Raw genomic sequence first — 57,671 nt, forward strand, 5'->3', positions numbered from 1 at the left:
AGTGCTTTAGCACGTGGCACTCTACGACTAGTTCCCACGAGCAGAGCGAGTGGCAAGACGCTAGTCGTATAATGGAGCCCGCCCAATTTCCGCTTGGTGAGTGATGGGAGCTAATAGAAACAAATAAAAACAGTGAAAACAAAACTGTGAAATAACTTAATACAAACGGAGGAAGACGATGAAATATTTTGGCGGCTGTGATGCCGGAAGTACATATACAAAATGCGTGATTCTAGATGAGACTGCAAAAATTGTAGCATCCGTGATTCTAAAAAGCAGAATTAATCCGGTTCTCAGTGCGCAGGATGCGCTGGCTGCTGCGCTGGAACAAATTCCCGAACTGAAAAATGCGGAGGATTTAACCTATTTAGTAGGCACCGGCTATGGCAGAAATAAAGTGCCGTTCGCAGACGAAAACATTTCTGAAATTAGCTGCCATGCCATGGGGGTTCATGCAGCAGCGCCGGATGTGCGTGCGATTATTGATATTGGAGGTCAGGATGTAAAAGGTATCGCTGTTGATACCGATGGAACTGTACTGAATTTTGCAATGAATGATAAATGTGCAGCGGGAACCGGGAGGTTTTTTGAAACGATGGCGCACGCTTTTGAGATGAGCCTGCCGGAGTTTTCAAAACTGTCGCTGGGCGTAAAGAACGCCATTCCAATCACGGCGCAGTGCGCGGTCTTTGCAGAGAGTGAGGTAATCTCCCTCGTAGGGGAGGGAAAGCCCATGGAAGAAATTGCAGCAGGCATTCAGATGTCTGTGGCTAAACGGTGTTTTGTTATGGCAAAGAAAGCCGGCGTGACCGACAGCGTAACTTTAACCGGCGGCTGTGCAAAAAATGAAGGCTTGAAAGCCGCAATCCAAAAAGTTTTGAAGGTAGAAGTTGTCGATTTACCGCTAGACCCGCAGCTGATGGGTGCACTTGGAGCAGCGGAATTTGCAAGGCAGAAAGGAATGGCAAAATGTTAAAAATTGTACTCATGATAGCCTGTATTTTGGCAGTGCTTTTTGTGCTGAGCCTAGTTGTGTTCTTTTTCAATTTAGATATGAAGATGGCAGCAAAGATGGGATCTCTTCTAAATGGGCATTATGACAGAATCAAGCGAGACAGGATGGACGGATGATGAAACTCTACGATGCATTGATTGAGGAGGTTTTATCTTTGACTGGGCAGGCGCAGGTGCAGTCCTGTAGCGGAAAAGCCTGGCAGCAGACAGATGACTTTGAGATGGTGATGAAAAAGGATATGGCATATGAGTTGGGCGGCGGCAGTTTGCCGGCGGTCAGCGGACTTTTCTTTACCTCGGATGAAAGTTTGGTCCCCGAAGACGAGGTGCTGCTTTTTGGTCCAGACCTTCCGCAGCTTGAAACGGATTCATCCTATGCAAGAATTACCCTTTTAAAAGTTGAAGAAAACAGCTTTGCAGGAGAAGATGAGGCTTATGAACAATTGCGTAAGATAGAGTATACAAGGTATCATGTTTTTCCCAGGGGCTATATGATGAGGATTTCTGCTGCAGGTATGCGCGAGCCTGTTCGCATTGCAAAAAAAGCCCTGCGGGAAGGGATGACTTTTGAGAAAGTAGGGCGCTTATTCATAGAGGGATACCATACCCATCCGAAGGTAGAATGCGCCACGATTTTATTCATTACCCAGCCGGATTTTCCCTACGAAAAGTTGGCGATGCTGGCTAAAAAAGGGGAAGAAATCACAGCTTCCCTGCACCGGATTTTCGACAATCTGGTGATGGATTGCAGGGCGTGCAGTCTGAAGCCAGTCTGCGATGAGGTGGAGGGATTGCGCAGTTTACATTTTCAGGCAGCGGGTGTAGCAATGAAATAATATGATTATGAGAAAAGTAATAAAACTTGTGCGATAGAATGTAAGTTTGTGTTCTGCTGCACAAGTTTTTTACTTCGATTGTACTGAAAAAAATCCCAAAACAGCTATTGCATAAATATAAATTTACTGGTATAATCTTCCGTTAGAACGTAATAGAAAACAGCAAGAAACGCAGAATCACTTACAAAGTACAAGGAGGGCAGATGAAAGGACTTATTTATCTAGAAGACGGCAGTATATATAAAGGAAAGGGCTTTGGTGCCAGCACTACCAACGTGGGAGAACTGGTTTTTAACACAGCGATGACCGGGTATCAGAAAACATTGACCGACCCTTCCTATAGTGGACAGATGATTACCATGACCTATCCGCTTTTGGGAAACTACGGGATTAACGATGAAGACTATGAGTCAGAAAAAATTCATGCACTGGGCGCAGTATGCCAGGATTTATGTATGAAACCCAGCAACCATCACAGCGTAAAGACCATTGACCAGTGGTTTTGCGAGCAGGGTGTTCCAGGTGTTTACGGCGTAGACACTAGAGAAATTACGAGAAAGCTCAGAAAGACCGGCAGCCAGAAGTGTGTTATTACCACAGAAGATATTCCCCTCAGTGAAATTAAAAAACTTGCAGAAGAGACAGAACTTTCGACAGACCAGATGAAAACTGCTGGCGTGCAGGAGATACAGACAATAAAAACGCCGGGAAGTGACTTCCACGTAGCAGTGCTGGATTTGGGCGTGAAGCGGAGTATTCTCAAAGAACTGGCAGACCGAGGCTGCAGTATGACCATCTACCCTTACGGTACCAAAGCAAAGACTATTTTGGAGGCAAAGCCTGACGGCGTTTTTCTGACCAATGGCCCAGGGGACCCTGCATCGGCAACGGAAGCGGTAGCCGTTATCGAGAAGCTTATAACCAACAGTAATTATGGCGCGGATTTAATGCCGATTTTCGGTATCTGCATGGGACATCAGCTGATCGCCCTTGCCTGCGGCGGCAGCACCTACAAAATGCAGTACGGACATCGTGGCTGCAATCACGGCGTCTTCGATAAAAATATTGGAAGAAGTTATATCACCAGCCAGAATCACGGCTACGCAGTGCAGCCGCAAAGTATTGTTCTAAAAGGGCTGGAAGCGACCCATCTGAATTTGAATGACGGAAGTGTGGAAGGGATGGCACATCTGTCAAAACCAGTTTTTTCTGTACAGTTTCATCCTGAATCAAATCCAGGTCCAAACGATACTGGATACTTATTCGATCAGTTCATCGACTTAATGAAAGGGGGAAGACTGTAATGCCTAGAGATTTTACCTTAAAGAAAGTTTTAATTATCGGTTCCGGTCCGATTATTATTGGACAAGCAGCAGAGTTTGACTATGCCGGCACGCAGGCGTGCAAAGCTATCAGCGAAGAAGGCATTGAGACTATTCTCATCAACAGCAATCCAGCGACCATTATGACCGATCAGGGAATTGCAGATAAAGTTTATCTGGAACCGATTACAGAAGAAGCTGTGGAACAGATTCTTGCAAAAGAGCGCCCGGATGGCGTGCTGGCAGGGTTTGGCGGACAGACTGGACTAAACCTTGCTATGGCGCTGGACGAAAAAGGTGTCTTTGAGAAATACGGTGTTAGACTTCTTGGCGTCAATAAAGAGTCCATCCATAAAGCCGAAGACAGGGAGGCATTTAAAGCGCTGATGCTGCAGACAGGACATCCCATTCCGCCGAGCACTATCGCAACAAGCCTGGAAGAGTGTAAGGCCTTTGTTGAAGAAATTGGATATCCTGTTATCATCCGTCCTGCATATACGCTTGGCGGCACAGGCGGCGGCATTGCCCACAACGATGAAGAACTGGAACATTTCTGCCAGTTGGGTATGGAGAAAAGTGCTATCGGGCAGATTTTGCTGGAAAAGTCTGTAGCAGGCTGGAAAGAAGTAGAATACGAGGTAATCAGGGACGGCAAGAATAATTGCATCATTATCTGCAGTATGGAAAACTTGGATCCTGTGGGCGTGCATACGGGAGACAGCATCGTCGTAGCGCCGACACAGACTTTGACCGACGGGCAATACCAGATGCTGCGTGACGCATCGCTGTCTATCATCAGAAAGCTGGAAATCGAAGGTGGCTGTAATGTACAGTTTGCGCTGAATCCGGACAAGGATGAATACATCGTCATTGAAGTGAATCCGCGCGTCAGTCGTTCGTCCGCACTTGCATCTAAAGCGGCAGGATATCCTATCGCCAAAATTGCTGCAAAGATTGCCATCGGCTACAGTCTTGATGAACTGAAAAACTACGTGACAGAAGGCTCAAGCGCCTGCTTTGAGCCGGCGCTTGACTACTGTGTTGTAAAATTCCCAAAGTGGCCTTTTGATAAGTTCCGCACTGCCTCCAGAAAACTGGGGACGCAGATGAAAGCCACCGGTGAAATCATGGCAATTGACAGAAACTTTGAGAGTGCCCTCTTAAAAGCAATCGCCTCTTTAGAAACCGAAGGAACCGGTCTGCGGGTGCCGTACGTAACTGGACTTTCTGACAGCCGCCTTATGGAAAAATTGCTTGCCTGCGATGATGAGCGTATATTTTGTATCGCAGAAGCATTCCGGCGCGGACTTGCCGGCGTAGAAGAGATTTTTGAAATGACACAAATTGACCGCTGGTTCCTTTATAAAATTGAGGGCATCGTGTTGATGGAAAAAACGCTGCAGAGCGAAGAAATTACGGCAGATTTAGTCAGAGAGGCAGAACAGCGCGGCTTTACAGACGACGAGATTCTGGGACTGACCGGCATGGAAAGAGAGGTCCTTCAGGATATCAGATTGTATCACGATATTTACCCAGTTTACAAGGTGGTCGATACCTGTGCGGGAGAATTTGACGCAGTCACGCCGTACTACTATTCCAGCTATGGCGGGGAAAATGAAAGTGTAAAGAGTACCCATGAAAAAATTCTGGTTGTCGGCTCCGGTCCCATTCGGATCGGTCAGGGCATTGAATTTGACTACTGCTGTGTGCAAGGCGTGTGGGCTTTGAAGGAACTGGGCTATGAGTCCATTATCATTAACAATAATCCGGAGACGGTCAGCACGGATTTTGATACAGCAGACAAGCTGTATTTTGAACCGCTTCATACAGACGATGTGATGAACGTGATTAAGCAGGAGAGACCGGAAGGCGTGATTCTGCAGTTTGGCGGGCAGACTTCCCTAAATCTTGCATCCAAACTGGCTGCAAGAGGTATTAAAATTTTGGGCACGCAGAATAAATATATCGACCTGGCAGAAGACAGAGAGAAGTTCTCTAATCTTTTGGATTTGTTAGATATCGCAGCACCGAAAGGCTGCGCAGTACGAAACCAGGAGGAAGCCTTTGAAGCGGTAGAAAGACTGGGGTATCCTCTGGTAGTACGCCCGTCCTTTGTCATCGGTGGCAGAGCCATGCAGGTAGTCTATTCCGATGAGGAACTGCGGAAATATCTGAAGGAGGCGGTAAAACTTTCCCACGAGCATCCTGTCCTCATCGACAAATATGTTGAGGGCAAGGAAATTGAGGTAGATGCAGTAGCTGACGGAGAGGATGTCCTGATTCCGGGCATTATGGAACATATCGAGAGAACCGGCGTCCATTCTGGAGACAGCTGTACGGTATATCCGACTTACTCGCTGCCGGAGGAAGTACTGCAGGAACTGCTTTTCGCTACAAAACGCATCTGCCGGGCGCTACATATCGTTGGACTTGTCAATATTCAGTATGTCTGGGACGGCGAACGGATTTATGTTATCGAAGTAAATCCGCGTGCGTCAAGAACGGTGCCGATTCTCAGCAAGGTGACAAAAGTACCGATGGTAAAATTGGCAGTAGCCGTCATGGCTGGCAACAAGCTGGTTGATCTTGGCTATGGCACAGGTATTTACCCTGCACAAAATTACTATGCTGTAAAAGTACCGGTATTCTCCGACGCAAAATTGACCGATGTAGATGTGGCAGTGGGACCTGAGATGAAGTCTACCGGTGAAGTATTAGGTATCGATACCGACCTGGATAAAGCCATCTATAAAGGGTTTCTGGGAACAGGAACACAGATTCCAACAGGAGGCGGCGTGTTCATTTCTCTCAAAGACCATGACAAAACAGAGGAAAGCGTAGCGGTGATAAAGGACTACATGGACATGGGATTTGTTCTATACGCCTCGGCAGGAACGGCGGCATTTTTGAAGGAATATGAAATAAAAGCGGCAGTTACCGATTACAGTGATGTGATCCCTAAAATTTCTGAAGACATTCATATTGTTATTAATACGCCGAAAGCCATCAATAAGATTGGCGCAGATACTTTTCCAATCAGGCGTGCAGCGATTGAGCACGGCTTGCCGGTGCTGACCTGTATGGATACAGCTTGGGCATTTGCAAAAGCAGTGAAACAGAAACAGGAAGGCGCACAGCTGACATACGAAGCGCTGTAATTGATAAAAATAAACATGGGAGGCTGTATCATTTTGAAACAGTCTCTTGTTTATGGTCAATTTTCTGAAAAGAACATTGAAAAAATTGCGGAAAAATGGCATAATAATAAAATATAACATAATACTAGAGAAAGGAATATGCGTAAACCGCGCGACATAGAAGCAGCGCGGCGCATGAAATGAAAATGGAGATATTGGCACCGATTTTGGCGGTATTAATTTTTGTGGGCATGTTTGTCATGATTGTCCTGGAAAAATTTGAACGTCATTACATTACGTTAGTTAGCGGCGCACTGGTTTTAGTACTGGTTTTTGGTCTTTGTATGCGGGATATGGACGCTGTGCTACAAACCCTGAGTCTGGATAGCCTGTTTGAGTCGGGTTTCTGGATTGGAGAAGGCGAAGAAGGCTCTATGGGAATCAACTGGGCAACGATCATTTTTATTACAGGAATGATGGTTATGGTAGAAGGTCTTGGAGAAGCAGGATTCTTCCACTGGCTTTGTCTGCTTCTTGCCAGAATGGTCAACTATCGTGTGACACCGCTTTTAATTTGTTTTATGTGCATTTCTGCAGGACTTGCCATGTTTATCGACAGCATTACCGTAGTACTTTTTTTAGCTGCAGTGACTGTGGATTTGGGAAAACTTCTCAAATTTAATCCGATTCCTATGGTGATTGCAGAAATTTTCTGTGCTAACCTGGGAGGCGCAGCAACCATGAGCGGAGACCCACCGAATATTATTATAGGAACAGCTTTAGGCTATACTTTTACTGACTTTGCCAGAAATACAGGGCTGATTGTAGCAATCTGTTTTGTTGTTATCGTGGCCTACTTCCTTCTCATATTCAGAAAAGAACTGAAAGCAACCGATTCCATGGATAGAAGCGGTTTGTCCTGTCCGGAGCCGGCAACAGCAATTCACAACAAAAAACTGTTTATCTATGCAGTGGTTATTTTCATTGGCGCTATTGTTCTTCTGGTGACCCATGCCCAGACTGGTCTTACTGTTGCCACAATCGGCGTCATTATGGCGGTGGTTACGATACTTGGAATGATCGTGCTGGAAGATAAGAAAAAGACTGCTGAAGTGCTGAAAAAAGTAGACTATAAGACGCTGCTTTTTTTCATCGGACTATTTGTTTCTGTAGGAGGATTAGAGGAAACAGGCATACTGGAACTGATGGCGCAGGGCATTATGAATATCTGTCAAGGCAATATCAAGCTGATTTTACTGGTCATTCTGCTGCTGTCAGCTGTGTGCAGCGCACTAGTGGACAATATTCCGTTTGCAGCAACTATGATTCCGGTGATCAAGTCTATCTCTGCGGCGCAGGGTATCAATCTGTCTATGCTGGCATGGACGTTGGCACTGGGGACCGACTTTGGCGGTAATGCAACACCAATTGGCGCTTCTGCTAATGTGGTGGGAACCTCTATCGCAGCCAAGGAAGGACACCCGATTGGATGGGGCACCTATTGTAAGTACTGCGTACCGGGCACGATTTTAATTATCGGAATATCTCTGTTGTGTCTGTACGCAAGATATGTATAGAGATAAAACAGAAAGGAAATTCCAATGAAAAAACAACTGATTATTACGATTGGAAGAGAAAGCGGAAGCGGCGGACATGAAGTTGCAAAGCAGCTGTCAGAAGCGTTTCGCATTCCGTTTTACGATAAAGAAAAAATCCAGCAGCTTGTCGCCAAGGAAACCGGTTACGAGTTGGAACTGGTAAAGAAGATGGATGAAAAACCTGTAAGTAGACTGTTTTCCAGAAGATTTGATGATTTTTCCACATCCGTGCCCGAACATGTGGCTAGAAAAACCTTTGAAATCGTGCAGACCATGGCGAAAGAAGGGAAATCCTTTGTTCTTGTGGGCCGCTGCGGAGAATATATCCTCCGGGATAATCCTAACATGGTCAGCTTTTTTATCAACGGCAAAAAAGAAGCGAAAATAAAAAGACTGATAGAGACGGAAGGCTGTGACGCCCATGAAGCAGCCGGTCTGATGAAACAGCGCGACGCAGTCAGAAAGACATATCATAACTATTATTGTGATACTAAGTGGGGAGATTCCCGGGGATATAATCTGGTGATTAACTCCTCCGTCCTGGGACTTGAGAAGAGCGTAAAAGTGCTGACAAATTTTGTAGAAGAGTTCATGGAAGGATAAAAGTAAGGCTGCCATGCCGGCAGCCTTAAATTTTTTTGAGGATATTATTCTACGAAAGAACCGCCCTTAAAGATCTTTTTGCCCAGTTCTTTTTGTGCTTCAGGAACGCCCTCCAGGTTTTGCTTCTGGATTGCTCTGATTTTCAGCGGCAGAGAGAATAGGTTGATAAAGCCTTCTGCATCGCTCTGATTGTACACTTCATCTTCGCTAAATGTTGCGAACTCTTCGTTGTATAAGGAATATGGAGATTTACTTGCAACAGGCCAAGCGGTGCCCTTGTAAAGTTTCATCCTTACCGTACCGGTTACCAGCTTTTGTGTTTCGTCTACAAATGCGGAAATGGCTTCACGGAGCGGTGTAAACCAAAGACCGTCGTAAACCAGCTGCGCAAATTTCTGAGAGACAATGTTGCGGTACTGCAGGGTATCTCTGTCTAAAATGAGTTTTTCCAGGTCTTTATGCGCTGCGAATAAAATGGTGCCGCCCGGCGTTTCGTATACGCCTCTGGATTTCATGCCGACCAGACGGTTTTCGATGATATCAATGGTCCCGACGCCGTTCTCGCTGCCTAATTTATTTAACTCGGTTAAAAGCTCAATTGGACCCATTTTCTTTCCATCTATAGCAACAGGGATGCCTTTTTCAAAATCAATTTCTACATAAGTCGGAGTGTCAGGTGCGTCCTCTGGCGTCTTTGAAAGTACGTGGATGTCAGGCTTATGCTCGTTCCATGGGTTTTCCAGATTGCCGCCTTCGTGACTAATGTGCCAGATGTTTTCGTCTCTGGAATAAATTTTTTCTACAGTCTGTGCAATCGGAATGTTGTGCTGATGCGCATATTCAATACACTGTTCACGAGACTGCAGATCCCAGATTCGCCAAGGTGCGATGATTTTGATAGCAGGATTCAGTGCATGAATAGTGGACTCAAAACGAACCTGGTCGTTGCCTTTTCCGGTACAGCCGTGGGCAATGGTAAAAGCACCTTCAGCTTCAGCGATTTCTACCAGTTTCTTCGCCTGCAGCGGTCTTGCCATGGAAGTACCCAGCAGATAGTCGTTTTCATAGATTGCGTCTGCTTTTAAAGTTGGATAGATAAAGTCGGTAATGAATTCTTCCTGAATATCTAATATGTAGGCTTTGTCTGCGCCTGTAGCGTAGGCTTTCTTTTCGATTGCATCGAAGTCCTCCTTCTGCCCAGTATTGCAGCAAACAGCAATGACTTCGCAGTCATAGTGTTCTTTCAGCCATGCGATGATGATGGATGTGTCCAGACCGCCGGAATAGGCAAGGACGATTTTTTCTTTTGCCATAGTGTGTTCCTCCGAATATGTAAATATTTATAATCGTGAATAAAAATTAATCAGTGCATGTAATATACCACACCTGCCTGAATAAATCAAGGATTTTTTGTATTAAAATAATAAAAAATGTAAAAAAATGCATAAAGGCATACAGAATAGACTTGAAAATGATTTTTGCAAAAAATCGGAAGACCCCTGCAAAAATACAATAAAGTTTAACCGCCTATGGCTATAATGTGAAATATAAAGTGAGAAAAGTGCTTGCGGATAAAGTATAGCAGGTACAATAATATTAAACAGGATAGACCTTTGTAGAACATTGAGTGAATTATTAAGGAGGAAAAAAGAAATGAAAAAACTATTAACTTCACTGTTATGCGTAGTGATGGTAATGACGTTCATGCCGGCAATGGCTTTTGTGGCTGATCTGATAATCTTAACACAGACAGGACTGAAATTACTGAAGCAACAACCGAATTGCTTGCAGGAGTTCAGTATAAGCTGGCTCGGGACGTTGAACTGAATCAGCCATTAACAGTAACCGCTAGTGAAACTAATGGGCTCTATGTCAAATGTGAACTGCTACCCGTCAAGTAGGCAATTAAAAAATAATATTTTGACCAGTTGGAGGTGCACTCTAACTGGTGTTTTTATGATACTTGCAGATTTTATGCTAGTGTTATTTTATCAGTGGGAACTCTTAACTACTCTTAAACAAAAAGACCACGCATGATTACGTGGTCAAATTTTTATCTTTCCGATTTTTCTTTTAACATAGCGTACATTTTCAAGTCAGCCTGCAGATGCTCCCGGGTAATTAGCCGAACTTTTTCGCCGTCGTGAACTTTAAATGCTTCGAGAAGTTCTCTGTGCTGGGCGAGTGCGGTATCGCGGAATGTATCAGCGCTGTTTTTTAGAATATAATAAATAGAGTTTATGATGTACTGATTGAAAATGTCATAATATGCAGTCAAAATGCTGGTTACAAGATTGTTTTGGGCTTGCATGCGGATAAACTCATGAAATCTGTAATTGGCTTCGTTCAGAGTAGTCTGGTTACCGACACACTGTTCACACTCCTCCATGAGAAGTTCCAGTTGTGCGATACCGGCATCATCGATTTTTTGAGCTGCGAGACAGGCTGCTTCCGGTTCAAAAGCAGAAATAAATTCCACCATCTCCTTGGTGGAAGCAAGTTCCAAAGTTGCGGTGAAATTTCCTTGTTTTGCAATGGTATCCCGACACTTTACGTAGGTGCCGTGTTTGGTTCGCTCGATAAAGCCTTGTGTATCTAGCTTCTTGTAAGCATCTCGTAGAGTTCCTCTGCTGACATTGAGAATTTTACAGAACTCATTTTCGTTGGGAAAGACAAAGCCGTCCTCAAATTCCTCATGCGTAATCATCTGTTTAATCTTTTCTGCCAGATAGTCGGATTGTGTTTTATATTGGGTAAATGCAAGTTTGCTTAATAGTGCTGTTTTTTCCATGTATGCCTCCGCAAGGGTTCTTAATTCTTGACATAGTATATCGGTTAAACAATTTATCGTCAAGGCGCAAAACGGATTTTTGCCAGATTTAATTGCCCGATTTGTCAAGGTCATATTAACAAATGGACGCTATGCAAGGAGCGGCTGTAACAGATATAATGTTGTCAGACAACATACATGTCGAATGTGTATACATATTCATAAAATCAATATGGGTGTAGAGAAAAGAGAATTGCTTTTATCCAAAAAAATCAATTAATTTATGTAAAAGTTTGAGGAGAAAACTATGGAAAAGAAAATTAAAGCTCCAACTTTCCTGGCGGCAATCTCCATCATGATTATCGTCGTAGCGATTCTGATGGCCAGTCTGCTGTGGCTGAACATTGATATTCGTATCGCTCTTATGTTTGCGATTATTGTCGCAAGTGCTTATGCAATGTTTCTAGGCTATAAATGGGATGATATCCAGAAGATGATGATGGATGGCGTTTACAGTATGCTGATTGCTACGTTTATTCTGCTGCTAATTGGTGCAGTTATCGCAACTTGGATTGCGTCTGGTACAATTCCGTACATCATCTATATCGGATTAAAAATTATCAACCCTAAGTTTTTCCTGATTTGCGCTTGTATCGCAAGCTCATTCATGTCCATCGCCTGCGGCAGCTCATGGTCTTCTGCGGGTACTGTAGGTATCGCATTTATGGGTATCGGAGCAGGTCTTGGTATTAATCCGGCATTTACTGCAGGTGCAGTCGTTTCCGGTTCCTACTTCGGAGATAAAATGTCACCGTTCTCAGATACAACAAATCTGGCTTCCGCGATGTCCGGCGTTTCGCTGTTCTCCCACATGGGCTCCATGCTGTGGACAACAGTACCAGCTTACATCATTGCGATTATCATGTACGGTGTTTTAGGCTTTACAACTGTAGCAAAGGGTACAGTTGATGAATCCACTGTTAATATGTATCTGGACAATCTGGATGCTAACTTCAACCTGAGTCCTGTGTGCCTGCTGCCAATCGTTGTACTGCTTGTAGTTGTAATCAAGAAGGCACCGGCTATTCCGGGACTGGTAGTTTCCGCACTGCTCGGCGCTGTTATGGCTATGATTCTGCAGGGAACTTCCTTTGTAGATATTTCCAACATTATGTACAATGGTTATTCCATCGAATCCGGCGTTGCTGACATCGACAGACTGCTCAACAGAGGCGGCCTCTCCAGCATGCTGTGGACTGTAGCACTGTATTTCTTTGCCTGCGTGCTGGGCAACATTTTGGACGTAACAGGTGTACTGCGTACAGTTCTTGAAAAGGTTGCAGGTATTACAAAGAGAGCAAGCACGCTGGTTACTGCTACACTGGCATCGTCTTTCCTGATGCAGGCGTTGACTGGATCTTTGGAAAGCTCCATGCTGATTAACTCCAAGCTGTTCGCACCTGCATATGACGACCTCGAAATTGACAGAAAGGTACTGTCTAGATCCCTGGAAGATACTGGTACTATGTGTGCCGCATTGATTCCTTGGAACTCTAACGGTATGTACATGGCAAGCACCTTAGGTGTTGCAACATTATCCTATCTGCCATACTGTTTCTTAGGTTGGCTAACACCAGCAGTCGCACTGGTTCTGGCTTGGACCGGCATTGGTATCTTCTATAAAAACGGAAAGAAACCGGCTAAGAAGGCAAGAGCAAACTAATTAAATAACTCGTTTATTTTTTCAAAAACTTATTGGGAGCAGGGCTGGTGCCTGCTCCCCCTTTTTTACTTTATTATAGCGATGATTTAATATGAATTGAATTTTCAGGGTTGAACATGTATAATCTACGTAACCGCAGACTGAAAGGGGTGAACCGATGGATTTAAAGAAATACGAAGTATTGCTCAAGGTGGTCGATCGAGGCAGTATTAATAATGTTAGCTATGATTTGGGATACACCCATTCGGGGATTTCCAAAATGCTCAACAGTATGGAAACAGAACTGGGCTTTCCTATTATAAAAAGAAGCAATAAAGGCATCAGCCTGACTTCTGAAGGAGAGCGGCTGATGCCGATGATAAGACGGATTGTTAAGGAAAGTGAAAAACTGGAAACAGAAATTGCACTAATCAACGGTCTGGAAAAGGGCACGATTCGAATCGGGGGATTTCCAACGACGGCATATGTTTTGCTCCCGAGCATTTTAAAGGAATTTTGCAAGCGATATCCTAAAATTCAGGTGGAGGTTTTAGAGGAACATAGCGTAGATGTGCTGGAGCAGTGGCTCAACCGTGGCATTATTGATATCGGACTTTTCAGCAGGCAGCCTTATCACAATTTTGACTGGTTCGGCGAGCGCAGAGATGAGTATGTGGCGCTGCTGCCTAAGGGACATCCGCTGACTCTAAATGAAATTGTGACTTTAGAGCACCTCTTTAAAGAACGGGTTATTCTTTTTAAATCTCATAAAGGATTTGATCAGGACATCATTCAGCTGATGAGATATATAGATCTCAATCAGGATTTAGGCGGATACACCTTCAATTCGGATTTTACAGTAATCCGTATGGTGGAGGAGAACGGTTTTGTGACGCTGGTTCCAAAGCTGATTGCTGAATACGCAGTTTCCGGCTTTGCAGTAGAATACAGACCGATCGACAGAGAACTTCATAGAAGTATTGGTTTTGCGGTAAAATCCAAAAGTGATATTTCGCCGTCTGTGAAGAAGTTTCTCGCTCTTATAAAAGAAGGATAAACGCTTTTCCATGATACAAATTGTCACGGTGAACATGAGATTTCTCCGCTACCTTGTGAATGAATTATCAAGTATGATTTAGGTAATAAAACTTAAATCATACTTTTTTAATTTATAAACCACTGAAGAGAAGGAGAAAGACTATGAACCGAGACAGAATTGAGATGATGAATGATCGTCTGAAAAATTCTAAACCGCAGCTGGATACCGAAAGGGCTAAGCTGGTAACGGAAGCTTATGCTAAATTTGCAACCTACACACCAGTACTTCGCAGAGCGCACGCTTTTGCATATATTCTGGATAATATGGAAGCCAACATGCAGGATGGAGAGCTGATTGTAGGCAGCCAGACCAAAAGGGTCAGAGGTGTTCCTGTATTCCCTGAATTTGGTGCAAAGTGGGTTATCGATGAAATTGATATGTTCCCAGTACGCGGCACTGACCCGATTGTAGTACCGGCTGAAACAAAGGCAGAACTGCTTCCAATCCTGGAAAGCTGGGGAGAAAATACCTTTGATATACAGTCAACTGCAGCACTTGATGATTACGTGCTGAAAGCGCAGGATTGTGGTGTATTGTCAGTTGGTGCGAGAACTACAGGTATGGGACATATTTCCCCTGATTATCCGAGCATTTTGCCGGTAGGTCTGAAAGGTATTATTGCCCGTTCCAAAGAAATGATTGAAAAAACCCAGGTGCTGACTCCGGAAGACAGCAGAAAAATCGATTTCTGGAATGCAAACATCATTTCCTGCGAGGCAGTTATCAGATTTGCACACAAATTCTCTGATCAGGCTGCAAAACTGGCAGAAGCAGAAACAGACCCTAAGAGAAAAGCAGAACTTTTGAAAATTGCAGATGTATGCTCTAACGTTCCTGAAAATGAGCCGAGAGATTTCTGGGAAGCGCTGCAGTTTGTTTGGTTCCTGCAGCTGACGATTCAGATTGAAGACAACGGTCATTCCATTGCGGTGGGCAGACTGGATCAGAATCTGTATCCTTATTATAAGAAATCTGTTATCGAAGGCGATATGGCAGCAGAAGATGCAGAAGAATTGCTGGCAGCTTTATACATCAAGTGCACAGAAATGCTGAAACTGCGTGACAGTTTTGACTCCCTGGGCTTTGCAGCATATCCGATGTGGCAGCAGATGGCAATTGGCGGGCTGACCAGAGACGGCAAAGATGCAACCAACGAGTTGACTTATGCAGTATTTAACGCATGGGATCTTGTTAAGACTGTACAGCCGACCATGGCATTGCGTGTAAACGATAATACACCAAAGGAACTGATGGATGTCGCTCTTGGCATGGTGCAGAAGGGTTATGCGATTCCGGCGTTCTACAATGACAACATGATTGCAAATGCACTGAAAAACAAAGGTGCAACAGAAGAAGATTCCAGAGATTGGACGATTCACGGCTGTGTAGAGCCTTATGTGCAGGGCAAAACTGACGGCAGACCAAACGTGGGATATATCAATGCTGCAAAATGTATCGAACTGGTATTAAACAATGGTTATGATCCAGTTGCAAAATGTGAGATGGGTCTGAAAACCGGCGATCCTGATACTTTCACCAGTGTGAAAGATTTTGAAGAAGCGCTGCACAAGCAGATTGTACACTTTGTAAAGGTAATGTGCGAAGCTTACACAAAGGTTTGCGCAATGCACGCACTGTATGTTCCAAAGGGATATGCTTCTGCACTGGTGACTGACTGCATCGGCAGAGGAAAGTCTCTGGAAGAAGGCGGCGCATTATACAACAGTTCCGGCGTATTCCTGGTTGCTATGGCAAACGGCGCTGATTGCTTGGAAGCAATCGATTATGTAGTCTTCCAGGAAAAGATGATGAAAGCCAGCGAATTTAACGAAATTCTTCACAACAACTATGAAGGCAATGAAAGACTGCGCAATATCATCTTAAACAAAGTTGATAAATACGGTAACGATAAAGAGAGAGTTGACGGTTATGCAAATCGTATGATTCGCGCTTACAATGCTGAAATGGTCAAGTATCGTGACAGCCGCGGCGGCACTTACGAAAACTGCATTCTGTCTACATCCTTCAACGTACTGCAGGGTAAGACCATCGGTGCGACACCTGACGGCAGATTGGCAGGTGAGCCTGTATCCGACAACGCTTCCCCAATGGTAGGAAGAGACGTAACCAGCCCGACTGCAACTATCAAGTCTGTTGCGTCCATCGACCAGTGTGACTGCAACAACGGCGCACTGTTCAACATTAAATTTGACCCGAACATTGTGCAGGGAGAAGAAGGCAAAGAGATTTTGAGAAATGTGATTCAGTCTTACTTTGACATGGACGGCGAACACATTCAGATCAACGTAGTAGATGCAGGAACACTGGAAGCTGCGCAGGAAAGTCCTGAGGACTATAAGAACCTGCTGGTTCGTGTAGCTGGATATTCCGCATACTTCATCGAACTGGACAGAGAAGTACAGAATAATATCATCGGCAGAACAGCGCACAAAAATGTAGGCTGCGGCTGCTGCTAATGATTTGGAGGCAGATTGAATGAACAAAGGAACCGTTTTTAATATACAGAAAATGTCCATTCACGATGGGCCGGGCATCCGAACTACAGTGTTTTTTAAAGGGTGCCCCCTAAACTGCCTTTGGTGTTCCAATCCTGAAAGCCAGCGCGTCGAAAAAGAAGTGGCGTGCTTTCAGACAAGATGTGTAAAGTGCGGTTATTGCGCAGAGGTCTGTCCGAAGGGACTGATTGAAAGAAAACCGCCTTTTGAAATCACAGGTCGCAGTGAATGCGACCTGTGTGGCATTTGTGTCAAGGAATGCTGCACCAATGGAAAGAAAGTGGTTGGAGAAGATTATACCGTGGAGGAACTGCTCCACGAAATATTGAAGGATAAGAATTTTTATGACTCTTCCAACGGCGGAGTAACCTTTTCCGGAGGCGAGCCTCTGATGCAGCATGAATTTTTGGTAGAAATGCTAAAGGCATGCAAAGAGAACGGCATACATACAGCCATTGAAACCACTGGATTTGGAAAGGCTGAGGATTTGCTTTCAGCAGCGGAGCACCTGGACCTTGTATTCTTTGATGTGAAACACATGAACGACGAAAGACATCAGGAGATTACAGGCGTTTCCAACAAGCTAATTTTAGAAAATTTGGCAGCCCTTGCATCTCGCCATGACAATATTATTGTAAGAATTCCGGTCGTTCCGGGAATCAACGACGATGATATTAACATTGCAAAAACTGCGGAATATATTACTTCGGCAGGCATCAGCCAGCTGGAACTTTTGCCGTATCACAATTTGGGTGAGGTAAAGTACGGTCAGATTGGAAGGACCTACGAACTGTCAGAGGTGAAGACGCCAAGCGAGGAGCGTATGGCGCAGCTTGCAGACGTTGCAAAAGCGGGGGCAAAGGGCAGTCCGCTGGAAGTCAGCGTGATGAAATCCTTGTAAGGAAGGAGAAAAAGATGTATAATTTACTCGTAACTTATACTGCAAAGGATGAGCAGACGCTTCGCGCCTTTTATCAGGAAGTCGAAGCTGCTGGCATTATCAGTGAAACTCATAAGGAAGAGGGGAATCTTCGCTACGATTATTATTTTTCCTGTGAAAGAGCCAATGAAATTCTAATTGTAGAAAAATGGGTGGACAAAGCTGCGCAAGTTTATCACGACGAATTGCCTCATCTGATTGCTTTGGGAAAGATAAAAGAAAAATATGGCATAGAGACTGCATTTGAAGAACTGTAAGCGCTTAAAATGCAGGGAAATCGGAGTTTGCAATGAAAAAGTTTGATTTACTTGTCATGGTCGACAATACTGGAATTGCTGAATTTGTGCTGCCGCAGCTAGCGCAGATGGCAGAACGAGTTATTTATTATGAGGATTTTCCGACGGAAGAGGACGTGATTTTGCAGCGAATTAAGGACGCTGACGCTGTTTTGGTGTCTTGGAACACAGCGCTTTCAAAAGACATTCTGTCGCAGTGTCCGAACCTTAAGTATGTTGGACTGTGCTGCACCTATTTTAATGATGATTCCTGCAATGTGGACACTGCTTACTGCAGAGAGAATGGAATTGTGGTAAGTGGAGTCAGCCATTATGGTGATTATGGTGTAGTGGAATTTGTCATCAGTGAACTGGTCCAGATGGTAAAGGGGCTTGGAAAAATTTCTTTCTATGAGGAGCAGAGAGAGCTGCGTGGCATGAAACTTGGCATTATTGGACTTGGAACTGTTGGTACGATGGTGGCTGAGGCGGCTGATTTCTTCGGTATGGAGGTTTCTTACTATAATCGAAGAGAAAAAGAAGATTGCCCTTATACATATAGGGAGAAGGAAGATCTCTTTGCAGAAAGCGATATAATTTTGACCAGCATTCCCCGCAATCAGATTGTTGTCGGAGAGGAAGAGTTTGCGCTGATGGGAAACCACAAAATTTTTATCAACGTGGGTGTGGGACCGTCTTTTAATCAGGACGCCTTTGAGCGCTGGCTTGCAGAAGGAAACTATGCGATCCTTGACTCCGGCTCTATTCATAAGGAGAAACGACAGTGGTATAAAGCCCAGGAACGTATTTCTATTCCTGACCATGTGGCGGGATTCACGTGGAATGCGAGAAAACGGCTTGGGGAAAAAGCTGTGCAGAATATTAGGGACTACTTTAATACACTTTAAGTGAGACTGCAGACCTTTTAATAAGGCTGCAGTTTTGTTGTGGGAAAATACTTTTGCAAAATTCCTTGCTGTCTTTAGAAAAATCGGGTATAATAATACTAAATTTAGATTTAGTAAATTTGGATTTAGTCATTAAAGGGAGGATCATATGTTCATAGGAAGAGAAGCGGAACTGAAGTTTTTAAACGATAAATATGGGACTGAGGGCGGACAGCTGATTGTTTTGTACGGCAGGCGACGTATAGGTAAAACTGAAACGCTGAGAGAGTTCTGCAAGGGGAAACCTCACGTCTTTTTTTCCTGTACCCAGACGACCGATCCAATGCAGCTTGCAAAGTTTTCCAAACAGCTGCTCAGAGAGGATATCCCTGCGAAGAAGTATATAACGGAGTTTTCTGATTGGGAGAATGTATTTCGTGCAATATTAGATTTGCCTTATGGGCCGGAGAAGAAGCTGGTCGTTATAGATGAATTTCCTTATATGTGCCGGACCAACCGCAGTATTCCCTCTATTTTACAGAACCTTTGGGACAGTGAATTAAAGGAAAGGAATGTCATGATAATTCTGTGCGGAAGTTCTATGAGCTTTATTGAAAAAGAACTGCTTGCTGAGAAAAATCCGTTATATGGAAGAGCAACGGGAATTTATAAGATGGAAGAAATGGGCTTTTATGACGTTGTGAAATTTTTCCCAAATTACTCCGAGGGAGATAAAGTTACTGCTTACGCGGTACTTGGCGGAGTACCACATTACCTGAAGCAATGGAGTCCGAACCTTACGATAGAAGAAAACATTAAGCGGAATATCTTATCCAAAGGCTGCGTGCTATACAGTGAAGTGGATTTTTTGCTGCACCAGGAACTTCGTGAAACGCCGATATACAATTCTATCATTGAGGCAGTTGCTTTGGGGAGTACAAAGCTGAACGAAATCAGCCAGAAGTCTCTTGTCGAAGATACGGCAAAGACCAGCGTTTATCTGAAAAATCTTATAGAGCTTGGAATCGTTGAGCGGGAGTTTTCAGTGGATACAGGGCTAAAGGAAAAGGCAAATACCAGTAGGGGGATTTATCGTTTAACTGACCATTTCTTTAGATTTTGGTATGCTTTTGGATTTGCTAACTTTTCTCAGCTTGAAGACGGCGATGTGGATGGCGTATATGAATATATCGTAAAGCCTGCATTACACAGGTTTGTATCCTTTGCTTTTGAAGATATCTGCAAGGAGTATTTAAAAGAACTGCAGAAGCAGCATGCACTCCCATTCCGCTATGCAAAGCTTGGACGCTGGATGGGAAAAACTACAGTTCGCAATAAAAATGCACATGGCGGCTTGCGAACTGCAGAAACAGAGATTGATATTCTTGGAATCAGTCAGGACGCAGATAAGTATTTGGTCTGCGAATGTAAGTTTAAAAACAGTCTATTTGATTATTCGGACTACCTTGACGTTTCGGCAAAGCTCACACCGCTTAAAGAAAAGGCGAGATTTCACTACGCGCTTTTTTCTGAAAGTGGATTTGATAAGAAACTTGTAGAGCTTGCGGCGGCAAATCCGGAGACGGTGCGTCTTTATTCCCTTGAAACAATCGTAAATCTACCGGTTTAGGAAATTCCTAAACCCGCTGGGCGTTATGCCGTGCTTTTCCCGAAACACGTTAGTGAAATATCCCGATGAAGAAAAGCCGGCGCGAAGGGCGATTTCTGTGATGGAAAGATTCGTTTTTAGCAGCAACACTTCGGCGCGCTCAGTATGATGAGAGGACAGGAGCAGATGTTTTACGACATGATCAAATGTCCGGACAAAATGAATCAGGCGCTATGGTTATGGTACATAACTGCTGCGGCGCTCCTTTTTGTTGTGTAGAAAAAAGCCGTTTTTATGCTATACTGATTTCAGCATATCTTGAGAGGCGCGATAAAATTGAACGATTTCTGATGCAGATAAACGCAGCTTGATGTTTGTAGGGACGCGGCGGCGGAGTATGCCCTTGGCGGACTGTCTCATACAATATTTGCATCCCGGTATATTTCCTATATCCCCGACAGAAAACAGCTAATCGCACAAGTAGAAGCGGTTTTGCAAGTATGGCATAAAAAGAACAAGAATAAGTACAACACATAGAAAACAAGTGCGCAGGTCATGCGAGTCGTGACCCTACGCACTTGTTTTGTTTTTGGTTAAAAAAGTACAATAACAGTTTAATTTTGTGTATTGCTATTGTAATTTTGAAAAAATACAATAAATAAAAGGAGAAAAAGTCATGAAACTGTACGAGAATTTGCTGAAAATTGATGCGGGACAGGTCACTTATATGCCGTTCCATTTGAGCGAAAATTTGAGGCTGCTCTATGTGCTTTGCGGCAGTGTCAGCTGCAGATGGGTTGCTGGGGTACATACGCTGTCCGCGGGACAGATTGAAATTGTCAATATTGAAGAACCTTTCTGTATTGAACAGTGCAGTGAAGACAATTTGATTTTATTCTTTGAAATCCAAAGGGAAAAAGCGGTGGAGTACTGTAATCTCATAGAGACTGGAATGTACAACTGTAATACCACGCTTTTTTACGACTCGACTACAGGCAGTAAGGCGCAGGCGATGTTGAAGGATAAGCTGCAGATGCTGTATGGTGACTGCCTGGCACAGAGAGATCGCGCCGTTATAGAACAGTGGGTTTGCGATATTGTCAATTTTATTGTAGATAATTGTCATGATCTTTTGAACATGCTCAACGTCAAGCGGGGAACTGACCCGCGGGCGGAACGTTTTTTGCGCATCTGTACCTATATGTATAATCACTGCGATGAGAAAATCAATCTAAAGCAGCTGGCCGACGGTGAATATGTTAGTCAGCAGTATTTGTCTAAAGAGTTTAATGAGCGGTTAAATATGAATTTTAAGGATACGCTGGCATATTACCGCATCATTCAGTCTGTGCGGTATCTGATTCAGGGACGGAAGAATGTTACCATGATTTCCGAGCTCTGCGGATTTTCGGCACCGCGGTATTTCTATAAGCATTTTGCCATGTATCTGAAATGTACACCGGCGGAATTTCGAAATCAATATCTTTCCCAAAGCGCGCAGTTCAGAAAGATTGACGCGGAGGACACGTGCATACAGGAGCGGCTGCTGCATTTTCAAACGGTACGGACGCAGAAAGACGGAAATGCGGCACACGAGATTCCCTTTCCGGTGATCGAGCGGCGGCATCTGCAGTTCAATAAGCGAAAAGTGTCCCGGACATTGGTTTTGTCCCTGACGGAATTTGTTAAGCAGCGGCTGCCAGAAGGGGTAGAGGTCATGCGGATTTCCAGCAGTGCAATGCGCAGTCAAATCACGGCGCTGCTGAGACAAAGTAATCCTTTACAGGAAGAGGGCAACGTTCCGCCTGTCATACTGGTCTTTTATACCGAAATACAGAGGATAGAAGCAGGCTGCAGAGAACTTGCGAAGAAAACAGGCGAAACCAGCATCAGTGCTCATATGATGTGCCAGCTTGCGGAAACCAGCGGTCTTTGCTGTCAGCTGGATTTCAGCATCCTGTCTTTTGAGAAAAAGGCTTGCGGAATTCTGGGATTGGATAGCCGATTTCAGCCGCTGCTGACGGTCATGATTGGCTATAAGATATGAGTTCATCAGCCGGAAGAAAGACATCCTTCGGTTGTGGATATAAAAATGAAAAGGAGAAAGAGAAGATGTTAAAGAAACAGAAAAAGTTTACTGCAATATTACTGATCATGCTGCTTGCAGCAGTCACGCTGATGAGCGGCTGCGGCGGTAATGACAGCAGCGAAGGCGAAGGCAGCAAGACGCTGGTCATCGCAGTGCAGGACGAAGTAGAAGGTACAGACATTCAGCAGATTGGCTGGACCAATGTAGTCCATGAACTGATCTACAGTCCGCTGGTTACTTACAGCAAGGATTTAGAAGAAATTCTGCCGTGCTTTGCAGAAAGCTATGAGATTTCCGAGGATGGACTTTCCATTACGTTCCATCTCTTTGCGGATTCCAAGTTTTCCAACGGAGATCCGCTGACTGCGGAAAGCGTCAAGAAATCTGTGCTGCGTATGAAGGAAATCAGTGAATATTCTGGAGACGTAGAAGCTATTAAGGATATCGAAGTTGTCGATGACACGACCTTGATTTACCATCTGTCAGAGCCTGCGGCATATATGTGGGCAAGCCTGTGCAGCGACTTCGGCGGCGTTGTTCATGTCGACAAAGCAGAAGAAATGGGCAAAGACGAATACAACCGGTGCGCGGTAACCAACGGTATGTATATGGTAAAAGACTGGCAGGCAGGTTCCCAGATTATTCTGGAGAAGAACCCGAACTTCAAAACCGCCAACCCGAATGTGGAAAATAAAGGACTGGCAAACTTTGATGAGATTATCGTCCGCTTCATTCCGGATGAATTCACCAGAGTCAGCGAACTGGAAGCTGGCAACGTCGATATCGCTTACAATATTCCGGCAGCAAGCCGCGAAGATTTGAAGGCAAATGCGGATATCACCACTTACGAAAATGAGCAGGCAGGCGTATCTTACCTGATGATGAACACAGATACCGCGCCTCTTGACGACATCAAAGTGCGTCAGGCAATCAACCTGGCAATCGACAAGGACGCGCTGGCTGAATCCATGAACAATGTCATCTCGCCGACCTACGGATTCATTTCCAAGGCACAGGCAGGCTTCAGTGAAGAAAAAGAAGCGGCTCTTGCAAAGCTTTATAAGTTTGACCAGGAAAAGGCGAAAGCCCTTCTGAAAGAAGCCGGCTACGAGGATAAGGACGGCGACGGATTTGTAGAAAAAGACGGAAAGAAGCTGACCTTTGAATTCTGTTCTTCCACTGACAGAGCGACGGCGAAGGCTTCCGCGCCGGTACTGCAGGATCAGCTGAAACAGGTCGGTATCGATGTGGAAATCAGAGAATATGAAGGACCGTACATCAAGCAGCTGATGAGAGAAAATAACTATCAGTCGGCATCCAGAAACTTTGAATGGGTTGACGCGGATATTCTCTATTATGTATTTACAGAAGCTTCCGGTTATCCTTGGCATGACGCCACTGTAACGAAGAAGCTGGAAGAAGCCCGTTATATCACCGATCCGGACGAACGTGTGAAGAAATACGAAGAATTCCACGATGCGATTTTCGCGCAGATGCCGGCAGTTTCCCTGTTCGCGGATGTTGACTGCACTGCGACGAGAAGCAATATCAAGGGATTTGAAATCACCAACGACGGAAGAAGTTTGTTTGGCGATACGGTAAAGGAGTAGTGCATGATGCAGCAAGGAAACCTGGAACAGCGGCTGGACGCGGTTATTGCGCCGGTCATGAATGAGAAAACACCGGGCATGGCGCTCCTGATCGCCAAGGGAGATGAGATTCTCCTGCGCAAAGCCTACGGCATGGCGGATTTGGAAAACGGGAGACCAATTACGCCGGAAGATAACTTTGTAATCGCATCCAACACCAAGCAGTTTACCTGCTTTGCGATTTTGATGCTGCAAGAACAGGGGTTGTTGTCCTTGGATGAGACCATTGACCGGTTTTTCCCGGACTTTCCACCTTTTGTCAAAAACATTACCGTGCGGCAGCTCATGAATCATCAGTCTGGCATCAAAGAATACTTTGACGACAATACATGGCAGAAGTGGGATCAGGCGGCGTGTGCAAGCACGAAGGATATGCTGGAAATCATCAAGACCTTTGATGTGCTGGATTTTGAGCCGGACAGTCAGTACAGCTACAGCAATTCCGCCTATGTGATGCTGGGTGAAATTGTATCACAGCTTTCCGGCATGCCATTTGGAAAATTTTTGGAAGAAAAAATTCTGAAACCGGTTGGAATGCGCAGATCCTGCGCACCGGATGGCATGGACTCAAAACCTGCTTCCCTGATCGAAGGCTATGAGGTACAGCCGGACGGCAGCTTTGCGAAGCAAGTCTACGATATGCGGCTGGTCGGCTATGCGGACGGCAACATACAGTCCAATGTGGACGATATGCTGACATGGCACAGACACCTTTATGAAAGTAGTGAAAGCTGCTTTCTTTCCAGAGAAGCGATGGCGGAATCCTTTGTGGAAAATCACCTGAAAAACGGCGAAGGAACAGGCTATGGTCTTGGATTTTTCTTAAACGGAGAAACGCCGGGTCATAAGGAAATCTGGCATACAGGAGGCACCATGGGATTTATTTCCCGCTGCTCCCGGTATGTAGACGATCGGATTTCCATCATCATGCTCACCAATTACGAAGGGCTGCCGAAGAATCAGCTGTATGAGAAAATCGTGAAGGAAGTATTTGCATAGATAAAGTAGAAAAGGCGGGCAGAGGACAGACTTCTTCTGCCCGCTGATTGGAGGAATCACTTTGAACGATATTATGCGTTATATCATCAAGCGGCTGCTCATCGGTATTCTGGTCGTACTGTTTGTAACCGTTTTGATTTTCGGTATCATGCAGGCGATGCCGGGCAATCCCGTCGACCTGATGGTGGATACAAGAGTGTCTGCGGAAAAGGTGGAAGAAATTAAGGCGGAATGGGGACTGGACAAACCGCCGGTGGTGCAGTATTTTTATTGGCTTGGAAACATATTGCGGGGGAATTTCGGTATGTCCATTTCCCTGAAGCAGAATGTAAGCGATCTGATTTTGCAGCGGCTGCCTTACACCCTGCTTTTAACCGGGGCGGCGCTGGTCATCGAATACCTGCTGGCAATTCCCCTGGGACTTTTGGCGGCGGTTCGCAAGAATAAGATAACCGACAAGGCGCTGACGATTACGACGGTTGTGCTTTGGTCGATGCCGCCGTTCTGGCTGGGCGTGCTTTTGATGCTGGTGTTCAGTATTCACCTAAATATTTTGCCTCTGTCAGGCTACAGCGGCTTTGCCTCATTGATTTTGCCGGCGCTGACCTTGTCTCTGCCTGCACTGGCGCAGATTTTCAGACTGACCAGGTCGGAGGTTTTGGACGTGATGGACGAGAAATACGTGACGACGGCGTACGCCAAAGGTATCACGGACAAAAAAATTCTCGTGCGTCACGTGCTTAGAAATGCGCTGATTCCGGTAACGGTTATGTTTTTCCTGTCACTGCCTTGGCTTATTGGCGGCGCGGTGGTTGTGGAAAATGTTTTCGCGTGGCCGGGCATGGGGCAGCTGCTCTGGAAAGGCATCGCGAAACAAGACTTTGTCATCGTACAGGGCATTGTGTTCGTTATTACTATTTTGACGGTCATTTGCAATATCATAGGCGATATGATATCTGGCATTTTAGATCCGCGCATTCGTCTGGAATAGGAGGCAGCATATGAGAAAAGAAAAATGGAAACTGATGCTGCAGAACAAGATGTTCGTCATCGGCGCGGTATTGTTTCTGGCGGTCATTGTGGTGGTCATTTTCGCGCCATTGCTTTCGCCGCATACATATACAGAACAGAACATGTCAATGCGTCTGGTAAAACCCTGCGGGGAATATCCGCTGGGAACAGATCAGTACGGCAGATGTATTTTGAGCAGAGTTTTCTACGGTTCCAGAATTGCGCTGGGCGTAGGAATCGTGGCGGTTGTCATTGAAACACTCATTGGCGTGACCTTAGGCATTATCGCCGGTTATTATGGAAAGACCGTGGACAAAATCGTATGTTTTGTAACAGATACGACCTGGTCTATTCCGCCGATTATTCTGGCGATGGCCATCGTACTGATGCTGGGGTCCAGCGCGCAGAACGTGGCAATTTCCGTTGCAGTCGTCAGCTGGGCGCAGTTTACCAAAATTGTCCGCGCGAAGGTACAGTCGTTGAAAGGGCTGTCCTATATTGAAGCGGCGAAGATTTGCGGAGAAAAGGATATTTCTATTATATTGCGGTATATTCTGCCAAATTTGGTATCGACCATTATTATCCTGGCAACCCTGGCTTTGCCGTCGGCAATTCTGTCGACCACTTCCATGGGATTTTTAGGACTGGGCGCGCAGCAGCCGCTGCCTGACTGGGGCATGATTTTATCTGAGGGCATCCAGTACATCAGAAACGCGCCGTGGATTTCCCTGGTACCTGGTCTTGCAATCGTATGGACAGTGCTCGGTTTCAACCTGGTCGGCGAAGGCGTCAAGGAACTCCTGGACCCGCGTCTGAAAGTATAAGGAGGGCGAAAGAATGAGTGAAAATCTTTTAGAGGTCAGGGACCTGTGTATTCAATTTGAAACCCAGGGCGGCACGGTCAAGGCTGTGGATCATGTCAGTTTTGATATAAAAAAAGGCGAGGTCTTCGCCCTGGTCGGTGAATCCGGCTGCGGAAAGTCGACGACTGCTATGGGCGTCATGCAGCTGATTAAATCGCCGGGCAAAATCAGCGGCGGCGCGGTCAATTTTGACGGAAGAAATCTGCTGGAATTGTCTCGTCAGGAAATGACAAAGGTGCGGGGCAGCGAAATCGGCATGATCTTCCAGAATCCGCTGGATTCTCTGAACCCGGTTTATACCGTAGGCACGCAGATGATGGAGGGACTGCTGGTCGAAAAGATGGAGAAAGAGAAAGCCTATCAAATCGCTTTTGACATGCTCCGCGACGTGAAACTCTCCGATGTGGAATCGAGAATGAAGTCTTATCCTCATGAGATTAGCGGCGGCATGCGGCAGCGTGTCATGATTGGCATGATGCTGTGCAGAAATCCAAAGCTACTCATTGCCGACGAGCCGACTACGGCGCTGGATGTGACCATACAGGCGGGCATCATTGAACTGATGAACGAACTGCGTAAAAAATATGATTCGGCAATCCTGATGATTACCCATGATTTCGGTATCGTAGCGGATGTAGCTGACAGAGTCGGCGTCATGTACGCGGGAAACCTGATCGAAGTGGGCGAAGTCTTTGAAATCTTTGATAATCCTAAACATCCGTACACGAAGCTGCTGATGAAAGCGCTGCCGACGATTACCAAAGAGGAAGGCAGACTGCAGACCATCAAAGGCTTTGTGCCGAATCTTGCGGAAGAAAGAGCAGGCTGCAATTTTGCTGATCGGTGTCCTGACTGCACGCCTTTGTGCAGGGAACGAAAACCTGTGCTCAGAGAAGTGGCAGAGCAGCATTTATGTGCGTGCTTGCTGCAGGAGGGAGGTGCGGAACATGTATAGTGAAGAAAAAGACCGGACGCTGGTTCGGATGGAGCATCTGAAAAAATACTTTCCCCTGCGGAGAGACAAGAAAAACGCCTTTGTCCGGGCAGTGGACGATGTGAATCTGGAAATTTTCCGTGGGGAAACCCTGGGACTTGTGGGAGAAAGCGGAAGTGGAAAAACGACGCTGGCAAAGATGATTCTGGGGCTTTTGCCGCCGACCGAGAGTACCATTTATCTGGACGGACTCGATGTATGGGACAAAAAGAATAAAAAAGCCCTGCGGCAAAGTGTAGGCGCAGTGTTTCAGGACCCTGCATCCTCACTGAATCCCCGTTCTTCTATCTATCGTTCCCTGGAAAGACCGCTTTTGATTAATGGCTATAATAAGGCGACCGCCAAGGATTTGATTTACGATACGGCGGAGAAGATCAATATTGGACTGGAGCTTCTCGACAGATTTCCCCATGAACTGTCAGGCGGACAGCAGCAGAGAGTCAGTATTGCCCGCGCCATTATGCTGAAACCGAAACTTTTGGTGCTGGACGAACCGACCAGTGCACTGGATGTGTCGGTGCAGGCGCAGACGCTGAATGAACTTCTCAAACTGCAGGATGAACTTTCCATGACCTATCTGTTCATTACCCACAATCTGTCTGTGGTTAGATATATGAGTGATCGGATCTGCGTGATGTACGGCGGCAAGATCATGGAGATCGGCAAAACTGCCGACATATACGCATTCTGCACCCATCCGTACACCTTCGGGCTGCTTTCTTCTGTGCCGCCTCTGCATCCGAAAGAGCGGTATCGCAAGAAGTATCTGCTCAGCGGCGATATGCCGAGTTTGACCGAAGATACGCCGGGCTGCCGATTCGCAGGCAGATGTAAATATTGTAAGGAAATCTGCAAGGCAGAAGCGCCGGAGATGAAAGAAGTAGGCGAAGGCCATTTTTCGGCGTGCCATTTTGCAGGAGAACTGGAATTTTAAGGTTGCAGTGAGGAGAAACAATGAAAGAGTTAAAAATATTGAATGCGAAAATCCCTGATTTTGAAACAGATACCTGGGAAGTTGCCGACATTTTAATCGATCACGGAACGATTTTGAAAGTAGGAACGGTGGATGAGGATACGCTGGAAACCATCGATGCGGAGGGCAAAATTGCCTCTCCCGGTTTTATCGACATCCATGCCCATGAAAACGCGCTGCACGGCGATGCACATGACTTTTTCACAGCGGCCTGTGAGGTCAGAATGGGCGTTACGACGAAAGTAGGCGGCAACTGCGGTGACAGCTATAACAGGCTGGAAGACTTTTGCGGCAGAGTAAACAGTCAGGGCAGTCCTACCAACTATATGATGTTTGTGGGACAAAACAGCCTGCGTGAGCATGCCGGCGCCGGCGACAGGTACAAACCGTCTACGCAAGCACAGCTTGACCAGATGAAACGGGAACTGGCAGCATGCAGAAAATACGGTCCTGTGGGACTGTCCTGCGGATTTGAATATGCGCCGGGTGTGACAACTGATGAAACGGTGGAACTTTTGTCTGCCCTGGAGGAGCCGGGATATTTGACCTCTGTGCATTTTCGCGCAGATGGACCGGACAGTGTGGCATCCATTGAGGAACTGGTGGAAATTCAGCGCAGAAGCGGCTACGGCATGCAGATGTCCCATATTGGAAGCTGCAGCGCGGTAGGCTACATGCGACAGGCGCTGACGTGTATCGAGGAAGCCAGAGGCGCTGGGGTGGACATTACCTGCGACTGCTATCCTTACACGGCGTTCTGCACCGGCATCGGTACCGCGGTATTTGATGAAGCCAGCTTTGAGAAGTGGGACTACAGCGACCTGATGGTTACGGCAGGTCCATATAAAGGACAGCGGTGCGACAAGGCGCTGTTTGAAAAACTGCGCGCGGAAGACCCGGATCTGTATGTGGCGGCCTTTGTGATGAACGAGCTGGAAGTAGAGCTTGCGTATCAGGCTCCTTACGTTATGGTAGGCAGCGACTGCGGATTCACTGACGGTGGCGGTCATCCGAGAGGTGCGGGAACATTCCCTCGTGTACTTGGAAGGATGGTGCGCGAAAAAGGCGTTCTCACCATGATGGACGCGCTGCGCAAGATGACAGTGCTGCCTGCTGATCGTCTCAATTTGAAGACAAAAGGTGAAATCAGAGAAGGTTTCGATGCGGATATCGTCATTTTCGATGAGAATGCGATTGCCGACTGCGCCACCTACGAACAGCCGACCCTGCCGCCCGATGGGATTTCTTATGTCATATTAGGCGGACAGATTGCGGTAAAAGACAAAACCATGGTCAACGGAACACTGGGACGGTTCATTCCATATCAAAACAGCTAAATTCATAATGACACCTTTCAATAAAGTAAGCAGCCGCCCGGGATTTAAAGCCCTGTGCGGCTGCTTGCACTTTAGTGGCAGAGCTATGGTGAATGTATCAAAGTGGCCGCCGCATATTTGACATGTTAAGAAAATTTTCTGCAAAGTGAAGATGAAGAGATTGTACATGAGTCTTAAGATGTTGAAATTTTAACAAATGTTCTTTTGGCATACTCTTTGCAATTATCTTTTTCGACAATCAAAATGAAAAGGAGGAGAAAGAATGTCAAATCAAAAAAATATTGCGGCTGAAAACGGCGAATTTAAAAAAGAGATTTCTGTTTTCGGCGGCGTAAGCATCGTTGCCGGCATTATGATCGGTTCCGGTATTTTCTACTTAGGCTCTTATGTATTACAGCGAGCGAATTATGATACTGGCGTTGCGCTGCTTTGCTGGCTGGTTGGCGGCGTTATCAGTCTGCTGGGTGCTCTTTGTTTCTCGGAACTTGGCTCTTCTATGCCAAAGGCCGGCGGACTAACTGTATATCTCAACGAGGTATATCATCCTGTCGTAGGTTATATGTACGGATTCAGCCAGTGGCTTATCGCAAGTCCAGGTTCCATTTCCGCGGTGGCGATTGCAATACCTACTGCACTGGTGGAATTTTTTCCTGGTATGGGGGACATGCACATCAAGTCTATCGCTATCGTCCTTATTATCTTATTTACCTTGTATAATATTTTAGGTGTAAAAGAGGCATCTGTTATGGCAAACATCACCATGGTTGCTAAGATTGTGCCAATGGCGATTATTCTGATCGGCGCCATTATTATCGGCAATCAGATGCCGGACTTAAGCCCTGTTCCGGTGGAAGCGACTGGCGAAACAGCTAGCTTTACCAGTGGAATCGGAATCGTAGCATTCGCTACCCTGTCCTCCCTGTGGGCGTTTGAAGGCTGGTCCAATGTAGCCAACTTGGGCGAAGAAATGAGAAATCCGCAGAAGAATCTTCCGAAAGCGCTGATCATCGGTGTCGGATTTGTAACCGTATTCTACATTTTGTTTAACTTCGCGATCTATCGTGTCATTCCAATCGAAGAAGCAAAAACCATGATTGAAGCGGATAACGTATATCTGGGTACAGAAGTCGCAAGACGTCTGTTCGGCGGCTTCGGCAGCGTCCTGGTTGTTGCAGCTATGCTGATTGCGATGCTGGGTTCTCTGAACGGGCAGGTACTGGCATATGCCAGAGTCGGCTACGCGATGTCTCACGAGGGACATTTCTTCAGAAATCAGGGAAAGCTTTCCAATAAAGGTGTTCCTGCAATCGCGCTGATCACCCAGTGTGTCATCGCTATCATTCTGGTACTGTTCCGCAGTCTGGATCAGCTGACCACATTGGTTGTATTCCTGGGCGCCATCGGCTCTCTGCTTGGTGTATTCGGTGTACTGGTCAACCGTTATCGCTTCCCTGACAAAGAAAAACCTTACAAGGTGCCTGGCGGTGTAGTAACTGTAATTATCGCCACTTTATGCTTTGTAGCACTGCTTGTCAGCAACTTCCTGGACGACCCTATGATGTCCATCTTCGGATTAATCGTCGTTCCTGCAATCGGCGCAGTCATCTACATCTACTATGACCGCCTGAACAAGAAGGAAGCAAAGAACGCATAAAATAGCCCTTATCATACAGGGGAGGTTCCCCCAAATCCCCCAGGAAAGACCCAGGTCTTATCCTGGGGGATTTTTTCTTAAACTTTGCGGGGCGCAAGCCGCGGACAGGAGAGAAACACATATGGAATTATCAAACTATGTCAAACAGATTCTGAATATTTACAATTACTACGACGGCGCCATCATCATGGACCGAAAGGGGATCATCGAATACTATTACAACAGCCGCAAAGACATCAATACGCTGACTAACGAAGAAACCCGGGGAAAGAGCCTGTTTACGATATATCCTGATCTGGAACGGGAAAACAGCTCCATGTTTGAGGTAGTTCGAACCGGAAAGCCGCTGCTGAATCAGTATCAGAAGCTGATTAATTATAGAAATGAGACTTATGAGGCGTTGTTCAGCACCTTTCCTATCTATATAGAGAATCAGATTGCCGGCTGTATCGAGGTGTTTCTGTATCTGGAAGAACGAGAAGAACATCTGAACATTTTTATCATGAATTCTAAAACGACCGGCACACGGGAGCCCTATCTGCTGCGCGATATCGTCTCGGTTTCTGCGCCAATGGAGCAGTTAAAAGAGCGAATCATTCAGGCGTCCCGTACGAAATCCACGGTGCTCATCTATGGAGAAACCGGTACAGGAAAAGAGTTGGTCGCGCAGGCGCTGCACGCAAACAGCTCGCGGGGCGGAAAACGGTTTCTCTCTCAGAACTGCGCCGCCATCCCGGAGAATTTGCTGGAAAGCATTCTGTTCGGCACTGTAAAAGGAGGGTTTACCAATGCGGAAAATCATATGGGACTCTTTGAAGCTGCCAGCGGCGGTACACTTTTTCTGGACGAAGTCAATTCTATGGACCTGGCAGTACAGGCAAAGCTGCTGCGCGTGTTGGAGGAGCAAAAAGTAACGCGTATCGGAAGTACCAAGGAAATTCCTGTGGACGTAAGGATTATTGCTGCGATGAATGAATCTCCGAAAGAATGCGTGCAAAACGGAACACTGCGGGAGGATTTGTATTACCGCCTGCGCGTGGTGCAGCTGGATTTGCCGCCGCTGCGGGAACGAAAGGAAGACATCGTACCGCTGATCGAACATTATATCGACTTTTTTAACCGGACGATGCAAAGGCAGATCAAAGGCGTGTCTTCGGAGCTTATGGCGGCATTCTGCCAATACACCTGGCCGGGCAATGTGCGGGAACTGCGAAATATGATTGAAAGCGGTTTCAACCTATGTGAAGGCGATGTGATCGACATGGAAGATATCGACATCAATGTACTTGCTGCTGCCGGAGAGCAGTATGACGAGAAGTGTCTGCCGATTAATAGTCTGAAAGCAAGAATGCAGCGCTTTGAACGGTATATTTTGCAGGAAGCGCTGACCCAGTGCGGCAGTATTACAGATACCGCAGCCTGTCTTGGGATCAGCAGGCAGACCCTGAGTGCGAAAATGAAGTCGCTGGAGATTGCGGATATCTGCCGCGGAGAGGAGTAACGGCATGAAAAAATTGCGGGAATATGCGCAGGAAATATTGGATGTATACAACTATTTCAACGGCATCATCATCTTTGATCGGAGCGCGACAGCCGTGTATTACTATAACAATCGTCCTGACATCAATCAGCTGTGCGAAAAAGATGTGATTGGAAAAACGCTGCCGCAGATTTATCCCGAATTGGACTTGGAAAACAGTACGATTATGCGGGCGCTGCAAACGGGAAAACCGACGTCCAACATTTATCAGAAAATCAAATACTTTAAGGGACAGGAAGTGCAGGAGATCAATACAACGCTGCCTATTTTTGATGGAAACGAAATCATTGGCGCGGTGGAAGCCTCCCAGTATATCATCGGTGAAAATGAATACCGCAATATTTATATTACGCCGATTAACAGTGAAATTGAGCGCGCTTGTTTCACAGTAGACGATATCATTTCCGAAAGTTCCGATATGGAAGCGGTCAAGAACAAAATCCGAAAAGTTTCCAAAACCGATTCTTCCATTTTGCTGTATGGAAAAACGGGTTCCGGCAAAGGGATGGCAGCAGAAGCCATTCACGCGGGCAGCGCGCGCAGCAAACATCGTTTTGTCACGCAAAACTGCGCCGCCATCCCATCCACCCTGATGGAGAGTATTTTATTCGGCACGATAAAGGGCAGTTTTACCGGTGCGGAAGACCGCAGAGGGCTCTTTGAAACGGCTGACGGCGGTACCCTTTTTCTGGACGAAATCAACAATATGGATTTGAATCTGCAGGCAAAGATTCTGAAAGCCATTGAGGAGCAGAAAATCACAAGAGTGGGCGATTACGAGCCGCGTCCCGTCAATGTGCGGGTCATTGCGGCGGCAAATATCGATCCGCTGCAGCTGGTCAGAAATGGAATCCTGCGCGAAGACCTTTATTACAGGCTTCGTGTGGTGCAGATTGACATGCCCGATTTGAAGGCGCGTAAAGAAGATATCATGCTGCTGACCGAACACTTCATCAGAGAAAATAATCGAAGAATGGACCGGCATATTTTAGGGGTGGATGACAGCGTAAAGGATTTTTTCCTGCGTTATGACTGGCCCGGCAATGTCCGAGAGCTTGCCAATACCATCGAAGGCGCTTTTAACTTCGCAAAAGATACGCTGCTTCATCTGGAAGATATCCCATGGATTTCGGAGCTGGAAACGGAAGAAGAGGAAACATTTCCGCCTTTTGCGGCTGCAGCGTGCCGCCCTTTGAAAGAGATTCTTCAAGGGTATGAACGCAATCTGATTCTAAGGAGCATGGAGGAACACAGCACCATGCAGAACCTGTTGGCGGCGCTGCACATCAGCAGGCAGAACTTGAACCATAAAATGAAGCAGTATGGCATTGAAAATAAATTTGACAGTCTGAAAAAATTTTAACACACTGGAGATTTTGATTGCTTGCACTCTTTCTGCAGCACGAAAGAGTGCTTGTAATTTCAACGAAAAGACGATCGGAATTTCCGATGCTGATTGGCTTTTTTCTTGGCACGGGAATTGCTATATAAATTATTGATGATCATGAAAATGGAGGTGAAGGCAATATGAGCCAATTAAAACACGATATTGATGCAATACCAGGGGAAAGATGGTTTCCAAAAGAAACTGCTTTTGAAGAAGATATGAATGAATACTGGGGTGATTTCGGCGTTTGTTCCGAAGTCGACACCCTGCGGGCAGTACTGATGAGAAGACCCGGAAAAGAGGTAGAAGATTTTGATGCTGCGGCAGTTAGATTTTCTGATGAACCCATCGATGTGGAGCTGATGAGAAAACAGCATGACGATGTGGTAAAGGTCTACACAGACTTTGGCGTCAAGGTACATTATGTGGAACACCAGAGAGAGGATAGACCGAACGCTATTTTCTGCCGTGATCTGATGTTTATGACACCGGAAGGCGCGATTTTGACAAGACCAGGCATGGCAGCCCGCAGAGGGGAAGAACGCTATATCGCCGAAGCTCTGGGCAAGCTGGGTGTGCCAATTCTGCGCACCATTGCTGGAGACGGCATGTTTGAAGGCGCTAACGGCATGTGGGTAGACAGACATACCTGCGTTTTATCCACCGGCAGCCGCTGCAACCGGAGCGGTTATGAACAGGTAAAATACGAGCTGGAACGCATGGGTGTCGACGTGTACCATATGCAGCAGCCTTACAGCAACATTCACATCGACGGACTGATGAATCCGCTGAGCCACGAAGATGTGCTGGTACATGCTTCCCAGGTGCCTTACGATATTTTAGACATGCTGAAGAAAAAGGGTTACCGCATTCTGGAAGCACCGTCTCAGACAGAGGTGAGAGAAAACTTTGCCTGCAATTTCGTAGCGCTGGAGCCGGGTCATATTCTTATGCCGGAAGGAAGCCCTAGAACCCAGGAACTGTTAGAAAACAGCGGCATTAAAGTGCAGACTGTCAATATTTCTGAAATTATGAAAGGCAAAGGCGCGCTGCACTGTATTACTGCTTATCTGAAGAGAGGCTAATTTGACATCGATTATATACAAGGAGGAATTTATGAACGAAAAACAAGGTATGAACAACACTGTAGATATTGACGCGCTTCCAGGAGAGCGCTGGTTTGCGAAAGAATCTTCTATCATTGACGATATGCCGGAGCTTTGGGGAGACTGGGGCGTTTGCTCTGAAGTAGATACCCTGCGCGCCGTGCTCATGCGCAGACCGGGAAAGGAAATTGAAAACTTTGACTGGCAGGCTGCTAGATTCAAAGCACCGATCGACCCTGAGCGGTTCCGGCAGCAGCATGACGCGCTGGCGCAGATTTACAGAGATCACGGTGCGACTGTGCACTATATCGAAGAACAGCGGGAAGACAGACCCAATGCTTTGTTCTGCCGCGATCTAGTGTTTATGACACCGGAAGGCGCCATCGTGACAAGGCCAGCCATGGAAGCAAGACGAGGTGAAGAACGGTACGCGGCGAAGAAGTTGGCAGAACTGGGTGTGCCAATTATCAGAACGGTATGCGGCAGCGGCACTTTTGAAGGCGCCATGGGACTGTGGATCGACCGTCATACCGTCGTACTGGCATCCGGCGTGCGTACCAACCGGGAAGGCTATGAAATGGTAGAGCAGGAATTGCGCAGAATGGGCGTTACCGAAATCCTGCACATGCAGATTCCATATGGACACGCCCACATTGACGGACTGTTAAACATGGCAAGCCATGACGTTGCGATGATTCACGCATCGCAGGTGCCTTATGACGTGTGCGACGCGCTGAAGAAAAAAGGCATCAAGCTGCTGGAATGCCCTTCCAGAATTGAAGCAAAAGAGAGCTTTGCCATCAACTTTGTTGCCATAGAGCCAGGCACAATCGTAATGCCTGCAGGCAATCCGCGCTCACAGGAGCTGCTTGAAAAGAACGGCATCAATGTCATTCCTGTAGAATTTGATGAAATCATGAAAGGGTTCGGTGCAATTCACTGCTGCACTGCATTTTTGAAAAGAGGTTAAGCGACATGAAAAAAGCATTTGTAAATGGCAGAATCAGAACAATTGATACTGAAAATACCCTCGTGGAGGCGATGATTTGTGAAGATGGAATCATCTCTGCGCTGGGAACGACCGAGGAAATTACGAAAAAGGCGCAGGACTGTGAAATCGTCGATCTGGGCGGAAAAGACGTTTTACCTGGCTTTATCGACGCTCACATCCACCTTTTGAGCCATGCCATTTTTGAGAAAAAAACGGCGTCTCTGGGCGCTGCCCGCAGTGCGGACGAAATGGTAGAAATCGTAAAGCAGTATATCGAGGAAAACCAGATTCCGGACGGCGAATGGGTCACTGGGTTCGGCTGGGATCAGGAAGTATTTCCGGGCGGAGAATTTCCAACAGTCAACGATCTGGACCGCATCTCTGATACCCACCCGATTATGCTGGACAGACGCTGCGGAACCATTTGCGCTGCCAACTCCATGGCTATGAAAATCGCTGGCATTGACAAGAACACACCTGACCCTCAGGGCGGTGAACTGGTACGGTTTGCCGACGGCTCCCCGACTGGCGTCATGCTGGAAAGCGCCATGAGCCTAATCGGTGATCACGTGCCAAAACTGACAGATAAACTGCAGATGAAAGAACTGCTGGAATTTTCTTTCCGCGAAATGGTGAAAAACGGCGTGACCGTCTGCCATACGGAAGACTTCTATTCTGTCGACGATAAACGGGCGCTGTGGGAAGCTTATCTGGAACTTTGCGCAGAAGGAAAAATGCCGATTGATCTGGTTTTACAGCTGCGGATTCACAGACCGGACCAGCTGCAGGAATTCTTTGATTATGGATTCCACTCCTGGCAGCGGTTTGGAAAAATCAAAATCGGACCGATTAAGTTCCTGGGCGACGGCTCACTGGGCGCATGGTCTGCAGGACTGAACGAGCCTTACAGTGATAAGCCGGACAGCTGCGGCTGCCTGTATTGGGATAAGGAAGAACTTTCCGCTATCGCAAAAGAAATCGTGGATCACGATTTTGATTTGACGATTCATGCCATCGGAGACGCTGCAGTAGAGACCTTCCTGGACGGATGCATTTCTGTAAAAGATACCATCAAAGAAAAACAGCTGCGTCCTTCTATTATCCACAGTCAGATTATGAACGAGCGCATTTTCGAGAAGTACAAGGAAGTCGACGCGATCGGCTTGATTCAGCCGATGTATATTCATTCCGACTGGAGCATCGCAGATTCTCGTGTCGGCGAACGTATGAAGACCAGCTACTGCTTCGGCAGCATGCTGAAACAGGGCATCCGTCTGGCGGCTGGCTCCGATCTTCCGATTGAATCGGTCAATCCGCTGGAGGGCATTCAGGTCAACGTGACCAGAAAAGATCTGTCCGGACAGCCGGAAGGCGGATGGTATCCGGAAGAGAAAATGAGCAGACTGGATGCAGTCAAACTGCATACCATTTATGGCGCTTATGTTTCTAAAGATGAAGATTCTCTCGGCTCTCTGGAAGTCGGCAAGCGGGCAAACTTTGTCGTGCTGTCAGACGATGTATTCAGCGTGCCGGAGGATACGATTAAAAATATTCAGGTGATGAAAACCTATATTGACGGCGCGCTTGCCTTCGATATGGAAGAGGAGGAATAAAAATGAGAAAGAATTGGCCGGAAGGCGTAAAAATGGGCGTAGCCCTGACTTTTGACCTGGATGCGGAAACTTTCTGGTTTTCCCGCACCATGGACAGCTTAAACAACCCAAATTTAATGGCAGAGGGCGCATACGGTCCTAAAGTTGGCGTGCCGAGGATTTTAGATATGCTGGACAGACAGCAGCTGAAAGCGACTTTCTTTATTCCGGGCTGGGTCATCGAGCAGCATACCGAAACCTGCCAGGAAATTGTAAGACGCGGACACGAAATCGGCTATCACGGCTATCTTCACGAAACGACTTATTTCCCGGAACAGGACAAAGAACTGGTCGCAAAATCAAAAAAAATCATGAAAGAACTGCTGGGCGTTGAGCCGCTAGGCTACAGAGCGCCGGAAGCAATTTTGACCGAAGAAACCATTCGGAATGTCATGGCAAGCGGCTTTGAATATTCCTCAAACACCATGGCATGTGACTGGCCTTATTTCCATGAAAGTGAAGATGGTCAGAAATTAATCGAGCTGCCGTTCTCCTGGCTGTATGATGATACTTCCCACTTCTTCTTCACACTGCAGCAGCCGGAAAGAAGAAGAATCTGCTCTCCGCAGTATGTAAAAGATATTTGGCAGAGCGAATTTGACGGTCTCTATGAAGAAGGCGGTCTGATGACCCTGGTGCTGCATCCGCAGTGCATCGGCAGAATCAGCCGTATTAACATGCTGGAAGATTTAATCTGCTACATGAAGACAAAGCCGGGCGTTGCAATCAGACCGGCGCTGGAAATCAGCAGATTGGCACGTAAAGGTTTGGAACAAGCATAATCAAGACAATCCAATGTAGATGTACTCCTATGAACAAGCAATGCGCCCGGTGGGAACCCACCGGGCGCGCTGCTTGTCTGCACTTTAGCGGATTGAGCAGGGTCTGCGAGGCAGCGCCTGCTCGATCAGACTAGGCGTTGCCTGCGGTAAACACATGAAAAGAGCATTCACCCATCGACGCTGACTAAATTTTGGATTTTGCTGAATTTTGTCAGCAAATCGTGAAGAATTAGGTTTCATATTCTTAAAATCCTGACAAAGCAGACAAAATCAAAAGAATTTGTCAGTTTTGTCAGCGTTTTTAGCTAAAATGCTGACAGATTTGACAAAAAACTAAAAAAATGTCAGTTTTGTCAGCGACATAGAAATTTAAAACTTTTTCGTGTGTTCACCTTGGCACATTGCTGTATTCCCATTGACTTTTTCTGCAGGCGCATGTACACTATACCTATAAAACTGAAAGAAAAACGCAGATGATGTACCGCCGGGTAGATGATTTTAGCGTCCTAATCCATTCCGTTAGGCCTTAGAAGGAATGGTGCGGGGCGCTTTTGTTTTCTTGTCAGGAGGTATTTTGCGGCGTTGAAGGAGGAAAGCGTATGAGTATTTTTACATTTTGGTGGCCTATAGCACTGCTTCTGGTGGCGCACACCTTTTATCAGGTCAGCGCAAAATCTGTGCCGGAGGCAATGGATCCTTTCGCAGCGGTATTTTTTAACTATGTGGTGGCTGCGGCTGCAGCCTTTGTCCTGTGGATGGTCATGGGGCAGGACAAAAACCTGGCGGTGCAGTTTGGGAAGATGAACTGGGCACCGGTTGTCATGGGATTTACCATTACGGCGGTGGAAGTAGCATCGGTCTTTATGTATAAGCTGGGCTGGAATATCAGCGTGGGAACGACCATTGTAAATATTGCTCTTGCCGTAGTCCTTGCGGTGATTGGAATACTTTTTTATAGAGAGGTTTTGACGGTACAGCAGATGGTGGGAATTGGTCTTTGCATTGCCGGTGTCATCGTAATGGCGAGGAGCTGAAAATTCGCAAAAATGCACCAAACAAAAAGTCATAATCTCTGAAAATTAATTTGACATTTCCGTCACAATTCGTTAAAATATAAGTGTAAAGTGAGAATGCAAAATGGGAGAGTTTTCGATGAAAAGCATTTTAACAGAAATGATTAAGACTAAGAAGAACTTCGTCTTTGTAGGCGAAGCAGGCAGCGGTAAGAGCGAAATTGCAATTAACTTTGCCCTCCAGCTTGCAGAGCTTTCTGATAAGAAGGTGCACTTCTTTGATATGGACCAGACGAAGCCGCTGTTTCGTTCCAGAGATATCAGACACCAAATTGAGGATGCAGGTATCGTGTTCCATTATGAGGAGCAGTTTTTCGATGCACCGACCCTGCCGGGCGGCGTGAGAAACTATATGGCGGCCGAAGATAGTATTGTAATCATGGATGTAGGCGGCGACCATGTCGGAGCCAGACTCATCGGTGCATTTTCACCGTTTCTCAATAGAGAAAATACGCAGAACTTCTTCGTCATTAACGCATATCGTCCGTGGTCGAAGGATTTAATCAGTATTGACGGTACCATGGCTCGCGTATTGGGCATGGCTCGCATCGATTTAGCAAATGTCTCAATTTTGAGTAATCCCAATGTGGGAATTACTACTACAGCGGAGGAAGCGCTTGCTGGCAATGAGAAAGTCAAAGCATTAATTGGAGAATATTTGAATGTCGACTACATGTGCGCCCTTGCGCACCTTTGTCCTGAGATTTCAGGAAAGACAGATACCCCGCTTCTTCCGGTGAATTTGTATCTGACCTATGAGTGGGTCGATTAGAAATGTCAACTACCCTGGCTTTGCCTGGGGTTATTGAATAACGGTTTGAGAGCCTTTGCTTTTCGCTGGCTCAGTACACCATGTTACGACTAGAGCCAGCCCAAAACAAGTTTTGGGGCTCTAAAGCATAAGGTCTGCCAGACTGCTCACTGAGTTCGCAGGGCAGGACCATTATACGACGCATTCTAAACCGGCTAAAGACCGGAGAATGCCAGCATAAGGTCTGCCAAACTGCTCACTGAGTTCGCAGGGCAGGACCATTAAGGAGGTAATCAAAATGGCAAAAGGAAAAGTGGAAATTAGAGCAGAGAGCTGCAAGAGCTGCGGTTATTGCGTTAAATTCTGCCCTAAGAAAGTGCTCGCTATTGGCGACAAAGTAAATTCTAAAGGCTACCAGTATGTTGTTGCAGCAAATCCGGACGACTGCATCGGCTGTGCCGCTTGCGGAGTTGTCTGTCCAGACGCAGCAATCGAAGTTTATAGGGAGGTTTAGAAAAAATGGCAAGAGTATTTATGAAGGGCTGTGAAGCAATCGCAGAAGCAGCTACCAGAGCTGGCTGTAGATTCTTTGCCGGCTACCCAATCACACCACAGAACGAGATTCCGGAATACTTTGCAAGAAGAATGCCGGAAGTTGAAAACGGCGTATTCGTACAGGGTGAAAGTGAAGTCGCTTCTGTCAATATGCTGTATGGCGCAGTACAGACAGGAACAAGATCCATGAGTTCTTCTTCCAGTACTGGTATCAGTTTATATAGTGAAGGTATTTCCTATTGCGCTGCTGCGCGTCTTCCAATCGTATATGTAAACGTGCAGAGAGGCGGTCCTGGTATCGGTGCAATTCAGCCAGCACAGCAGGACTACATGCAGGCAACCAAGGCTTCCGGCAACGGTGGTTTTGAAATGATCGTACTGTCTCCTTCCACTGTACAGGAAGCAGTAGATATGACCTATGAAGCATTTGACCTGGCAGAAAGAGACATGAACCCGGTTCTGATTCTGACAGACGGTGTTATGGGTACTATGATGGAGCCTGTTGAACTTCCTCCGATGAAGAGCGATGAAGAGGTTGCTGCACTGAAAGCAGCTCGCAAGGCTGTTTCCGCAGTTGGACACAAACCGGAAGAACAGGTTAGAATCCTTCCTGGCGGCGTAGGCGGCGGTTTTGAGCCAGTAAACATTGAAGCTGCAAAACTTTATGAATCTTGGAAAGAAAATGACGTTAGAGTAGAAGAAATCATGGTTGATGACGCAGAAATCATTTTGACCGCTTATGGTATCTCCGCTCGTATCGCTAGAATTGCAGTAAAAGAACTGAGAGCAGAAGGCATTAAGGCTGGACTCATCAGACCGATTGCAATTCATCCGTTCCCATATAAGTCCTTTGAAAATCTGGACTTCAACAGAGTTAAGGGTATCTTAGACATCGAAATGTCCATCCCTGCACAGATGAGATGGGACGTAGACCACGCAGTTCATGGCAGATGTCCAATCAAAGAATGTCTCAGATCCGGCGGTGAGCTGATGACAAAAGAAAGAGTTATGGCTGCAGCACATGAACTGGTAAAGGAGGTATTATAATGGAAAAAGTATATAAGAGAACCATTGGTATCAAACCTGAAACCGTATCCGGATTCTGTCCGGGCTGCATGCACGGAACCATTCACAAACTGATTGGTGAAGTTGTTGAAGAATTAGGCATGCTGGACAAATTAGTTCGCTGCGAAGGTGTTGGCTGCTGCGGACTGGGTCAGTTATACGTATCCCACGACCTGAACATTTCTGCACACGGCAGAGCTTGCGCAGTTGCAACAGGTCTGAAGAGATCCAATCCGGATTCTCTGGTTTATACATATCAGGGCGATGGAGACCTTGCTTCCATCGGTCTTGGCGAAACAGTTTCCGCTGCCAACAGAGGTGAAAACTTTACCGTTATCTTTGTAAATAACGGTATCTACGGTATGACTGGCGGTCAGATGGCACCGACTACACTGATCGGCATGAAGGCTACTACTGCACCGAAGGGCAGAAATCCGGAAGAACACGGATATCCAATCCACATGTGTGAAGTTTTGAGCCAGCTGACAGCTCCTGCTTATCTGGAAAGAACCAGCTGCAACACACCTGCTAACGTTCGTAAGACAAAAGCAGCCATCAAGAAAGCATTCCAGAACCAGATTGACGGAAAAGGCTTCTCCATGGTTGAAATTGTTACTACATGTCCAACAAACTGGGGCATGAGCGAAGCAAAAGCGCTGGATTTCTTAGAGGAAAAAATGCTGAAAGAATTCCCGCTGGGTGTATTCAGAGATAAATCAAAGGAGGAATAGAACATGGAAAGAAATTTACTTGTTGCCGGATTTGGCGGACAGGGTGTCATGATGCTAGGAACTCTTTTGGCTCAGGCAACTTGCGAATCAACTGATAAACACGTAACATATTTCCCATCCTACGGCGCAGAAATGCGTGGAGGTACAGCTAACTGCTACGTTGTAATCTCCGATGACGAAATCGGTGCGCCTGTTATGGAAGCAATGGAAGATATGATTGTCATGAACGATCCTTCCCTGCATAGATTCCTTGACAAGCTGAAACCAGGCGGAAACCTGCTGATTAACAGCTCCATCGTAATCTCTCCAATCGAGAGAGACGACATCAAGGTCATCAAAGTTCCTGTAACTGAAATGGCTCTGGAAATGGGAAATCCGAAAGTTTTGAACATCATCATGCTGGGCGCTTACATCGGCGCAACAGAAGTTGTTCCAAAAGAAGTTATCATCGAAACTATCAAGAACAAACTGGGTAAGAAAAAACCAGAGTTCCTGCCGATGAACTTAGAAGCTTTCGAAAAAGGATTTGCGATTGGCGCAGCTGCAAAATAAAATATGTATTTTAAAACCACCTGCAGGCAGGAAACCGTTTGCAGGTGGTTTTTGCGTGGTGGAGTACTTGGCGTTTGACGGATGACTGCCGCCATGTATACAGTAAAACGTTTAAAATATGGCGATTTTCAGAGGGTGAACGCCATAGATACAAAAAAGCTTTAGATTATGGCGCATCAGCTTCTCTGCAGCAGGAACTACCGCATTAGACTTGGATATTTTTCAGTGCAATATCACTTATATTGCAAAGAGGAAATTCGTTTTTAAAAGGAGAATATACATTGACAAAAGCCTATTGCAGCGGTAGTGTATAAATAAACACTATATGCGGCAGGAGGTTATTTGGTGGAGAAAAGGGAAGAACAGTTGAACAGCAATATACCAATTTATGTGCGGGAAGTTTTGCGTCTATTGAATGAGGCAGGTCACGAAGCTTTTATCGTGGGTGGTTGCGTGCGCGATATACTCATGGGGCGCCAGCCTTCCGACTGGGATGTATGTACATCGGCACTTCCCTCAGAGACGACAGTTTGCTTTGGAGCGGCGAACACTGTACAGACCGGTGTAAAGCATGGGACGGTTACGGTCTTGACAGAAGAAAAGCCAGTAGAAATAACTACCTATCGCATTGACGGAGACTATCGGGATGGGCGTCATCCGGAGGCGGTGGTATTTACACCGAGTTTGGCAGAAGATTTAAAACGGCGGGATTTTACTATGAACGCTATCGCTTATCATCCGCAGCGAAAGCTGGTAGATCTTTACGGCAGCATGAAGGATATCCAGTGTCAGCTGATCCGCTGTGTGGGTGAACCGCAGAAACGATTTGAAGAGGATGCGTTGCGGATTTTGCGCGCCCTTCGCTTTCGGGCGGTGCTTGGTTTTAAGCTGGAAATGGAAACGGCAAAGGCGGTTCGTGCCTGTGCGCCGCTTCTAACGCAGATTTCAAAGGAACGAATCAACGCGGAACTTTCCAAGCTGGTGCTGGGAAAAGAGGCTGACAGTGTGATTGATGGATATGCGGAGGTGCTGCAGATTTGCTGCCCTAAACTAGTCCCGGCTTCTGTAAAGAACCTTCCGCCGGCGCTTTCCGTTCGCCTTGCGGTACTGTTTCCTGCGGATACAAAAAAAGCCCTGCGGGAACTGAAATACGATCATCGCACGGTGGAGCAGGCATCGGATATCGCGAAGCTTTGCGCGGAGAAAAAAGCGCCGTCTGGGGAGAGAAGTGCAATTCTACGGCTTTTACGACAGTACGGAGAAGAAACGAGTTTTCTGTATTACAGCATCTTTGGAAGGGAAGCAGAGGTGAAGGACGCAATCGCAGACGGCGCATGCTGGAGTTTGCAGCAGCTTGCCGTCAGCGGCGGAGATTTAATTAAGCTGGGCGCAGTGCCCGGACCCGCCATCGGCAGCATACTAGATGAAATGCTGGAACTTGTGATAGATGGGAAACTGGAAAACTCCGGCGAATGTTTGCTGGATTATGCGAGAGAGAGGGGGCTCTTATGATAAAACAAATTTGGGCAGTATACTTCAGCCCGACAGGCAGCACGAAGGGGCTGATTGTTCGCATAGCAAAAGCCGCAGCAGAAGCACTGGGCGCTGCTGCGGTGCAGGAATTTGATATCACAAAGCCGGAAAATCGGCAGAGCAGGGCGGAATTCGGAGCGAGAGATTTTGTCATATTCGGCATGCCCACTTATGCGGGCAGATTGCCCAACAAAATCATGCCCTATATCAGAGATTCGGTGAAAAGTGCAGGCGCTTCCTGCGTACCTGTAGTAACTTTCGGTGGTCGTAGTTTTGATGACAGTCTGGCTGAACTTTCGGATTTGCTGGAAGAAACAGGCTTTAAACTGGCGGGCGGCGGGGCATTTGTGTGCCGTCACGCCTTTGCAAAGGTGGCGGAGGGAAGACCGGGAAGAGCAGACTTTGAAAAAGCGGCAGAGTTGGGAGAAGGTGCGATGAAGAACTTGCAGACAGGTCATACCCTCAGTGCAGAAGTATTTCCGGGAAATCATCCGGCAGGACCTTATTATGTGCCGAAGGGACTCGAGGGCACGCCGGCAGTTTTCCTGAAAGCCAAGCCAGTGACCGATTCGGGTAAATGCACCGGCTGCGGTCTTTGTGCGGAGCACTGCCCCATGGGGAGCATTGGAACGGATGGCATTTGTATTAAATGTCAGGCATGTATCGCTGTTTGCCCGCAAAGCGCAAAATACTTTACCGATGGGGCATTCCTCAGTCACAAAGCCATGCTGGAGCGGGATTTTGCCGACAACAGGGTGGAAAGTCAGATTTGGATATAATGTGGTTTTCGAAATCTGCGAAAAAGTTTGCTTTTTTACAAACAAAATCGCCATTTTGAAAACCGTGCAATCCCTTGTAATTGCTGGAACTTGTTTCGGAAAACCATTACAATTGTTCGATTTTCAACGTTTTCAAAGTCGGTAAAAAGGGTTTCTTTTTACAAACAAAATTGCGATTTTGAAAACCATCTCTTAAAAAACTGAAAACTGGCAGAAAGATACATTGAGCTTCACGAATAAACCTACACCTCAAACAGCTCCGGATGGAGTCTGTAGCAGGCGATGGCCTGATACATGAGGTTGTTGGACAGAAAATCGTTGGTCTTGAAATTGGTAATTGCGTGAATTTTTGCCAGCCGGTATTGAATGGTATTTCTGTGGACGAAAAGCTGGCTGGCGGTAGCCTTGACTTCACAGCTGGCGTCCAGATAATAAACGCTGAGGGTTTCTAGCAGTGCGTCACTGTCAGCGTCCTCCAGCAGCGGCTTTAGAATGTTGCGGCAGATGCGGAAAGAATCATTCTTTTCGCGGCAGATGGTTTCGCATTGGTGGGCGAAGAGAATGTCACCGTAGGAGAATAATTTCCGGTCTGGGAAGATGGAAATGGCGAGAGGAATGGTTTCGCTGTACAGCAGATAGGTTTTGCGGGTTTCCTCTGCTTTGTTGTCACACGGGAAGAAGGAGATAGTATAGTTTGTGCAGAGCGTATCCAGCCGTTCTGTCATCTCCTGGAGATATTCCCTGTCCGTGTTGTCGGTGGAAGAGTACATAATGAAGCTGACGATGAGGGATTCATAGGTATCCACGATGACAGTTTTGCCCCAGTCTTCAGAGCAGGATTTAATCTGCTGCACCATTTCTCTCTGCAGGCGAAGTTTGCCCTGGGGCTCCAGACCGATGAGGGAAGGGCGCAAAAATACTGAAGTATTGATGGTGCGAATATCGATAGAAAGTTTTGTGGAAATCTGGCGCATTTTTTCCGAGTCGCCGTCCAGAATGGATGAAATCAATGAGTTTTCCAGAATGTTGTCTGCGTCCAGGCTCCAAAGCTTGGAGAAAATTTCCAGTAGTTCGACGACGTCGTACATGTCGTCCATAGTGAGAGAGCCGAATTCGTCGATGGCGTAAATCGAGAAGTTACGGTATTCAAAGACAGTGAAAGGCAGGCGAAAAATGCGCAGCACCCGTCCCTGCCAAAGACTTTCTGCGCCGTGGGAATCTGAACATCCAGTTTTTTCGTAAAGCTGGTGTATGTCAGAGGCTGTGATGTCGTTGGAAGCGGGATATTTGGACAGACAGACGTTGTTCATGACCGTATCAGAAAGAAGCACTGTGCACTTGAGCGAATCGCTGATAAGACGCAGCAGATTCGTCAGATTTTTGCGGTCCTCCGGCAGTCTCGAAAATAGGGCTACCACGTTATTAATCAGGTCTTTTTCTTTATTTTTTGCATGGAAAATCGCTTTATAAACATCATAAAGAACCTCCCGATAGAAGCAGTCTATCCGACCTTCGGGCATGATAATTAGGGGAAATCCAAGGCGGTCAGCAGTTTCAATGAGAGAAGGATGAATCTCTTTCAGGTAAATTCCTACGTAGTAAATCACTACGGCGGCGTCACCCAGACTGTGCATTTGCTCAATATGCTTGCACTGCAGCTCATAGTTATCTGCGATAGCGCGGAAAGAGGTCAGCGTCATGTCGCTGTCGTTGACCGGGGCTTCCAGCGAAAAGAGTTCGGCATCGTAAATTTCCAGTACAGAAACATTGTTGACGATATTGGAAAGCCCTTTATGACCTGCGATGACTTTGGCGCTGCGCAGAGAAGGGAGTTTCAGACAGTCGGAAACAGTAAGGCTCATTAGATTACCTCCATATTAATTGTAATGTCTATATTCTATTCCAAGGGAAAGGGAAACGCAAGAAATAATTGTAAATATAAATAAATAATCGTGAAATTTTTCCGTATATTCGCTGAGAAATTATTTCATGATTGTTTACGTGCATAAAAATATAAAGACTTTTTCCGCAATTATGCCAATGACAGGGGATATCCCCTGCTGCTATACTTACTACAACGCAATAATACCTTTGTTTATCCTGAAAGGAGGAAACGATATGGCTGAAGCAAAGAAAAGTCATGTTGAAACCATCACGCTGGAACAGGTTCCAGACAGTGAGAAAAAGAGCTGGCCGTCCATTGCCTTTATCTGGGCAGGAAATGTCATTTGTGTACCTGCGCTGATGGTAGGCGCTATGGTATCGGCTGGGCTGAATTTTAAAGATTCCATTTTGGCGATGTTTATCGGCTACGGAATCGTCGTAGTGCTGATGATGTTAATTGCAGCGCAGTCTGCACAGACGGGAAGACCGACTGTAATGGCAGTATCAAGAGCGCTGGGAGACAGAGGATCTCAGTATACCTTGTCTCTGATTATCGCCATTTCTATGATTGGATGGTACGGCTATCAGACTATTGTCTGTGCGTCTTCATTCTGCTCACTCATGCAGTCCAGTTTTGGTATCGCATTTCCTGAGTGGCTGGCATGCGTGCTTTGGGGCACTCTAATGCTGGTGACTGCTTTCTACGGCATTGGTCTGACAAAGATTCTCAACGTTGTTAGCGTACCACTTTTGTTCGTATTTTTGATTTATGGTGTGTCCATTGCCCTGGGTGATGGCGGAGCTGCTGTTCTGTCAGCGTATCAGCCGGAAGGTGGCGGTGGCATGATGGTCGGCATTACCATTTCTGTTGGTGGATTCATCTCTGGTGCGGCAACCTGCGGTGACTATAACCGTTACAGCAAAGACGGAAAAAGCGCTGCGCTGTCCTGTCTATTTGGCGTCATCCCTGCAGGCGTTGGTGCGCTGGCATGCGGTGCAATTCTTTCCATTTGTTCCGGCGATTCAGATATTACAGTAATGTTTGCCAATGTAGGTCTTCCGGCGGCAGGCATGCTGGTTCTGATTCTGGCAACATGGACAACCAACGTAGGAAACGCTTATTCAGCAGGTATCGCAGTCGTAGATATTTTTAAAATGAGAGATGACAGAAGAGCCATCGTGACAGCAATCTGCGGTATCATCGGGATTCTGTTTTCTCTGGGCGGTATCGTTTACTATTTCGTAGACTTCCTGTCCATTCTCAGCTATCTCATTACTCCAATCTGCGCCGTTCTGATTGCAGATTACTGGGTTATGGGTCGCGGCAAGGCTGAAGGCTGGGAGCCGTTCCCGGGTGTCAACTGGCTTGGCATTATCGCATGGATTTGCGGCGCGCTGACTACATATTTTGATAAATTCTTCATTCCGGAGCTTGTAGGTATTGCAGTAACAATCGTAGTTTACTGGATTCTCTGCACTGTAGTGAAGAATCCGAAATACAATCCATTTGTTAAGGAGACGTAAACTATGAATACTTATGAAGCAGCAAAAATTTCTATTGCATCCTGCATGGGCGTAAAAGCGGGAGAAAAATTTCTGATTCTTACCGATATCGAGCAGCTGGATCTTGCGAAGGAATTTGTAAAAGCAGGAAATGATTTGGGAATTGAAACGATTATGGCAGTGGGACCTGTCCATCAAGGCGGAGAAATGCCGCAGCTTTGTAAGGCGGCCCTCGACGAGGCGCAGGTGTGCATGATGATTACCACCGGCTCTTACACCCATACAAAAGGCAGAGCCGAAGCTACAGAAAGAGGCTGCAGAATTGCTTCCATGCCGGGCATCACCGAAGACATCGTAAAAATGACTTTGGGCGCTGATTATGATGAGGTAGAGCGCATCGGAAGTATCTTGGCAGAAAAGCTGACAAGGGCTGAAAAGATACATATTACAACAGAGGCTGGCACTGATTTAACCCTTTACTGCGGCGGCAGAAAAGGCATTGCAGATACTGGAAAACTGACAGAGTCCGGCGCCTTTGGTAATCTGCCGGCAGGCGAAGCCATGGTCGCGCCTATTGAAACAAAAGGCAACGGTGTGCTGGTGGTTGACGGCGTTATCGCAGATTTTAAGGTGATGGAAGAACCGTTGACCCTGACCTTTGCAGACGGCAGAATTGTGAAGACAGAAGGCGCTGACGCAGAGATGTTTGAGGAATTTGTCGGTCAGTTTGAAGACACTGCAAAGAATGTATGCGAATTCGGTATCGGCACCAATCCAACCTGTGAAATTATGGGCAATGGCCTGGTCGACGAAAAAGTGTTCGGCACCATTCATATTGCCTGCGGCAACAACTTGTTCATGGGCGGACAGCAGGACTGCGATATGCACTACGACATGATTATCAACGCACCGACTGTCTGGATTGATGACGAATGCGTGATGGAAAAGGGAAAACACGTTTATTAAAGAGAAAATAGATTTGAGAGGTAAAAAAATGGCAAGAGAATTAAGACGTGAGGAACTGACAAGTATTGTTTACGGCTCCAGCTTTTATGGCGGTGGCGGTGGCGGTAGTGCTGAAGAGGGATTGGCGCTGATTGAAGCTATGTATGCGGAAGACCCTGATGCATTTATCAAAATGATTGATATTGTAGAGATGGAGGACGATCCAAATGTTGTTTCCACGATGATTGCAGCGCTGGGCTCTCCGGTAGCAACCAAGGGCAGAACTTTCCAGGACGAATCTGTCAACGCTGTAAAGGGGATGAGCGAAGAAGCAAGATTTTTGGGCAAAGAATTGAAATATGTGTATTCCGGCGAAATGGGCGGCGGAAACACCATGCTTCCACTTTACGCAGCTTGGAAATGCGGACTTCCGATTATCGATACGGATGGAAACGGTCGTGCCGTTCCGGAGCTGAATACAGGACTTCTGCCGGTACACGGCGTGCCGACCAGTCCGGTTATTTTAGCCAGTGAAGCTGGTGACACCATCGTTGCGAGGACAGAAGATCCGATGGATGGCGCCGCCTGTGAAAAAATCGCAAGATACATGTGTCAGGCATTCGACCAGGGCATCGGCTTTGCTGCATGGATGATGAACAAAGACCAGCACAAGGATGCTTCCGCACTGGGCCAGATGACCCTGGCAATTGAAGTGGGCGATGTTCTGATGAAAACGCCTGCTGCAGAGGCTGTGGAAAAACTGCAAAGCTACTTTGGCGAGAAAAAAATTCCGTTTAGTCCAATCGTGTCTGCAGGAACCATTGTGGATATTCAGATTGACTCAGCAGGCGGTTTTGATACAGGTGTGACGACGGTTCGCGCAGATAACGGCGAGGAATTCAAGGTTGTATTCCAGAACGAGAACCTCTACGTGGAAGCTGGCGAAAAGACGCTGGTTACCATTCCGAGCATCATTTCCACTTTAGATTTGAGCGACGAAAAACACGCAGTTCCTGTATCCAACAGTGAAACCTACGTGGGACAGAGAATTGCACTGACCGCAGTGAAAGCAGACGATCGCTGGTACGACATGCCGGAATGCTACGAATGCTGGAACGAAGTCATGGTCAGCGCCGATTACAGAAATGCAAAACCGGAAGTGAAGTTCTGGTAAATAGAGTATAATAAAAAGGGCGGAAGCGAATTCCGTCCTTTTTATTGTAATATGCGATTGATTAATTGCTGGTTACAATAAACGGATTGATAGCGCCTGCGACTACGTTAATTGGCATGGTCTGCAGGATGATTTTTCCTGGTCCTTTTACCAAAGTGTTGAAAATGCCTTCGCCGCCGAAGAGCATGTTCTTTACGCCCGGAACGGAGACAACCTCAATGGAGCAGGTGGAATCCATAGCAGCCAGATATCCTGTGTCTACGACCATGGACTGACCGGCCTGCAGATTGTATTCTACTGCGTAGCCGTCGATTTCAATAAAGGCAGTACCGTGACCTGAGAGCCTCTGCATGATAAAGCCTTCGCCGCCAAAGAAGCCAGCGCCTGCCTTTTTCTGGAAAAATATGGACAGTTCTATAGTGGATTCGCTGGCGAGGAAAGCCTTTTTCTGTACAACCAGGTCATTGCCCGGGGTGATTTCTACAGCTTTGATGGAACCTGGGAAACTAGACGCAAAGGCAATCTGTCCAGGACCTCCCTGTGCAGTGTATCGATTCTGGAAAAGGGTTTCGCCGGAAAACATTCTGCCGAGGGCTTTTCCGATACCGCCGTTGCTCGTAGTTTCCATCTTCATGTTCTGGGTCATCCAGCTCATGGCGCCGCTTTCTGTGATTAAGGTTTCGCCTGCTTCCACGTCGCAGATGACAGCAGGAAGCGGTTCACCGACAATATTATATTTCATTGCTTCAATCTCCTTTCACAAACATGTTCGTAACTTTTATTTTAGCAGAGACGGAAAGTGCTGTAAAGGTGAAAAATTTGTTTTGAATTGGGATATAATTATGGTATACTAAGTCTATTGATAACAATATTTGGAGGAAACAACTATGACAGAACCTGTTTCAACGAATTTTATTCATAGCATTATTGATAAGGATTTGGAATCGCAGAAGAACGGCGACAAGGTATATACCCGTTTTCCACCGGAACCTAACGGCTACCTGCACATCGGGCATGCTAAGGCGATTTGCATCAATTTCGGAACCGCTGAGAAGTACGGCGGTATGTGCAACCTGCGCTATGACGATACCAATCCGGTCAAGGAAGATGTAGAATATGTCAGTGCAATCGAAGAGGATATTCACTGGCTAGGCTTTAAGTGGGATAAGCTCCTTTGGGCATCCAACTACTTTGACAAGATGTACGAGGCAGCGGTCGAGCTAATCAAAAAGGGCAAGGCTTATGTCTGCAGCCTGAATGCTGAGCAGATTAAGGAATACCGCGGCACTCTGAAAGAGCCGGGCAAGGAGAGTCCGTGCAGAAACCAGAGCGTGGAAGAAAACCTGCGTCTCTTTGAGGAGATGAAAGCGGGTAAGTTTGCAGACGGCGAGCGCGTGCTTCGCGCGAAGATTGATATGGCATCGCCTAATATCAATATGAGAGACCCTGTTATTTACAGAATCGCCCACAGCCCGCTGCATCACAACACGGGAGATAAATGGTGCATTTATCCAATGTACGATTTTGCGCATCCGATTGAGGATGCCATCGAGGGTATTACGCATTCCCTGTGTTCTTTGGAATTTGAGGATCATAGGCCACTTTACGAGTGGGTGCTGAAGGAGGTCGGCTGGTGGGAAAACCTGCCGCAGCAGATTGAATTTGCAAGACTGAACATTACCAATACCGTGATGAGCAAGCGCTACCTGCGCAGCTTTGTAGAGGATGGCGTGGTAGACGGCTGGGATGATCCGAGAATGCCGACTTTGGCAGGGATGCGCAGAAGAGGCTATACGCCGGAATCCATTCGCGATTTCTGCGAGAGAGTAGGCGTTGCAAAATCCAACAGCACAGTGGACATTTCCCTGCTGGAACATTGCATTCGTGAGGACCTAAAGACCAAAGTACAGAGCAGAAATGTGATTGAAAATCCGATTAAAGTCATAATCACCAATTATCCGGAAGATAAGACTGAGATGATTGAACTTGAAAATAACAAAGAAGTGCCGGAGATGGGTGTGCGTGAAATTCCGTTTTCCAGAGAACTTTATGTGGATGGTGCAGACTTTATGGAGGTGCCGGCAAAGAAGTATTTCAGACTGTTCCCGGGTAACGAAGTTCGCTTTAAGGGCGCATACTTCATCAAGTGTGAAGAGGTCGTCAAGAACGAAGACGGTTCCATCAAGGAACTGCGCTGTACCTATGATCCGGAAACAAGAAGCGGTAGCGGGTTTGAAGGTCGCAAGGTCAAGGGAACCATTCACTTTGTAGACGCGAAGACTGCAGTTAAGGTAAAGATTCGCAACTACAGTTACCTGATGGTGCCGGATGAAAATGGCGAGAATGTTCTCAATCCTGATTCTATTGAGGAAACCTGGGGCTACGCTGAGCCTTCTTTGGCGGGGGCGGCGCCGGGCGAGCGGTTCCAATTTTTCCGTCACGGCTATTATGTAGCAGACAGCAAACTGACGACAGATACTGAAAAAGTCTTCAATCGGATTGTCGATCTGAAGAGTTCCTGGAAGCCTGCAAAATAAGGAGAAACAGAAAATGAGCGGCAAGATGAAAAATATCGAAAAATCCAAAGTCCTGGCGCTGGCTGAAGAAATTGAGTATCAGCAGGGACAGGTAGTCAGTAAGACACTGATACAAAACGATGCGGTGAGCTTGACGCTCTTCGCCTTTGAGAAGGACGAGGAAATCAGCACCCATGAGTCCGGGGGCGACGCCATGGTAACGGTGCTTGACGGAACCGGACGGATTACCATAGATGGAGAAGTCTTTGTCGTGGAATGTGGGCAGACCATCGTGATGCCTGCAAAAACGCCCCATGCAGTATATGGGCAGGAACGCTTTAAAATGCTGCTGACTGTAGTATTTTAGAGTTTAGAGAAGGCTGAAACCCCTTTGCGCCTAAAACCCGCAAGGGGGTTTTCTATCGAGGTTAAAATGGTTTTTATTTACATTTATGGAAATAAAATCTTGCACTTGAAAGGGGATTGTGGTATCATGGTAGAAAAGGAGGTGTGATTATGGGAGCATTCTTAGATTTGGTAGAAGAAGAACTGAAAGGGCAGCGAAGACTGCTTTATCAAAGCGAGCGGGCGCGTGCACGTGCGCCGGAGGGCTATTTGAAAAGCAGACCGCGGAAGAATGGCGTGGCGTTTTACGCGTGCAGGAATGAAAATGGAAGAAGTTGTGCAGAAAATATCACAGATGATTTTAAACGAATAGAACGGCTTGCGAAGAAAAAACTGAATGAAGAAATATTTCGTACTACAGAGAAAAATATTGCAGCGCTGGAGGCACTGCAGAAAGCCTATAGAGAAAATCAATTAGCGGACCTAATTGGGAGATTTCCTCAAACTTATAGGGACGCATTTAAGTATGTAGGAATGAAGAGGGTAACAACAGAGGAAAACCAGCCAGTTCAGTTGAATTTTGATGAAAAATATCATATCCATGAAACCGCTTGTGGGCTATACGTTCGATCAAAATCGGAGGTGATTATTGTGAATACTCTTGTTAAATATGGAATTCCCTTTTTCTATGAAAGGAGATTTCCTTACAAAAATAACAGAGGTTATTATTTTGAACCGGACTTCACCATTGAACTTCCTGATGGAAGATTTATTATTTGGGAACATTTAGGACTTTTAAAGGACGAGGAATATAGCATTCGCACTGGTGAAAAGCTAATGCTGTATCAGAAGTATGGTTTTTTAATCGGGCGAAACCTGATTTTGACGCAGGATGATGAAAAGGGGAACTGCAGCAGTAAATATATCGATGAAATTGTAAGGACGCAACTGCTACCCTACTTCAGATAGAGTTTTGGTTTTTGCAGATTTGACACTTTTGGTAAAGCTTTGATATGGGTGTGTCATTTTTTAGAATCTGGTTTTTGGGGAAGTGACACAATGCAATGAATTAGCTGGAGATAGTGTCATAATTTTAAGGTTGAAGTGCATAGTTACCGGGAAAAACTCAGAAATGAGAGATTTTGGTTGTGGTATAAACTGAAGGAAATACATTTCATATAGGAGAAATCTCTCTATTCAATTGAAAAGTGACACAATGGTAATAGAATTAAAATAAAAGTGCCATTTTATCGATTACACGATTTTTAAAAATGACACTTTAAGTTAAGTTTTGAACGAAAGTGTCATTTCGCCTAAAACCACACCAAGGAATACACAAATCCCGCCATGATGATGACAAAGACACCGACATCCAGTGCACTTCCAAAGAATTTTTCGTGAGACCCACGGCGAGCCCAGAAGTAGAACAAGGCACCAGGCGCAAACATCAGGGCTGAGATGATGATATTGCTGATACCTGTGGCGTACAGCATCCAGAAGCCGTAGATGACGCCAAGTGTAGAAATGAACCAGTCTTTGAAACCGGCAGTCCTGTGTCCGGTGCGGCTGTCTTCAAAGCAGGTTTTCAGGCAGTACAGGGCAGAGAGCACGAATGGAATCATAATGGCGCTGGTTGCCAGGGTATACAGCGCCTGATAGGTAGAAGACTGGAAATAAATGATAATCAGCAGCACCTGGATGATGGCTGCGGTGAGAAGCAGCGCACCGCTGGGCGCATGGCGCTGGTTTTCCTTCCGGAGAAAAGCAGGAAAGCAGCCCTGCAGGGCTGGCGCATAGGCGCTGTCGGCGGTAACAATCGTATAAGAAAACATGGCACCGGCGATGGAAATAATTACACCGATGTTGATAAGGGTTGCACCGAAAGGTCCGACAACATAGGAAAGAAGTCCAGCCATAGCAGGGTCGCCCAGAGAGGCAAGTTCGCTTCTTGGCATAATACCCATGCTGAGAATAGAAATCAGTACATAGAGAATCAGCAGTGACAGGAAGGAAAGAGTAGTGGCTTTCCCAGAGACAGCAGTCGATTTTGCACGGGCGGAAATGACGACCGCTCCCTCAATTCCCGTAAAAATCCAAACTGTAGTGTAGGTGGTTTCCAGCACTTGTTTGCCCAGGGAATAGCCGGTATCCTCGCCCATAAAATTGTCCAGAAAAATATCCAGATCAAAAGCACCGAGAAAAATAACAAATAGAATAAATGCAAAAATGGGGATGATTTTGGCGATGACGATAATCGTGTTAATAGTAACCGCTTCCTGCACGCCGCCCATCACAAGAAAAGTGAAGCCCCAAATCACAATAGATGCGCAGACGATGGAAGCCAGATTGTTGCCGCCGGCAAACAGGGGCATGAACTGACCTAGCGCAGCGAAGAGCAGAGTCGCAAAAGACACTTGCGATAAAATCGCGCTAATCCAATAGCCCCAGGCGGAATTAAATCCGATGTAAGCGCCGAAACCCTCTTTTGCATAGGCGAAAATGCCGCTTTTTAGAGAGGGTCTTACGATACTGAGCCTGTTGAAGCACATGGCAAGGCTGTACATGCCGATACCGGCGATGGCCCAGCCAATAAGTACAGAAAGAGTGCCTGCGCCGTTTCTTGCCATATCGCTGAACATGTTGAAAACGCCGCTTGCCAGCGTTGTACCGATGGCAAAAAAAGTTAGTTTAAAAAGTCCAAGACCTTGTTTGTCCTGCATGATAAATTCCTCGCAATCAAATAAAGTTACTGATACTATGTGCAGAAGGCGAATCGCTTATACGTAGAAAGACGCAGAAACTTGTTTTGCGAGATGCAATTTTGTGGTAAGATACCAAGTGAGAAAGAGAGAAAAAACATGACTGATACATTAATCATAATTATAAAATGTCTTGCGGCGATTCTGGTCGGCGTTTTCGCAGGAAACGGC

49 protein-coding genes (1 of these 49 running past the window's edge) are annotated in these 57,671 nt (G+C 46.3%); 44 read left to right on the forward strand and 5 right to left on the reverse strand.

Features of this window, described 5'->3' with window-relative positions; genetic code table 11:
- Window positions 1-178 precede the first annotated feature (178 nt).
- From D1155_RS07140 to D1155_RS07165, 7 genes are all read left to right on the forward strand, one after another.
- A complete protein-coding gene (locus D1155_RS07140; RefSeq protein ID WP_160201706.1) occupies window positions 179-976 on the forward strand; it encodes an acyl-CoA dehydratase activase in 798 nt (265 codons plus the stop codon).
- Window positions 970-1,131 carry a hypothetical protein gene (locus tag D1155_RS15575; protein WP_201759555.1) on the forward strand — a complete coding sequence of 54 codons (162 nt, stop codon included), beginning with the start codon at window positions 970-972 and terminating at the stop codon, window positions 1,129-1,131. The genes D1155_RS07140 and D1155_RS15575 overlap by 7 nt, the downstream gene beginning before the upstream one ends.
- A complete protein-coding gene (locus D1155_RS07145; RefSeq protein WP_160201707.1) occupies window positions 1,128-1,850 on the forward strand; it encodes a carbon monoxide dehydrogenase in 723 nt (240 codons plus the stop codon). The genes D1155_RS15575 and D1155_RS07145 overlap by 4 nt, the downstream gene beginning before the upstream one ends.
- Before the next feature lie 203 nt (window positions 1,851-2,053).
- Window positions 2,054-3,154 (forward strand): glutamine-hydrolyzing carbamoyl-phosphate synthase small subunit, encoded by a 1,101-nt coding sequence (gene carA, locus D1155_RS07150; protein WP_160201708.1) that lies wholly within the window; start codon window positions 2,054-2,056, stop codon window positions 3,152-3,154.
- A complete protein-coding gene (gene carB, locus D1155_RS07155; protein ID WP_160201709.1) occupies window positions 3,154-6,330 on the forward strand; it encodes a carbamoyl-phosphate synthase (glutamine-hydrolyzing) large subunit in 3,177 nt (1,058 codons plus the stop codon). Before carA ends, carB begins: the two co-directional genes overlap by 1 nt.
- Window positions 6,331-6,509: 179 nt before the next feature.
- Entirely contained in the window at window positions 6,510-7,886 is a 1,377-nt protein-coding gene (locus D1155_RS07160) for an SLC13 family permease (protein ID WP_347560979.1), read from the forward strand.
- Window positions 7,887-7,910: 24 nt separating this feature from the next.
- Entirely contained in the window at window positions 7,911-8,510 is a 600-nt protein-coding gene (locus tag D1155_RS07165) for a cytidylate kinase-like family protein (protein ID WP_160201710.1), read from the forward strand.
- Window positions 8,511-8,554: 44 nt separating this feature from the next.
- Here D1155_RS07165 and D1155_RS07170 read toward each other — a convergent pair whose 3' ends face one another.
- Both D1155_RS07170 and D1155_RS07175 read right to left on the reverse strand, forming a co-directional pair.
- Window positions 8,555-9,823, reverse strand: a complete 1,269-nt coding sequence (locus D1155_RS07170) for an argininosuccinate synthase (RefSeq protein WP_160201711.1) — start codon at window positions 9,821-9,823, stop codon at window positions 8,555-8,557.
- Between the two features lie 740 nt (window positions 9,824-10,563).
- Entirely contained in the window at window positions 10,564-11,301 is a 738-nt protein-coding gene (locus D1155_RS07175; RefSeq protein WP_160201712.1) for an FCD domain-containing protein, read from the reverse strand.
- A gap of 286 nt (window positions 11,302-11,587) precedes the next feature.
- Between D1155_RS07175 and nhaC the strand changes: the two genes are divergently transcribed.
- The 30 genes from nhaC to D1155_RS07330 all read left to right on the forward strand — a co-directional run bounded on the left by nhaC (window position 11,588) and on the right by D1155_RS07330 (window position 46,374).
- Window positions 11,588-13,003 carry a Na+/H+ antiporter NhaC gene (nhaC, locus tag D1155_RS07180; RefSeq protein ID WP_160201713.1) on the forward strand — a complete coding sequence of 472 codons (1,416 nt, stop codon included), beginning with the start codon at window positions 11,588-11,590 and terminating at the stop codon, window positions 13,001-13,003.
- A gap of 157 nt (window positions 13,004-13,160) precedes the next feature.
- Complete coding sequence (locus D1155_RS07185; RefSeq protein ID WP_160201714.1) at window positions 13,161-14,039, forward strand: LysR family transcriptional regulator; 879 nt, start codon at window positions 13,161-13,163, stop codon at window positions 14,037-14,039.
- 143 nt (window positions 14,040-14,182) lie between these two features.
- Window positions 14,183-16,558, forward strand: a complete 2,376-nt coding sequence (locus D1155_RS07190; protein WP_160201715.1) for a pyruvate formate lyase family protein — start codon at window positions 14,183-14,185, stop codon at window positions 16,556-16,558.
- A 19-nt stretch (window positions 16,559-16,577) separates the two neighbouring features.
- Window positions 16,578-17,498 carry a glycyl-radical enzyme activating protein gene (locus tag D1155_RS07195; RefSeq protein ID WP_160201716.1) on the forward strand — a complete coding sequence of 307 codons (921 nt, stop codon included), beginning with the start codon at window positions 16,578-16,580 and terminating at the stop codon, window positions 17,496-17,498.
- A gap of 14 nt (window positions 17,499-17,512) precedes the next feature.
- Window positions 17,513-17,794 carry an antibiotic biosynthesis monooxygenase gene (locus D1155_RS07200; RefSeq protein ID WP_160201717.1) on the forward strand — a complete coding sequence of 94 codons (282 nt, stop codon included), beginning with the start codon at window positions 17,513-17,515 and terminating at the stop codon, window positions 17,792-17,794.
- A gap of 32 nt (window positions 17,795-17,826) precedes the next feature.
- Complete coding sequence (locus tag D1155_RS07205) at window positions 17,827-18,720, forward strand: NAD(P)-dependent oxidoreductase (RefSeq protein ID WP_160201718.1); 894 nt, start codon at window positions 17,827-17,829, stop codon at window positions 18,718-18,720.
- 148 nt (window positions 18,721-18,868) lie between these two features.
- A complete protein-coding gene (locus tag D1155_RS07210) occupies window positions 18,869-20,329 on the forward strand; it encodes an ATP-binding protein (protein ID WP_160201719.1) in 1,461 nt (486 codons plus the stop codon).
- Between the two features lie 655 nt (window positions 20,330-20,984).
- Window positions 20,985-22,355, forward strand: coding sequence for an AraC family transcriptional regulator (locus D1155_RS07220; RefSeq protein ID WP_160201720.1), 1,371 nt, complete (start codon window positions 20,985-20,987; stop codon window positions 22,353-22,355).
- A 65-nt stretch (window positions 22,356-22,420) separates the two neighbouring features.
- Complete coding sequence (locus tag D1155_RS07225) at window positions 22,421-24,007, forward strand: ABC transporter substrate-binding protein (RefSeq protein WP_160201721.1); 1,587 nt, start codon at window positions 22,421-22,423, stop codon at window positions 24,005-24,007.
- Window positions 24,008-24,010: 3 nt separating this feature from the next.
- Complete coding sequence (locus D1155_RS07230; RefSeq protein WP_160201722.1) at window positions 24,011-25,045, forward strand: serine hydrolase domain-containing protein; 1,035 nt, start codon at window positions 24,011-24,013, stop codon at window positions 25,043-25,045.
- 61 nt (window positions 25,046-25,106) lie between these two features.
- Complete coding sequence (locus D1155_RS07235; RefSeq protein WP_160201723.1) at window positions 25,107-26,036, forward strand: ABC transporter permease; 930 nt, start codon at window positions 25,107-25,109, stop codon at window positions 26,034-26,036.
- Between the two features lie 10 nt (window positions 26,037-26,046).
- Window positions 26,047-26,880 carry an ABC transporter permease gene (locus D1155_RS07240; protein ID WP_160201724.1) on the forward strand — a complete coding sequence of 278 codons (834 nt, stop codon included), beginning with the start codon at window positions 26,047-26,049 and terminating at the stop codon, window positions 26,878-26,880.
- A gap of 13 nt (window positions 26,881-26,893) precedes the next feature.
- Window positions 26,894-27,874: an ABC transporter ATP-binding protein gene (locus D1155_RS07245; RefSeq protein ID WP_160201725.1), complete on the forward strand. Its 981-nt coding sequence runs from the start codon at window positions 26,894-26,896 to the stop codon at window positions 27,872-27,874.
- Window positions 27,867-28,847, forward strand: a complete 981-nt coding sequence (locus D1155_RS07250) for an ABC transporter ATP-binding protein (RefSeq protein WP_160201726.1) — start codon at window positions 27,867-27,869, stop codon at window positions 28,845-28,847. The genes D1155_RS07245 and D1155_RS07250 overlap by 8 nt, the downstream gene beginning before the upstream one ends.
- A 20-nt stretch (window positions 28,848-28,867) precedes the next feature.
- Entirely contained in the window at window positions 28,868-30,223 is a 1,356-nt protein-coding gene (locus D1155_RS07255) for an amidohydrolase family protein (RefSeq protein WP_160201727.1), read from the forward strand.
- A gap of 262 nt (window positions 30,224-30,485) precedes the next feature.
- Window positions 30,486-31,877, forward strand: a complete 1,392-nt coding sequence (locus D1155_RS07260) for an amino acid permease (protein WP_160201728.1) — start codon at window positions 30,486-30,488, stop codon at window positions 31,875-31,877.
- Window positions 31,878-31,998: 121 nt separating this feature from the next.
- Entirely contained in the window at window positions 31,999-33,378 is a 1,380-nt protein-coding gene (locus D1155_RS07265) for a sigma 54-interacting transcriptional regulator (protein ID WP_160201729.1), read from the forward strand.
- A 4-nt stretch (window positions 33,379-33,382) separates the two neighbouring features.
- Window positions 33,383-34,780, forward strand: a complete 1,398-nt coding sequence (locus D1155_RS07270; RefSeq protein WP_160201730.1) for a sigma 54-interacting transcriptional regulator — start codon at window positions 33,383-33,385, stop codon at window positions 34,778-34,780.
- Between the two features lie 164 nt (window positions 34,781-34,944).
- A complete protein-coding gene (locus D1155_RS07275; protein WP_160201731.1) occupies window positions 34,945-35,889 on the forward strand; it encodes an arginine deiminase family protein in 945 nt (314 codons plus the stop codon).
- Window positions 35,890-35,920: 31 nt separating this feature from the next.
- Window positions 35,921-36,880: an arginine deiminase family protein gene (locus D1155_RS07280; protein WP_201759557.1), complete on the forward strand. Its 960-nt coding sequence runs from the start codon at window positions 35,921-35,923 to the stop codon at window positions 36,878-36,880.
- A 5-nt stretch (window positions 36,881-36,885) separates the two neighbouring features.
- Complete coding sequence (locus D1155_RS07285) at window positions 36,886-38,514, forward strand: amidohydrolase (RefSeq protein WP_160201732.1); 1,629 nt, start codon at window positions 36,886-36,888, stop codon at window positions 38,512-38,514.
- Window positions 38,515-38,516: 2 nt separating this feature from the next.
- Complete coding sequence (locus tag D1155_RS07290; protein ID WP_160201733.1) at window positions 38,517-39,335, forward strand: polysaccharide deacetylase; 819 nt, start codon at window positions 38,517-38,519, stop codon at window positions 39,333-39,335.
- Between the two features lie 599 nt (window positions 39,336-39,934).
- Window positions 39,935-40,369: an EamA family transporter gene (locus D1155_RS07295; RefSeq protein WP_160201734.1), complete on the forward strand. Its 435-nt coding sequence runs from the start codon at window positions 39,935-39,937 to the stop codon at window positions 40,367-40,369.
- A gap of 118 nt (window positions 40,370-40,487) precedes the next feature.
- Window positions 40,488-41,180 (forward strand): hypothetical protein, encoded by a 693-nt coding sequence (locus D1155_RS07300; protein WP_160201735.1) that lies wholly within the window; start codon window positions 40,488-40,490, stop codon window positions 41,178-41,180.
- A gap of 277 nt (window positions 41,181-41,457) precedes the next feature.
- Complete coding sequence (locus D1155_RS07305) at window positions 41,458-41,673, forward strand: 4Fe-4S dicluster domain-containing protein (protein WP_160201736.1); 216 nt, start codon at window positions 41,458-41,460, stop codon at window positions 41,671-41,673.
- Between the two features lie 5 nt (window positions 41,674-41,678).
- Entirely contained in the window at window positions 41,679-42,761 is a 1,083-nt protein-coding gene (gene vorB, locus D1155_RS07310) for a 3-methyl-2-oxobutanoate dehydrogenase subunit VorB (RefSeq protein WP_160201737.1), read from the forward strand.
- Window positions 42,761-43,510: a thiamine pyrophosphate-dependent enzyme gene (locus D1155_RS07315; RefSeq protein WP_160201738.1), complete on the forward strand. Its 750-nt coding sequence runs from the start codon at window positions 42,761-42,763 to the stop codon at window positions 43,508-43,510. Before vorB ends, D1155_RS07315 begins: the two co-directional genes overlap by 1 nt.
- A gap of 3 nt (window positions 43,511-43,513) precedes the next feature.
- The gene (locus D1155_RS07320; protein WP_160201739.1) at window positions 43,514-44,062 is read left to right on the forward strand and encodes a 2-oxoacid:acceptor oxidoreductase family protein; all 549 of its coding nucleotides are present in this window, start codon (window positions 43,514-43,516) and stop codon (window positions 44,060-44,062) included.
- Between the two features lie 345 nt (window positions 44,063-44,407).
- Window positions 44,408-45,574 carry a polynucleotide adenylyltransferase gene (locus D1155_RS07325; RefSeq protein ID WP_160201740.1) on the forward strand — a complete coding sequence of 389 codons (1,167 nt, stop codon included), beginning with the start codon at window positions 44,408-44,410 and terminating at the stop codon, window positions 45,572-45,574.
- Entirely contained in the window at window positions 45,571-46,374 is an 804-nt protein-coding gene (locus D1155_RS07330) for an EFR1 family ferrodoxin (protein ID WP_160201741.1), read from the forward strand. Before D1155_RS07325 ends, D1155_RS07330 begins: the two co-directional genes overlap by 4 nt.
- Before the next feature lie 242 nt (window positions 46,375-46,616).
- Here the strand turns inward: D1155_RS07330 and D1155_RS07335 are convergent, their stop codons facing one another.
- A complete protein-coding gene (locus tag D1155_RS07335) occupies window positions 46,617-48,236 on the reverse strand; it encodes a PucR family transcriptional regulator (RefSeq protein ID WP_160201742.1) in 1,620 nt (539 codons plus the stop codon).
- A 256-nt stretch (window positions 48,237-48,492) separates the two neighbouring features.
- On the opposite strand from D1155_RS07335, the gene D1155_RS07340 reads away from it, so the two are divergent.
- The 3 genes from D1155_RS07340 to D1155_RS07350 are packed head-to-tail and all read left to right on the forward strand — an operon-like array spanning window position 48,493 to window position 51,880.
- Window positions 48,493-49,782 (forward strand): cytosine permease, encoded by a 1,290-nt coding sequence (locus tag D1155_RS07340; RefSeq protein ID WP_160201743.1) that lies wholly within the window; start codon window positions 48,493-48,495, stop codon window positions 49,780-49,782.
- 3 nt (window positions 49,783-49,785) lie between these two features.
- Window positions 49,786-50,727, forward strand: coding sequence for an aminopeptidase (locus D1155_RS07345; RefSeq protein ID WP_160201744.1), 942 nt, complete (start codon window positions 49,786-49,788; stop codon window positions 50,725-50,727).
- A gap of 28 nt (window positions 50,728-50,755) precedes the next feature.
- Window positions 50,756-51,880 carry a DUF917 domain-containing protein gene (locus tag D1155_RS07350; RefSeq protein WP_160201745.1) on the forward strand — a complete coding sequence of 375 codons (1,125 nt, stop codon included), beginning with the start codon at window positions 50,756-50,758 and terminating at the stop codon, window positions 51,878-51,880.
- Between the two features lie 61 nt (window positions 51,881-51,941).
- Here the strand turns inward: D1155_RS07350 and D1155_RS07355 are convergent, their stop codons facing one another.
- Window positions 51,942-52,622 (reverse strand): TIGR00266 family protein, encoded by a 681-nt coding sequence (locus D1155_RS07355; RefSeq protein ID WP_160201746.1) that lies wholly within the window; start codon window positions 52,620-52,622, stop codon window positions 51,942-51,944.
- Between the two features lie 145 nt (window positions 52,623-52,767).
- Between D1155_RS07355 and D1155_RS07360 the strand changes: the two genes are divergently transcribed.
- From D1155_RS07360 to D1155_RS07370, 3 genes are all read left to right on the forward strand, one after another.
- Complete coding sequence (locus D1155_RS07360; RefSeq protein WP_160201747.1) at window positions 52,768-54,417, forward strand: glutamine--tRNA ligase/YqeY domain fusion protein; 1,650 nt, start codon at window positions 52,768-52,770, stop codon at window positions 54,415-54,417.
- Between the two features lie 13 nt (window positions 54,418-54,430).
- The gene (locus D1155_RS07365) at window positions 54,431-54,763 is read left to right on the forward strand and encodes a cupin domain-containing protein (protein WP_160201748.1); all 333 of its coding nucleotides are present in this window, start codon (window positions 54,431-54,433) and stop codon (window positions 54,761-54,763) included.
- A 149-nt stretch (window positions 54,764-54,912) separates the two neighbouring features.
- A complete protein-coding gene (locus tag D1155_RS07370) occupies window positions 54,913-55,710 on the forward strand; it encodes a hypothetical protein (protein WP_160201749.1) in 798 nt (265 codons plus the stop codon).
- Between the two features lie 344 nt (window positions 55,711-56,054).
- On the opposite strand, the gene D1155_RS07375 is transcribed toward D1155_RS07370, so the two are convergent.
- Window positions 56,055-57,461, reverse strand: coding sequence for a basic amino acid/polyamine antiporter (locus D1155_RS07375; RefSeq protein ID WP_160201750.1), 1,407 nt, complete (start codon window positions 57,459-57,461; stop codon window positions 56,055-56,057).
- A 138-nt stretch (window positions 57,462-57,599) separates the two neighbouring features.
- Between D1155_RS07375 and D1155_RS07380 the strand changes: the two genes are divergently transcribed.
- A protein-coding gene (locus D1155_RS07380; protein ID WP_160201751.1) for an A24 family peptidase crosses the window boundary here: on the forward strand, window positions 57,600-57,671 show its beginning. 636 nt of this gene lie beyond the right edge of the window; the window shows 72 of its 708 coding nt (coding positions 1-72); it begins with the start codon at window positions 57,600-57,602; the stop codon falls past the right edge of the window.

Source organism: Anaerotruncus sp. 80, assembly GCF_009936115.1.
Lineage (GTDB): Bacteria > Bacillota > Clostridia > Peptostreptococcales > Anaerovoracaceae > Senimuribacter > Senimuribacter intestinalis.

What these genes read in the sequence shown, in the direction of transcription:
- D1155_RS07230 (WP_160201722.1), top strand. Translation starts at nt 24,011, where the DNA reads ATGATGCAGCAAGGAAACCTGGAACAGCGGCTGGACGCGGTTATTGCG.
- D1155_RS07275 (WP_160201731.1), top strand. Translation starts at nt 34,945, where the DNA reads ATGAGCCAATTAAAACACGATATTGATGCAATACCAGGGGAAAGATGG.
- D1155_RS07305 (WP_160201736.1), top strand. Translation starts at nt 41,458, where the DNA reads ATGGCAAAAGGAAAAGTGGAAATTAGAGCAGAGAGCTGCAAGAGCTGC.
- D1155_RS07210 (WP_160201719.1), top strand. Translation starts at nt 18,869, where the DNA reads ATGTTCATAGGAAGAGAAGCGGAACTGAAGTTTTTAAACGATAAATAT.
- D1155_RS07345 (WP_160201744.1), top strand. Translation starts at nt 49,786, where the DNA reads ATGAATACTTATGAAGCAGCAAAAATTTCTATTGCATCCTGCATGGGC.
- carB (WP_160201709.1), top strand. Translation starts at nt 3,154, where the DNA reads ATGCCTAGAGATTTTACCTTAAAGAAAGTTTTAATTATCGGTTCCGGT.
- D1155_RS07225 (WP_160201721.1), top strand. Translation starts at nt 22,421, where the DNA reads ATGTTAAAGAAACAGAAAAAGTTTACTGCAATATTACTGATCATGCTG.
- D1155_RS07340 (WP_160201743.1), top strand. Translation starts at nt 48,493, where the DNA reads ATGGCTGAAGCAAAGAAAAGTCATGTTGAAACCATCACGCTGGAACAG.
- D1155_RS07200 (WP_160201717.1), top strand. Translation starts at nt 17,513, where the DNA reads ATGTATAATTTACTCGTAACTTATACTGCAAAGGATGAGCAGACGCTT.
- D1155_RS07145 (WP_160201707.1), top strand. Translation starts at nt 1,128, where the DNA reads ATGATGAAACTCTACGATGCATTGATTGAGGAGGTTTTATCTTTGACT.
- D1155_RS07165 (WP_160201710.1), top strand. Translation starts at nt 7,911, where the DNA reads ATGAAAAAACAACTGATTATTACGATTGGAAGAGAAAGCGGAAGCGGC.
- D1155_RS07295 (WP_160201734.1), top strand. Translation starts at nt 39,935, where the DNA reads ATGAGTATTTTTACATTTTGGTGGCCTATAGCACTGCTTCTGGTGGCG.
- D1155_RS07360 (WP_160201747.1), top strand. Translation starts at nt 52,768, where the DNA reads ATGACAGAACCTGTTTCAACGAATTTTATTCATAGCATTATTGATAAG.
- D1155_RS07205 (WP_160201718.1), top strand. Translation starts at nt 17,827, where the DNA reads ATGAAAAAGTTTGATTTACTTGTCATGGTCGACAATACTGGAATTGCT.
- D1155_RS07330 (WP_160201741.1), top strand. Translation starts at nt 45,571, where the DNA reads ATGATAAAACAAATTTGGGCAGTATACTTCAGCCCGACAGGCAGCACG.
- D1155_RS07260 (WP_160201728.1), top strand. Translation starts at nt 30,486, where the DNA reads ATGTCAAATCAAAAAAATATTGCGGCTGAAAACGGCGAATTTAAAAAA.
- D1155_RS07245 (WP_160201725.1), top strand. Translation starts at nt 26,894, where the DNA reads ATGAGTGAAAATCTTTTAGAGGTCAGGGACCTGTGTATTCAATTTGAA.
- D1155_RS07375 (WP_160201750.1), bottom strand. Translation starts at nt 57,461, where the DNA reads ATGCAGGACAAACAAGGTCTTGGACTTTTTAAACTAACTTTTTTTGCC.
- D1155_RS07270 (WP_160201730.1), top strand. Translation starts at nt 33,383, where the DNA reads ATGAAAAAATTGCGGGAATATGCGCAGGAAATATTGGATGTATACAAC.
- D1155_RS07335 (WP_160201742.1), bottom strand. Translation starts at nt 48,236, where the DNA reads ATGAGCCTTACTGTTTCCGACTGTCTGAAACTCCCTTCTCTGCGCAGC.
- D1155_RS07255 (WP_160201727.1), top strand. Translation starts at nt 28,868, where the DNA reads ATGAAAGAGTTAAAAATATTGAATGCGAAAATCCCTGATTTTGAAACA.
- D1155_RS07280 (WP_201759557.1), top strand. Translation starts at nt 35,921, where the DNA reads ATGAACGAAAAACAAGGTATGAACAACACTGTAGATATTGACGCGCTT.
- D1155_RS07300 (WP_160201735.1), top strand. Translation starts at nt 40,488, where the DNA reads ATGAAAAGCATTTTAACAGAAATGATTAAGACTAAGAAGAACTTCGTC.
- D1155_RS07195 (WP_160201716.1), top strand. Translation starts at nt 16,578, where the DNA reads ATGAACAAAGGAACCGTTTTTAATATACAGAAAATGTCCATTCACGAT.
- D1155_RS07140 (WP_160201706.1), top strand. Translation starts at nt 179, where the DNA reads ATGAAATATTTTGGCGGCTGTGATGCCGGAAGTACATATACAAAATGC.
- D1155_RS07355 (WP_160201746.1), bottom strand. Translation starts at nt 52,622, where the DNA reads ATGAAATATAATATTGTCGGTGAACCGCTTCCTGCTGTCATCTGCGAC.
- D1155_RS07240 (WP_160201724.1), top strand. Translation starts at nt 26,047, where the DNA reads ATGAGAAAAGAAAAATGGAAACTGATGCTGCAGAACAAGATGTTCGTC.
- D1155_RS07320 (WP_160201739.1), top strand. Translation starts at nt 43,514, where the DNA reads ATGGAAAGAAATTTACTTGTTGCCGGATTTGGCGGACAGGGTGTCATG.
- D1155_RS07265 (WP_160201729.1), top strand. Translation starts at nt 31,999, where the DNA reads ATGGAATTATCAAACTATGTCAAACAGATTCTGAATATTTACAATTAC.
- carA (WP_160201708.1), top strand. Translation starts at nt 2,054, where the DNA reads ATGAAAGGACTTATTTATCTAGAAGACGGCAGTATATATAAAGGAAAG.
- D1155_RS07175 (WP_160201712.1), bottom strand. Translation starts at nt 11,301, where the DNA reads ATGGAAAAAACAGCACTATTAAGCAAACTTGCATTTACCCAATATAAA.
- D1155_RS07350 (WP_160201745.1), top strand. Translation starts at nt 50,756, where the DNA reads ATGGCAAGAGAATTAAGACGTGAGGAACTGACAAGTATTGTTTACGGC.
- D1155_RS07190 (WP_160201715.1), top strand. Translation starts at nt 14,183, where the DNA reads ATGAACCGAGACAGAATTGAGATGATGAATGATCGTCTGAAAAATTCT.
- D1155_RS07185 (WP_160201714.1), top strand. Translation starts at nt 13,161, where the DNA reads ATGGATTTAAAGAAATACGAAGTATTGCTCAAGGTGGTCGATCGAGGC.
- nhaC (WP_160201713.1), top strand. Translation starts at nt 11,588, where the DNA reads ATGGAAAAGAAAATTAAAGCTCCAACTTTCCTGGCGGCAATCTCCATC.
- D1155_RS07370 (WP_160201749.1), top strand. Translation starts at nt 54,913, where the DNA reads ATGGGAGCATTCTTAGATTTGGTAGAAGAAGAACTGAAAGGGCAGCGA.
- D1155_RS07365 (WP_160201748.1), top strand. Translation starts at nt 54,431, where the DNA reads ATGAGCGGCAAGATGAAAAATATCGAAAAATCCAAAGTCCTGGCGCTG.
- D1155_RS07315 (WP_160201738.1), top strand. Translation starts at nt 42,761, where the DNA reads ATGGAAAAAGTATATAAGAGAACCATTGGTATCAAACCTGAAACCGTA.
- vorB (WP_160201737.1), top strand. Translation starts at nt 41,679, where the DNA reads ATGGCAAGAGTATTTATGAAGGGCTGTGAAGCAATCGCAGAAGCAGCT.
- D1155_RS07290 (WP_160201733.1), top strand. Translation starts at nt 38,517, where the DNA reads ATGAGAAAGAATTGGCCGGAAGGCGTAAAAATGGGCGTAGCCCTGACT.
- D1155_RS07250 (WP_160201726.1), top strand. Translation starts at nt 27,867, where the DNA reads ATGTATAGTGAAGAAAAAGACCGGACGCTGGTTCGGATGGAGCATCTG.
- D1155_RS15575 (WP_201759555.1), top strand. Translation starts at nt 970, where the DNA reads ATGTTAAAAATTGTACTCATGATAGCCTGTATTTTGGCAGTGCTTTTT.
- D1155_RS07220 (WP_160201720.1), top strand. Translation starts at nt 20,985, where the DNA reads ATGAAACTGTACGAGAATTTGCTGAAAATTGATGCGGGACAGGTCACT.
- D1155_RS07285 (WP_160201732.1), top strand. Translation starts at nt 36,886, where the DNA reads ATGAAAAAAGCATTTGTAAATGGCAGAATCAGAACAATTGATACTGAA.
- D1155_RS07160 (WP_347560979.1), top strand. Translation starts at nt 6,510, where the DNA reads ATGAAAATGGAGATATTGGCACCGATTTTGGCGGTATTAATTTTTGTG.
- D1155_RS07170 (WP_160201711.1), bottom strand. Translation starts at nt 9,823, where the DNA reads ATGGCAAAAGAAAAAATCGTCCTTGCCTATTCCGGCGGTCTGGACACA.